Origin of the sequence: Thioclava dalianensis (assembly GCF_000715505.1) — a bacterium.
Lineage (GTDB): Bacteria > Pseudomonadota > Alphaproteobacteria > Rhodobacterales > Rhodobacteraceae > Thioclava > Thioclava dalianensis.
Genome location: NZ_JHEH01000015.1, coordinates 1 through 56,558, shown reverse-complemented (window position 1 = coordinate 56,558; position 56,558 = coordinate 1). Strand labels below are relative to the sequence as shown.

Genomic DNA, 56,558 nt, shown 5'->3' with positions numbered 1-56,558 from the left:
TCGCTGGGGCGCCACGCCTATGGCGGCACGCTCTGTGTGCCGGTGTTCAACGAGTTCATGAAAGAGGCGGTCAAGGAGTTCGGCGGCACGAATTTCAAGGTTCCGCCGGGCGGCACCTGGGTCAAGTTCAACCGCTTCACCGGCGCGCGTCTGTCGGATGATGCGACGGGCGATTTCGTTCAGGCGGAATATCTGCGCCCCGGTCAGGACATGTCGGGGCTGGGCGCACTGGTCGTCGATGGCGGTTTTGCTATGGGCTCGGATCTGCCGCTCTTCGAGCAAGGACAGGCGGACGATTCGGGGCAGGCGGTCACCACCTCTTCGGGCAAGAAACGGGTCATTCCGAACAAGGCCAATTTCGGCACGCTCAGCGCAGGCGGGCTCTATTGAGCAGCTCCGAGCAGTCGCTTGCGGATCTAGAGGCCGAAGCGCGTCACTGGCGGGTGCAGGATCCGGAGCGCTCGGCTGCGCTTTATGCGCAGGCCCGCGATCTGGCCGCTAAGCTTGGCGCGGATGCGCAGCGTTTCGAATGCGAGCGGGTGTTGGTGCTGGCACGGGGGCCGGGGACGGGCGCGGTGCTGGAGGATCTGCAGGCGATTGCCCAAGGTCGGCTTCGCCCCGAACACGGCGATGACGGCACTGTCTTTGCCCGTGCGACTTGGCGGATGATCCTTTATCATCAATCGCGTCACGACGACGCTGCCGCGCAAGCGGTTTGGCAGGCGGCACTGCTGCGCGATCGGGCGCACGAGATGCCCGGTTGGATCGGTCTGCGCCAGCCGCTGCCCGAGGTGCCCGAGCTGCTTGATCTGCTCACCGCGCGGGCCGAGCGCGAGATCCGTGCCGATATCCTCTATTACCTGCGCGATCACTACCGGGGCGCCAACCCTTTCGCCAATCTCTGGGGCTATCTGCGCGCGGGGTTTGCGCGGCGCGCCTAAGCCTGCCCGCGACGCTGCTGCACCGCTTGCGGCGCGGCGCGCGATTTCGTAAACCCGGGCCTAGACTTCTTAAAGGATGACCCATGCGCGCCGAGACGCAAAACATCGTGGACGCGATCCGCAAATCCCTGAGCCTTCTGGGCCAGCGGATGGATCTGGAGACCGCGCCGCACCGGATCGAGGAATTCAACGCGATGATCGAGGATCCCACCTTGTGGGACGATCAGGCGCGCGCGCAGAAACTCATGCGCGACCGCCAGCAATTGCTGGATAAATACGAGACCTATTCGCGCATCAAACAGGATCTGGCCGACAATATGGAATTGATCGAGCTGGGCGAGATGGAAGACGATGCCGAGGTCGTCTCGGAGGCGGAGGCCGCGCTCAAGGCGCTGCGTGACGATGCGGCGGGCAAGGAGCTTGAAGCGCTGCTCGATGGCGAGGCCGACGGCAATGACACCTTCCTTGAGATCCATTCCGGCGCGGGCGGCACGGAAAGCTGCGACTGGGCCTCGATGCTGGCGCGGATGTATGTCCGCTGGGCCGAGAAGAAGGGCTACGAGGTCGAGCTGCAATCCGAGACCGCAGGCGACGAGGCGGGCATTAAATCGGCGAGCTACAAGATCTCCGGGCCCAATGCCTATGGCTGGCTGAAATCGGAATCGGGCGTGCACCGCTTGGTGCGGATCTCGCCCTACGACTCGGCGGCGCGGCGGCATACTTCGTTCAGCTCGGTCTGGGTCTATCCGGTGGTCGACGACAATATCGAGATCGAAGTGCAGCCCAATGAGATCCGGATCGACACCTATCGCTCCTCGGGCGCGGGCGGTCAGCACGTCAACACGACCGACTCGGCGGTGCGGATCACGCACATGCCCACCGGCATCGTCGTGACCAGCTCTGAGAAGTCGCAGCACCAAAACCGGGACATCGCGATGAAGGCCCTGAAATCAAGGCTTTATCAGATGGAGTTGGATCGTCGGAACGCCGCGATCAACGAGGCGCATGAGAATAAAGGCGATGCGGGCTGGGGCAACCAGATCCGCTCCTATGTGTTGCAGCCCTATCAGATGGTGAAAGACCTGCGGACGAATTACGAGACCTCCGACAGCGCGGGGGTGCTGGATGGCGATCTCGATGGGCTGATGGCGGCGACGCTCGCGATGGGCGTCGAGGGCAAGAGCCGCGCTGACGCACAGACCGAGGACTGAGACCATGGCGGCGCGGGTGTATCTGACCGGCGCCGCAGGATCGGGGACATCTTCGCTCGGGCGGATGCTGGCGCAGACGCTGGGTCTCATCCATCTCGACACGGATGACTATTACTGGGCGCCCACCGATCCGCCCTTTACCAACAAACGCCCCGCGCGCGAGCGGCTGGCCCTGATCGCCGCCGATCAGGTCGCCCAAGGGCAGGATGCGGGCTGGATCTTGTCGGGCTCGCTTGACGGCTGGGGTGAGGTGGCGCTTGGCGGCACCGATCTGATCGTGTTCCTGCATGCGCCGACCCCTGTGCGACTGGCGCGGCTGCGGCGACGCGAGGGGGCCTTGTTCGGCGACCGGATCAAGCCGGACGGCGATATGCATTACAACCACATAGCATTTCTGAAATGGGCGGCGAGCTATGACGAGCCCTATTTCTCGGGCCGGTCGCTGGCACGGCACCGCGAGTGGCTGGCGGGCCGGTCAGAACCGATCCTCGAGCTGTCGGGCACGCGCCCCTTGGAGGAGCTGACGGCAGAGGTCTTGGCCGCGCTTGGATGAAACCGAACCGGCCCGCGGCGCGTAGTCTTCAAAAGCACGGCGGAGGTGAGGGCGATGGACTTCAAGGATAAGCGGATCTGGATTGTCGGGGCGAGCTCTGGCATCGGACAGGCGCTGGCGCGCGAATTGCATGCGCGCGGGGCACGACTGGTGCTCTCGGCCCGTTCGGTCGAGCCGCTCAACGATCTCGCCGCCGAGTTGGGTCTGGGCGAGGTCGTGCAGCTTGATGTCTCCGATCCCGAAAGCCTCGATGATGCGCGCGGCGAGATCTTGGGCGCAGGCCCGCTCGATGCGATGATCACCACGGCCGCGCTTTACGATCCCGGCTATGTCAGCGAGATCACGCGCGACAAGGCCCGCCAGTTGATCGATGTAAATCTGCTGGGCACGCTGTGGTTTGCGCAGGCCGCCCCCGGTCTGCTGCGCGAGGGCGGGCAGCTTGTGATCTTCGGCTCGGTCGCGGGCTATTTCGGTTTGCCCAAGGGACAGCTCTATTCGGCCTCGAAAGCGGCGGTGATCAATCTGGTGGAGAGCCTGCGGGTGGAATATGCGCCGCAGATCGATGTGCGGCTGATCTCGCCGGGCTTTGTGAAAACGCGCCTTACCGAAAAAAACGATTTCGATATGCCCTTCGTGATGGAGGCCGATGCCGCGGCGCGCCGGATCGCCGATGGCATGGCGGGACGGAGTTTCGAGACGCATTTCCCGCGCCGCCTGACATGGGGGCTCAAACTGCTGCGGCGGTTGCCCTACGCGATCTCGCTTTGGCTCACCGGGCGGATGTAAGCGCACCGCAGCGCTACATTTTCTCTCGACATGTCACGGATTCGTGAGCACCCTGGGGATGAGGGCTGAACAGGGCCCTGCGTGATCAGGGAGAGAGCCATGCAAAGCGTGATGACCGAGCCATCCGAGCTACCGGAATTTCAGGATCTGGCGGTGTCGGACATTCCCCGCATCCTGCGCCTCGGTTGGGAGGATTTCCGCAGAGCCCCGGCATTTGGGTTGTTCTTCTCGGGCTTTTACGTGCTGGGCGGGTTGGTTTTGTGGCTGGTGCTGTCGGCGGATGGGCAGGAATGGTGGCTGTTCCCCTTCGTGCTGGGCTTTCCGCTGCTGGCCCCGTTCGCAGCCATCGGTCTTTACGAGGTCAGCCGCCGCATCGAGCAGGGCACGCCGCTGCTTTGGAAGCCGGTAATCTCGTGCTGTCTGAGCCAGAAGGATCGGCAGATCCCCTCGATGGCGATGCTGATCCTGATGATGTTCATGTTCTGGGTCTTCGTGGCCCATACCGTCTTTGCGCTTTTCATGGGGCTGTCGGCCTTCACCAATGTCAGCTCCTCGCCCGAGATCCTGTTCACGGTCAATGGCCTGATGATGCTGGCTGTGGGCGGAGTGATCGGGGCGGGCTTTGCGGTGGTGTTGTTTTCGGTGACGGTGATCGGCCTGCCGCTGTTGCTGGATCGTGAGATCGACATCGTGACCGCGATGATTGCCTCGGTTGCCGCCGTCCGGCGCAACGCTATGGCAATGGCGCTTTGGGCGCTGACGATTGCGCTGGGACTGTTTGCCGCGATGGTGCCGCTTTTCTTGGGGCTTCTGGTCGTGATGCCGGTGCTGGGCCATGCGAGCTGGCACATGTATCGCCATGTGACGCGGACCGCATAAGAGCCATCGTAACGCGAGAGGGCGGCCCCGCAGGCCGCCCTTTGCATGTCTTGGCGCAACTCATATCCAAGTCTCGTGCGAGCATGACGCAACGTCCTGCGAAGGCCCCTGAAGAAACTGACGGGAGGCTTCTACGCCGGAGGTCAGTTCGGCGGGACAAAGCTGCTGTTGCGGGCAAACGCGGCATCGGTAAGCTACCGTTGGCGAGAGTGAGGAAACATGATTGAGATTAGGGACGCGACGGATGCTGATGTTGATGAAGCGGTAAACACCCTGCGCCGCTCAATCACCGAACTCTGCGTTGCAGATCATCGGAACGATCCGGTCGAGATCGAAAGCTGGCTCAGCAATAAGACAGTCGAGACTTGGCGACAGTGGATCGCGCGAAATGATTCCGTGGTGCTGGTGGCCGAGCGGGACAGGGAGATCATAGGGGTCGGGATGGCCAGTCTGAGCGGCGACATCCTCTTGAACTATGTCCATCCTGATGCCCGCTTTGATGGCGTCAGCAAAGCTATGCTCTCGGGCTTGGAGAACGTCTTACGCGCGCATGGCATCCGGCACTGCCGTTTGGAAAGCACTGTGACGGCTCGATCATTCTACGAAAGCTGCGGCTTCCGGTCAGAAGGCGGTGATGCGCTGCTGCTCTCGAAATACTTATAGTTGTGGTGCCATAAGGGCTCATTGCGGATATACTCTATGCTGCCACAACTGCTCGCAATCCTCTGCACCACGAAATGAAAAGGGCGGCCCGATGGACCGCCCTTTGAACATTCGACTGAAAACCCGCGCTTATTTCGGCGCGTCGGCTTCCTTCGGGGTCGGGGGCGCAAGCTTGGGCGTGCCCTGACCGGTCTGGAGCGGATCGTCCTGACGCTGAACCGAACCTTCGAAATGCGCGCCGCTCTCGATGGCGATGGTCTTGTGGATGATGTCGCCCTCGACACGGGCGCTCGAGGTGAGGCGAACCTTCAAACCCCGGACACGGCCCACGACGCGGCCATTGACCACGACGTCATCGGCGATGATCTCACCTTTGATCGTGGCGCTCTCGCCGACCGTCAGCAGATGCGCACGGATATCGCCTTCGACCACGCCCTCGATCTGGATGTCGCCCGAGGTCTTGATATTCCCGGTGATCGTCAGATCGGAGGACAGAACCGACGGTGCCGGCTTCACGCGCGGCGTCGAACTGCTCGGAGGCAGATCGTTGCCCGAGCGCCCCGACGGCAGGGTGCCATCCGTTGCAGGTTTGTCGGTTTCGCCGCCAGCTTTCGGCCCCGGCTCATGGATTTTGCTTTTAGAAAACATTCTTGCCAGCCTTAATGAAGGTCATCGGATTGATTGGTTTGCCACTGATCCGGATCTCGTAGTGAAGGTGCGGCCCGGTGGAGTGTCCGGTTGATCCCATATCAGCAATGAGCTCGCCTTGCGACACTTTTTGCCCCTTCTTCACAAGGATTTTGGACAGATGGCCGTAGCGCGTCGTGATCCCGAAGTCATGGCGGATCTTGACGATATTGCCGTAGCCGCGCTCCCATTCGGCGGCGATCACGACCCCATCGGCCGGGGCGTAGATCTTGGTCCCGATGGGCGCGGCCATGTCGACGCCCTCATGCATCTTGCCCCAGCGCATGCCAAAGGGCGAGGAAAAGCGGAAATTAGCCTTCACAGGCATTGCGAAGGGCAGCTTGTCGACCGCGATCCGGTACATGTTCATATCGTCGAGCTGGCGCAGGATGCCTTCGGCGCGCGCGGTGTCTCCGCCCAGATCGGCTGTGCCCTTGGTCGAGAGCGACACGGGCATGAGCGGACCGCCTGTGCCCGAATAGCCCTTCTTGATCTCGGCCAGCACGTGGTCGGGATCCATGCCTGCTTGCTTAAAGACTTTGTCGAGCGGCGCCATCGAGATCTTCACGGCACCTTCCAGCGTGGTGAAGATCTGATCGTTGCGCTCTTCCATCAACCGCTTTTGCATCGCGATCCGGTCGACTTCGAGCTGCGCCGATTTGGCGTCGCTATCAGCATCGTCGCGCTGCTGCGCGGTCTGGCCCAGAGCTGCGGTCAGGAAATCGACCGTCTTGGCCATATCCTCGTTGCGCGCGGCCTGCGTTGCGCCATTGGGTGTATCCACGCCCTCGGCTTTCGCCAGTTTCGTGCGGGCGGCGTCGCGCTCGTCCATGGTGCGGCGCAGGGTCGACTGGATCACGCCGATCCCGGTCTCCAGCTCGCGCTTGCGCTCTTCCGAGGCCAGCAGCGCCGATTGCATCTGCGAGACCTGCGCCATCGCGGTCTGGAAACGGTCCTGCGCAGCCAGCGCTTCGGCGGCGCGCACGTCACGTTCTTTCGAGAGCGCATCGAGACGCCGCTCGAAGGCGGCCTTGGCGATCCGCTCGTTCTGGGCAGCCCCGCCCGAGGAAATCCCGTCGATAAACAGCATCGAAGTCGCCACCATCGACCAGCCAAACAGCCCCGCACCGATTGCCAGCACGCTCGCCTGGGTCAGCGGTCGAAGCCGGACGAACCGGGTCTCGGTATTCGATTTCATGAATAGCCGCTGTTCAGGCAGCACACGCTCGAGGCGTGAATTCAGGCGGTCGAGAATGCGTCTGTGCAAGCCGAAGGTCCTGTCTTGTCAGGTGCATTGAAGCCCATCAGTGGGCTGCGAACGGGGGCGGCTTTGTGGGCGTTTTCATCCTGTGGATAACACGCGTCGCCAATCTGTCATCGGGAGTAGCAAGGGGAAAGTGTTCCGGCAACCTAATTTTCCGGACCATTGTGTCGCAGTTCCCTCACACCTGCGGGATCGGCAGCTTTTCGCCCATCAAGCCCCTGTGACCGGCAGATAAGCACCGCTCGCCCCGTCGCGGGGTCACGAAGGCGCGAGCGGGGCGTGAAGGGGTGCTGTTGGCGGTGGGGCGCTCAGCTGAGCGCGCGCACCGCTTCCAGCACCTCTTCAGCATGGCCCTTCACTTTGACCTTCGGCCAGATTTGCGCGACCCGGCCCGCGTGATCGATCAGGACGGTCGTGCGAAGAATGCCCCAGAAGGTCTTGCCGTACATCGATTTTTCGGCCCAGACGCCATAGCGCTCGCAGGTGTCGCCAGTGTCATCCGAGGCCAGATAGATGCCCAGATCATGCTTGGCGCAGAAGTTCTCATGCTTCTTCAGGCTGTCCTTGGAAATCCCGATCACCACGGCGCCGGCTGTCGCGAAGTCTTCCGCAAGACGGGTGAAGTCGAGCGCCTCGGTGGTGCAGCCTGGCGTATTGTCCTTGGGGTAGAAATACAGAACGACCGGCGCGGGGCGGGCCTCCGAGAGCGTCATCTCTCCGCCCTCCGTGATCAGCGCGCCGCCGAAACGGCTGCCTCCGGTGGCGGGCAATGTGAAATCGGGCGCATTTTCGCCAAGTTCAATCACGTCTTCTCCTCCGATGCAGGTAAGGGCTTACTTTTGATCCAATGTTGCGAGATGATTAATCACGAGGCAGCAAGGTGGGGCAAGTCGATCCCGCGACAACCGGATGTAAAACTGCATCCGCGCGCGTAACGAGGATCCACCCCAAAGAGTGGTCATGGAGCAAGAGACGCCCCAACCCCGTGAGCGGGAGAATAATCGTGCGTCCACTGGGCGCGCACAGGGCTCGGATGGGCCTGATTCTGACATGAATAACGCCCCGCAAAATTCTGATATGAAAGTAAAATCCAGATCCCGGGGGAAGTTCGGGCTGTTGCTGGTCCTTGTCGTGCCCGTGGTTGCTGCGGGCGGGCTTTTCGCGGTGATGGCGCTGACGCATGTGGCGATTCCGGCACCGGGTTGGCTGGTCGCGCGGATCGAGGCGCGGGCCAATGATGCGCTGGAAGGCCGGATGAAGATCTCGATCTCGGGCGGGATCGACGTGCTTGTGGTCGATGGGCTGCGACCGCGGATCCGGGCGCGGATGGTCGAGTTGGAGCGCCCTTCGGGGCTGCCCATCGCAGTGCTGCCGGAGCTGCGCGCAACGCTCTGGCCCAAGCCCTTGCTGCGCGGCAAGGTCGAGCCGCGCTCGTTCACCGTGCAGGGCGCGAGCCTGTCGCTGCACCGGCTGCCCGATGGGCGGCTCGATCTCAATCTGGGCAGTGGCGAATTGCTGGGCAACCTGTCCTCGACCAGCGTGTCGGATGGTGTAGAGGCGTTCAAATCGGTCTTTGATGTGCCTGCCTTGCGCAACCTGCGCACGATCAGCGCCGAGGATGTCCGGCTGCGGCTGATGGATGAGCGGTTGGACCGGGTGTGGCGCGTCTCGCAAGGCCGGATCAAGCTCGTGCAGAGCGATCAGGAAATTTCGGTCACGATGGGGCTCGATCTGGGGGAGGCGGGCGAGCGCCCGGCCCGGGTCGCGGTGACGATGACGGCGCAGAAGCAGGGGCGCAAGGCCAGCTTCGGGGCCGCCGTGACCCATCTGCCCGCCCGCGATCTTGCCGTGCAATCGCCTGCGCTGGCAGCGCTCGGGCTTCTCGATGCGCCGATCTCCGGGGCGCTGCGTTCGGGTCTGGATGGGGCAGGCAAGCTGACCGGGCTCAACGCGATGCTTGAGATCGGGCAGGGTGTGTTCCAGCCCGGTCAGGGTGTGACGCCGGTGCCGATCCGCTCTGGCAAGCTCTATCTCAACTATGATCGCGCGATGCGGCGGCTGGCGCTCTCGCAACTGGAAATCGACAGCCGCGCGGTACGGATGCGGGCCAGCGGGCAGGCCTATCTGCGTGACATCAAGAACGGGCTGCCGCAGACCTTGCTGGGTCAGATCGCAATCTCGGATCTGCAGCTCGATCCGCAGGGCCTGTTCGAGGCGCCCGCGAAATTCTCCCAAGGGGCGGCCGATTTCAAACTGTCGCTCGATCCGTTCACGCTGGATCTGGGGCAACTTGAGATGACCGATGGGCAGACCAAGATCAGCGCCAAAGGCTCCCTCGCCGCCGAACCCGATGGCTGGAAAATCGGGATCGATGCGGGGATCGATCAGATCAACCAGAAATCGCTTCTGGCGCTATGGCCCCCGGCGCTGGTGCCCGAGACCCGCGACTGGGTCGACAAGAACGTCACCACGGGTCAGTTGCGCAATGTGCGCTCAGCCCTGCGGCTCAAGCCCGGCACGAAACCGCGGCTTGCTCTGGGCTACGAGTTCCGCGGTGCGGACGTGCAGGTAATGCCGACGCTGCCGCCGGTCCAGCAAGGCAGCGGCTATGCCACGATCATCGGCACACGGCAGGCGCTCAAGGTCGAGGAGGGGCATATCACCGCGCCCTCGGGCGGGCAGATCGAGGTGGCTGACACCCAGCTGGTGGTGCCCGATATTCGCATCAAGCCCGCGCCCGCAGTGATCACGCTGATCGCGCGCTCGCCGATCCCGGCTGTGCTCTCGCTGCTCGATCAGCCGCCCTTTGAATTTCTCAGGAAAGCGGGCATGTCCACCGATATCGCCAAGGGCTGGGCGGTGGCGCGCGCGGTGATTGAATTGCCGCTCAAGCCCAAAGTGCCTGCCGAGGAGATCGGCTTTGATGTGAATGCCCGGCTCACGGATGTGAAAAGCGACACGCTCGTGCCGGATCGCACCCTGACCTCCGATCTGCTCAACCTGCATGCCGATACGTCGGGAATGGAGATCTCGGGCAAGGGCACGCTGTCTGGGGTGGCCTTCGATGCCGCCTGGACCCAGCGCTTCGGCCCCGAGGCCAAGGGCCGCTCGCGCGTCGCGGGCACGATCGCGCTCTCTCCCGCATCGCTCAAGGAATTTGGCGTCGAACTGCCAGACGGGATGGTCGCAGGCGCGGGCACGGGGCAGCTGGCGCTGGAGCTGCAAAAGGATGGCCCAACGCGGTTCACATTGACCAGCGATCTCAAGGGGCTGCGCCTGTCGATCCCGCAGATCAACTGGTCCAAACCTGCCGCCAGCACGGGCAAGCTGGTGATTTCGGGCGAGCTGGGCAAGCCGCCGAAAATCTCTGAGCTGAGCCTCGATGCGCCGGGGCTGAGCGCGAAAGGGGCGCTCGATCTGAGCCCCTCGGGCGCGCTGACGCGGGCGTCCTTCTCAAGCCTGACGATTGGCGATTGGTTCAACGGCAGCGCCGATCTTCTGGGCAACGGGCCGGGCAAGCCGCTCGATGTGCAGATCAATTCCGGCGTGCTGGATATCTCCAAGGCGAGCGTCGGTAAGGCGGGCGGGGGCGGTGCCGGTGGTGGCAGTGCTGTGAGCGGCTCCAAGATCACGGCGGCGCTCGATAAGGTGCAGGTCGCAGACGGGATCGCGCTCACCGGGTTTCGGGGGAATTTCACCGCGCGCGGCGGCTCTCTCTCGGGCCAGTTTCAGGGCCGGGTGAACGGGCAAAGCCCGGTGTCGGGCACGGTGATTCCGGGCGCAGGCGGGCGCCCTGCGGTGCGCGTGCTGTCCAACGATGCCGGGGCGACGCTTGCCGCCACCGGGCTCTTTGACAAGGCGCGTGGCGGGCAAGGCGTTATGGTGCTCACGCCCTTCGATCAAAAAAGCTATCTGGGGCAGGCGCAGATCACCAATCTGCGGGTCAAGAACGCGCCGGTTCTGGCCAATCTGCTCTCCGCGGCCTCCGGTATCGGGTTGCTTGAGCAGCTCAATGGCGATGGGATCTTGTTCGGTACGGTGGATGCGGACTTCCGCTTGACGCCCAACGGGGTGAGCGTCACAAAAGGCTCGGCTGTTGGGGCCTCGATGGGCGTGACGCTGGTCGGCAATTATTATCCCAAGCGCAAGCAGGTGGAGATGAAGGGCGTGATCTCGCCATTTTACCTGATCAACGGGATCGGGCAGCTCTTTTCCAAGAAGGGCGAGGGGCTGTTTGGCTTCTCCTATTCGCTCCGCGGCCCTGCTTCGGCCCCCAAAGTCTCCGTCAATCCGCTGTCGATCCTTGCGCCCGGTGCCGCGCGCGAGCTATTCCGCGCAGCGCCCCCGCCGGTTCTGAGCGAGTAGAGACAATGAAACTGGACGATTTCGATTTCGATCTGCCCGAGGGGCTGATCGCGACCCGACCCGCGCGCCCGCGCGATTCCGCGCGCCTGCTTGTGGCGCAGGGCGATGCGATCCGGGATCTGCATGTGCGCGATCTGATCGATCTCTTTGGTCCGGGCGACCGGCTGGTGCTCAACAATACCAAGGTGATCCCGGCGCGGCTGAGCGGCTTGCGCCATCGCGACAGCGCGCAAGGTGCTGTGAGTGCAAAGATCGAGGTGACGCTTCTCGAGCCCGCTGCAAACGGCGATTGGAGCGCGCTGGCCAAACCTTTGCGCAAGGTGAAAGCCGGGGAGGAGATTATCTTCTCCGACGCGCTCTCGGCCAAGGTCACGGCGATCGAGGCGGGCCAGATGCGCATCGCGTTTAACCTGACGGGCGATGATTTCGATGCCGCTCTGGCCGAGGCCGGCGCAATGCCGCTCCCACCCTATATTGCCGCATTGCGCGCGCCTGACGATGCCGACAAATCCGATTACCAGACGGTCTTTGCCCGCCATTCGGGGGCTGTGGCCGCACCGACCGCCAGCTTGCATTTTACCCGCGAGTTGCTTGAGGGGCTGGCCGCCAAGGGTGTCAGTTTCACCGAAGTGACGCTGCATGTCGGCGCGGGCACCTTCCTGCCGGTGAAGGTCGAGGATGTCACGACCCATAAGATGCATGCCGAATGGGGCGAGGTGAGCGCGCAGGCCGCAGCCGAGATCAACGCCACGAAAGAGGCGGGGGGGCGGGTCATTCCGGTGGGCACGACGGCTCTGCGCCTGATCGAATCGGCGGCGCGATCCGAGGGTGGAGCGCCCGGTCATATCGTGCCGTTTCGCGATGCCACCGATATTTTCATCTATCCGGGATTCGAATTTCGGATCACCGATGCGCTGATGACGAATTTTCATTTGCCGAAATCGACGCTTCTGATGCTGGTTTCGGGGCTGATGGGCCGCGAACGGATACAAAATATTTACGATCATGCGGTCAAAAACGACTATCGCTTCTTCTCATACGGCGATGCGTCGCTTCTGATACCCTAGCGTCGCAATCGGGGCTTGTATCGAACTCGGCACAGGCCTAAGTGCCGCCTCATTCGGAGCGATCTCCATGCCAGCCCAATAGGTGCCAAAATGCTTACGGTTCTTCGCCAGACCTGGCCCCTTTTGTTGGGGATCATGCTTTTGATGGTCGGCAACGGCATGCAAGGCACGCTGTTGGGTATCCGTGGGCGTATCGAGGGGATCGATACCTTCTCGATGTCGCTGGTGATGTCGGCCTATTTCGCGGGGTTCCTGTTTGGCTCGCGCATGGTGCCCGAGATGATCGCACGCGTGGGCCATGTGCGGGTGTTTGCCGCACTCGGTTCGCTGATCTCGGCAGTGCTCGTACTCTATGCGGCCTTTCCGAACTGGCCCGCTTGGGTCGTGATGCGGATCTTGATCGGGTTTTCGTTCTCGGGCGTCTATATCACCGCCGAGAGCTGGCTCAACGCGGGCTCGACCAATGAGACGCGCGGGCAGGCGCTGTCGCTTTACATGATCATGCAGATGTTTGGCATCGTCGCGGCTCAGGGGCTTTTGAACGTGGGCGATCCGTCGGGCTATTTCCTGTTCGTGATCCCCTCGGTGCTGGTGTCGCTGTCCTTTACGCCGATCCTTCTGTCGGCCTCGCCGGCGCCGAGCTTCGAGACGATCCAGCGCATGACCTTCTTGCGTCTCTGGCAGGCCTCGCCGCTGGGCATGGTCGGGATCTTCCTGCTGGGTGGCGTGTTCTCGGCGATGTTCGGCATGGCCTCGGTCTGGGGCACGGCGGCCGGGCTCGACGTCAAACAGATTTCGATGTTCGTGGCCGCGATCTATGTCGGCGGTATGGTTCTGCAATATCCCATCGGCTGGTTTTCCGACCGAATGGACCGGCGTGTGCTGATCTCTGGCGCAGCCCTTCTGGGTGCCATTGTGACTGTGCTGATCTTTGTCTTCGATCCGCCGTTCTGGGCATTGCTGATTGCCGCGGCGCTGATCGGAGGCGTGGCCAATCCGCTCTATTCGCTCATCATCGCCTATACCAATGACTATCTCGATTACTCTGATATGGCGGCGGCCTCGGCGGGGCTGATGTTCGTCAACGGTGTGGGGGCGGTGACCGGCCCGATCGTGACCGGCTGGCTGATGGGGGTGCTTGGGCCGAACGGGTTCTTCGTCTATATCGGCGTGCTGTTTGCGGGCATCGCAGGCTATGCAGGCTGGCGGATGACACGGCGCGAGGCGCCCTCGGATACTGGCTCCTACCAGATGCTCTCGCCCACGGCGACCGCGGTGGCCGTCGAGGCATCGCTGGAAGTGGCACAGGAAGAGTTGTTGGAAGCGGAGAGCAATCAGAACGCCGCCTGATTGTGTCTTTGCCGGGAGCGCGGCTTGCCCTACCATCTAGTGAGTGCACTGGGTGGAGGAGGCCTGCATCATGGAACGTATCGACGAAATCATCAGTTTCTGGACCCATGAGGTGGGTGAGAAGAACTGGTATCAATCGAGCGAAGAGATCGATGCGGCGATCCGCAGGCGCTATGCGCCGCTCTGGCAGGTCGCAAGCGGCAATTCCCTGACCGACTGGAGCACTGAGCCGCGTGGCGCGCTTGCGCTCTTGCTGCTGCTCGATCAGTTCCCGCGCAACATGTTTCGCGACGATCCGCGCAGCTTCGCAACCGATCCGCTCGCACGCCGCCATGCGGATCGCGCGATTTCGGCGGATCTCGATCTGAAAATCGACCCGCCGCTGCGGCAGTTCTTCTACCTCCCCTTTATGCATTCCGAGGATCTTGCCGATCAGGACCGGGCCATCGCGTGTTTCCGCGACCGTTGGCCGTCGGAAGACAACCTGCGCCATGCGCGCGCCCATCGATCCGTGATCGAGCGATTTGGCCGTTTTCCGTGGCGCAATGAAGCACTTGGACGTGATACAACGCCCGAAGAGGCTAGATATATTGAGCAAGGCGGCTATCGTCAGGCCTTGCAAGAGCTTGACCAGTTGAACGCAGCTGTAAAATAGTTTAATGCCAAACCAGTTTCTGACCGGAGGGAAGACATGGCATCGAAAACCTACGATATGATCGTGATCGGCTCAGGCCCGGGAGGCTATGTCAGCGCCATCCGCGGCGCGCAACTGGGCCTCAAAGTCGCGATCGTCGAACGTGAGCACATTGGCGGTATCTGCCTCAACTGGGGCTGCATCCCGACCAAGGCGCTTCTACGTTCGGCCGAAGTTTTCCATCTGATGGAGCGCGCCAAGGACTTTGGCCTGAGCGCTGAGAAGATCGGCTACGATCTGGACGCGGTGGTCAAACGCTCGCGCGGGGTGGCCAAGCAGCTGTCCTCGGGCGTCTCGCATCTGATGAAGAAGAACAAGATCGACGTCGTGATGGGCGCGGGCAAGCTTGCCGGTAAAGGCAAGGTTTCGGTCAAGACCGACAAAGGCACCGAAGAGTTGAGTGCCAAGAATATCGTGCTCGCGACCGGTGCGCGCGCGCGCAACCTTCCGGGTCTTGAGGCCGATGGCAAGCGGGTCTGGTCCTACAAGCACGCGCTGCAACCGCCGCATGAGCCCAAGAAATTGCTCGTCATCGGCTCGGGCGCGATTGGCATCGAATTTGCCAGCTTCTTCAACACGCTGGGCGCAGAGACCACCGTCGTCGAGGTGATGGATCGCGTGTTGCCCGTCGAGGATGAAGAAATCTCGAAATTCGCCAGGAAGCAGTTCGAGAAGCAGGGCATGAAGATCCGCGAGAAGACGACCGTGACCAAGCTCGACCGCAAGGCCGACAAGGTGATCGCGACGCTTGAGGCGGGCGGCAAGACCGAGACGCTCGAGGTCGACACCGTGATCTCTGCCGTGGGCATCGTCGGCAATGTCGAGGATCTGGGCCTTGAGGATCTGGGCGTGAAGATCGACCGCACCCATGTCGTGGTGGATGAATATTGCCGGACCGGCGTGGACGGGCTCTATGCCATCGGCGACATCGCCGGTGCGCCGTGGCTGGCCCATAAAGCGAGCCATGAAGGTGTGATGGTGGCCGAGCTGATCGCGGGCGAGCATGCCCATCCGGTCAAGCCGGGCTCGATTGCCGGCTGCACCTATTGCCAGCCGCAAGTGGCCTCTGTCGGCATGACCGAGGCGAAGGCGAAAGAGGCGGGCTACGACGTCAAGGTCGGTCGCTTCCCCTTCATCGGCAATGGCAAGGCGATTGCTCTGGGCGAGCCCGAGGGTTTGGTCAAGACTGTGTTCGACGCCAAGACCGGCGAGCTGCTGGGGGCCCACATGGTCGGTGCCGAGGTGACCGAGTTGATCCAGGGCTATGTCGTCGGGCGTCAGCTTGAGACCACCGAGGAAGACCTGATGCAGACCGTCTTCCCGCATCCGACGCTGAGCGAGATGATGCACGAGTCGGTGCTCGACGCTTACGGCCGCGCGATCCATTTCTAAACTGTGGTTTGACGGATCAAACAGACATGACAGGCGGGGCGCTGATGCGTTCCGCCTGTTTCTTTTCGGAGGAAGAGTGGCGGGGCGGCTGGCCCGTCAGGCGCTCGTTCGTGCGATGAGCTTGCCCTTGAAGGCGCGGTCGAAATCGCGGTCTTCGCTGCTTTCCAGAACATCGACCAGATATTCGGCCATCTCGGTCAGGGGCTGGCGATAGGTGGTCAGCGCGTAATTCGGGCTCTGGCACTGGGGCACGTCATCGAAGCCGGTCACCGCAATATCCTCGGGAATGCGCAGGCCAAGCTTATGGCGGATCACGTCAATCGCGCCGATCGCCAGCGCATCGTTTTCGCACACAAGAATATCGGGCATCTCGGCGCGCGGGCGTCCGGTGAGCACGCGGGTAACGACCTGCTCGGCGAGGATCGGGTCATAGGCGGGCACCTCTGCCGATTCAGGGATCGTGCCGAAGCGGGCCTCCCAGCAGCCCAGAAAGGTCTCTTTGCGCAGAAGATGCGCGGAATAGGTGCGCGGTCCTGCCAGAAAAAGCGGGCGGCGATAGCCATGTTCGGCGACGTATCCGGTTATTTCCTGCATCGCGGAGGCATCATCGACCGCGATTGAGATCGTGTTGGGATGGCGCGAGGTGCGCGCGAAGATGATGAGCTTGTGAAACCGCCGGGCGTGGAGCGCGGTTTCGAGCACTTCGTCATCGAACTGGATGCCGATCAGGATCGCGGCATCGACCCGGCGTTGGCTCGCGTTCAGGATTGCATGGCCCGCATCGGCGCGATCGAGCGTGTTGACCAAAAGCGTGTCCCAACCATGTTTGCGCAGGATGCGGGTCAGGCGCTCCATCATCACCAGCTTATGCGGATTGGCGAAATCATCGACCAGCAGCGCCACAAGGTTCGAGCGATCCGAGGCCAGCGCTGCGGCACGCAGATCGGGCACGTAGCCAAGCTTGTTGGCCGCCTCCATGACCTTGCTGCGGGTCTTGGGCGAGATCGAGGCGTCTTTCTTGAAGGCCCGGTTGACCGTCCAGCGCGACACGCCAATCGCCTCGGCCACGTCATCCGCGGTGATGTTGCTTGCGAGATTAGGGCGGCGGACGTCAGGCATCGGGCTCTCCTTCCGAACCGATTTAGCAGCTTTCTTCTCAACATACACACAGAAACACGCGGGAGTTATGTGATTTTGCACACGGGTGCAAAAATATATTGCACGCGCGTGCAAAAGGCCGGATGTTAACGTCAGTCATCGGTCGAGTCGGGCCGATTCTGGGAGGAACGCATGTTAAAAGTCGGGTTGCTGGGCGCTGGCCGTATCGGTCAGGTCCATGCGGTGAACATTGCCGCACACGCGGGGAGCACGCTGGTCGCGGTTTCGGATGTGAACGCGGAGGCGGCGCAGGCCGTGGCCGTCAAATACGGGGCGAAAGCGGCGGCGTCCGAAGACATCATCGCCGATCCCGAGATTGACGCCGTGCTGATTGCGACCTCGACCGATACGCATTCCGAGTTGATGGAGAAGGCTACCGCTGCGGGCAAGGCAGTGCTATGCGAAAAGCCCGTCGATCTGTCGCTGGAGCGCGCGAAAGTCTGTCTTGCGGCGGTCTCAAAGACCGGGCAGCCGGTGATGGTCGGCTTTAACCGTCGGTTTGACCCGAATTTCGGGGCTCTGCGGGCGGCTGCTCTTGCGGGCGAAATCGGCAAGCCCGAGCTGCTTTCGGTCACGTCTTTCGATCCCGCGCCGCCGCCAGTCTCTTATATCAAGGTCTCGGGCGGTCTGTTTCGCGACATGATGATCCACGATTTCGATATGGCGAATTTCCTGATGGGAGAAGCCCCGGTCGCCGTGCGCGCGGTGGGCTCGTCGATTGTCGACCCCGAGATTGGCGCTGCTGGCGATGTGGATACGGCGGTCGTCACGCTGAGCTATGCCGATGGGCGGATCGCGGTGATCAAGAACTCGCGCCGTGCGGTCTATGGCTACGATCAGCGCGTGGAGCTTCTGGGCTCGGAAGGGCTTTTGAACGCCGCCAACATGCTGGAGAACACGGTGTCGAAATCGACCGTCGCCGGGGTCAGTTCGGCCAAGCCCACCTATTTCTTCCTTGAACGCTACATGCCCGCCTATGCGGCGGAATGGGACGCTTTCGTGCGCGCGCTGGTCGAGGGACGCCCAATGCCGGTGACGCTGGAAGATGGCGTGGCCGCGCTTGCGATGGCCGAGGCTGCAACGAGATCCGCCAAGACGGGAGAGGCCGTCGATTTGGCGCAGTTCTGAGGGCGCAGGCCCCGGAGCGCAACGAAATCGCGGGCGCGTGCAATGCGCCCGAGATGTAAGGCCGAGCCAATCGGTCAGGCCGCATGCACGGATCATGGAGGAGCGTCATGCGGTGTCAAACGGAGAGAAAAACTGGGAGGTTTGAATGAAACATTTTCTGCGTGCCGCGATTGCGGCAACCACGGTGGCCTTCGCGGCACCGGCCTTTGCGACCGACATCATCGTCGTCAGCCACGGTCAGGCAAATGACCCGTTCTGGTCGGTCGTGAAGAACGGCGTTGAGCAGGCAGCCAAGGATACCGGCGTCAATGTCGAGTACCGCTCGCCCGAGACCTTCGACATGGTCGCGATGAGCCAGCTGATCGATGCGGCGGTCAACCAAGATCCCGACGGGCTTGTCGTCTCGATCCCCGATGCCGATGCGCTCGGGCCATCGATCAAGCGCGCGGTTGCGGCAGGCATTCCGGTGATCTCGATGAATGCGGGCTCGGATGTGTCGAAATCCTTGGGGGCGCTGCTGCATGTCGGTCAGGACGAGTTCACGGCAGGTGAGCGCGCGGGCGAAAAGCTCAAAGAGATGGGCGGCACGAACGCCATCTGCGTCAACCAAGAGGTCGGCAATGTCTCGCTCGACCAGCGCTGCGCGGGCTTTGCCAAGGGCTTTGGCGGTCAGGTGAAAGTGCTGCCGACGACCAATGATCCGGCCGATATCGAGGCCAAGGTGCGGGCCGCTCTGCAATCTGACACCTCCATCGACACCGTCTTGGCGCTTGGGGCTGCCACTGCAGGTGAGCCTTCGGTCAAAGCGGTCAAGGCGCTTGGCGATGGGGGCGGCAAGATCAAGGTCGCAAGCTTCGATCTTTCGCCGGGCTTCCTCAAGGCAGTTGAAGATGGCGATGCGGCCTTCGCAATCGACCAGCAGCAATATCTTCAGGGCTACCTGCCGGTCTCGTTCCTCGCACTCGACGCGAAATACGGCCTGATCCCGGCGTCGAATGTCGCTTCGGGTCCGAACCTGATCACCAAGGACAAAGCCGCTCAGGTGGTCGATCTGTCCGCCAAGGGCATTCGCTGATCCGCACAGGATCAAAGGCGACACAGGGATGCGCGCTGCTTATGCGAGCCGCGCGCATCCCGACCGGCGCCGCCACAAAGCGTTACAGAGCGATGCGCCGCGCTGCAGATTTCTCAGGGAGTGTAAGATGCCAGCCGACTCCACGGTTACCGATGAACGCGTGCGACAAGAGACCGTCCTTGCGCGTCTTATGAAGCGGCCCGAACTGGGCGCGATTGCGGGGCTCGTTCTTGTGACGATCTTCTTTATGTTCACCGCGAACGGGGCGATGTTCACCCTCTCGGGGGTCATGAACTTCCTTACTCCCGCCGCCCAGCTTGGCATTCTGGCCATCGGCGCATCGCTTTTGATGATCGGCGGCGAGTTCGACCTCTCGATCGGCTCGATGGTGGCCTTTGCGGGCATGATCTTTGGCGCGCTCGTGGTCAATCTCGGCCTGCCGCTGATCGTGGCCATTCCCGGCACGCTGGTCTTTGCGGGGCTGATGGGCGTGGTGAACGGCCAGTTGGTGATCCGCACCGGGCTGCCCTCATTCATCGTGACACTTGCCTTTCTCTTTATTTTGCGCGGCCTTTCGCTGGTCGGGCTGAAATACATCACCGGCGGCTCGACCCAGCTGCGCGGCGTGCGCGATGCGGTGGGCGATGACTGGCTCGCGCCGTTCTTCTCGGGCGATGCCTTCACCGGATTGTTCTCGACGCTCGCCAAATGGGGCTGGATCGACACGTTCAAATCGGGTGCCCCGAAAGTGCCGGGCGTGCCGGTCGAGATCTTGTGGTTCATCGGCATTGCGCTTGTGGCGACCTGGGTCTTGCTGCGCACCCCTGCGGGCAACTGGATTTTCGCAGCCGGTGGTGATCGCAACGCGGCCTCCAATTCGGGCGTGCCGGTCAATCGGGTAAAGACCACGCTTTTCGTCGTGACCGCCTGCTGCGCGGCCCTCGTTGCGATCATGACCGTGATCGATGCGGGTTCCACCGATGCGCGGCGCGGTTTCCAGAAGGAGTTCGAGGCGATCATCGCGGCGGTGATCGGCGGCACCTTGCTGACGGGGGGCTATGGCTCGGCCATTGGTGCGTTCTTCGGGTCGATCATCTTCGGCATGGTCGTGATCGGGCTGACCTATACGACGATTGATCAAGACTGGTTCCAGGTTTTCCTGGGCGGAATGCTGTTGCTCGCGGTGATCTTCAACAACGTGATCCGCAAGCGCGTGACGGGGGAACGCTGAAATGGAACAGGCAACCGCAATCCACAGCGGCGATCCCGCCACCACCAAGCCCATCCTCGAGATGCGCGGCATCAAGAAGCACTTTGGCAATGTGATCGCGCTGGCGGGCGTCAGTTTCGACATCCGCCCCGGCGAGTGCCATTGCCTGCTGGGCGATAACGGCGCGGGCAAATCGACCTTCATCAAGACGATGTCGGGCGTGCACAAACCGACCGAGGGAGAGATCCTGTTCGAGGACAGGCCGATGAATTTCGCCAGTCCGCGCGACGCGATGGAGGCCGGGATCGCCACGGTGTTTCAGGATCTCGCGATGATCCCGCTGATGAGCGTGACCCGCAATTTCTTCATGGGCCGCGAGCCCACGAAAGGGGCAGGGCCCTTCAAGCGCTTCGATGTGAAACATGCCAATGAGGTCTGCATCGAGGAGATGCGCAAGATGGGCATCAATCTGCGCGGCCCCGATCAGGCGGTGGGGACATTGTCGGGCGGCGAGCGCCAGACGGTCGCCATTGCACGCGCGGTCTATTTCGGCGCGAAAGTGCTGATCCTCGATGAGCCGACCTCGGCGCTTGGCGTGCGTCAGACCTCGAACGTGCTGGCCACGATCGACAAGGTGCGCAGGCAGGGCATTGGCGTTGTCTTCATCAGCCATAACGTGCGCCACGCGCTGGCGGTGGGTGACCGGTTCACCGTGCTCAATCGCGGCAAGACACTGGGCACGGCGGGCAAAGGCGAGATCACGCCCAACGCGCTGCAGGACCTGATGGCGGGGGGCCAAGAGATGGCGCAGCTTGAGGGCTCGCTCGGCGGCACGGTCTGATATTGCCGGGCGCGGCGGCAAGGTCGCGTCCGATCCACTGGACTTTCAAAGACGGAGAGCGACATGTCGCGTCCATTGCCCGCAAAATCGCTCGGGATCGCGCTGATCGGCACGGGCTTTATGGGGAAATGTCACGCGATGGCGTGGCGCAATCTGGCCACCGTGTTCGGCGGCGCCCATCCACGCCTTGAGATCCTGTGCGATCTGCCCGCCGAGCAGGCGGAGCGTTACGCCGCGCAGTTTGGCTTTGCGCGTGCAAGTTCCGACTGGCAGGCGAGCTGTGCCGATCCTGCGGTGGATGTGGTTTCGATCACCGCGCCCAACGGCTTGCATCGCCCGATGGCAGAGGCCGCCTTGCGCGCGGGCAAGCATGTCTGGCTGGAAAAGCCGATGGCGCTGACGCTTGCGGATGCGCAGGCGATGGCTGATCTGGCAGGCGCCCATCCGGGGCAGGTGACGATGCTGGGCTATAATTATCTGCGCTCGCCTGCCTTCCAGATGGCGCGCAAGCTTGTCTCGGAGGGTGTGATTGGGACGCCGCGCGCCTTTCGGGGCGTCTATGATGAAGACTATTCCGCCGACCCGCTCCTCCCGTGGTCTTGGCGGATGACGAGCGAGGCTGGCGGCCTTGGCGCCTTGGGCGATCTGGGCTGCCACCTCGTCTCTCAGATGGTCGCGCTGATGGGACCGGTGGAGGAGCTGACCGCGATGACGCAGATCGCGATCCCCGAGCGCAGCTCTCCCGACGGTCCCAAGCCCGTCGAGAACGAGGATAGCGCGATGGCGCTCATTCGCTTTGCCAGCGGCGCGCAAGGCTCTTTTGCCACGTCGCGCGTGGCACGGGGCCGCAAATGCCGCCTGCAATGGGAGATTCACGGCTCTGAAGGCACTCTCGTTTTCGATCAGGAGAGCATGAACGAGCTTTGGCTGCATCGCGTGGGCGAGGCGGGGTTCACCCGGCATTTGACCGGCCCCGATCAACCCGATTTCGCCGCCTTCTGCCCGGCACCGGGGCATAATTTTGGCTTTAACGAACAGAAAGTGATCGAGGCGCGCGACCTGAGTGCGGCCATTGCGGGCGGGGCCAATCCGGGCCCGGATTTCGCAGCCGGTCTGGAGATCGAGAAGGTGATCCACGCGATGGCACGCTCAAACGGACGCCCGATCCGCATCGGAGATATGGCATGAAAGACCTCGACGTGATCACGATTGGCCGGGCCGGCGTGGATTTATATGGCGCGCAGATCGGCGGGCGGCTGGAAGATATGGGCTCGTTCGAGAAATATATCGGTGGCTCGCCCACAAATATCGCCTGCGGGACGGCCCGGCTGGGGCTGAAATCGGGGCTGATCACGCGGGTCGGCGACGAACATATGGGCCGCTTCATCCGCGAGCAATTGCTGCGCGAGGGTGTGGATGTGAGCGGTGTGAAAACCGACCCGGAGCGGCTGACCGCGCTGGTGATCCTCGGCATTCGCGACGAAGAGCAGTTTCCGTTGATCTTCTACCGCGAGAACTGCGCCGATATGGCGCTGAGCGAAGAGGATATCGATGAGGCGCTGCTCGCGCGGACGCGCAGCGTGCTGGTCACAGGTACCCATCTGAGCCATCCGCGCACGCGGGCGGCGGTGGTCCGCGCGCTGGAGCTGGCGCGGGCGCAGGGTGCCAAGACCGCGCTCGATATCGACTATCGCCCGAACCTCTGGGGCGTGGCGGGTCATGGCGATGGCGAGAGCCGGTTTGTCGAGAGCGCCGAGGTGACGGCCAAGCTGCAAGAGGTGCTGCATCATTTCGATCTGATCGTGGGCACCGAGGAGGAGTTTCACATCGCGGGCGGCTCGACGGACACGCTGGCGGCGCTGCGCGCGGTGCGCGAGGTCTCGGGCGCGACGCTGGTCTGCAAACGCGGGGCCGCCGGCGCGGTGGCCTTCGAGGGCGACATTCCCGAAAATCTCGATGACGGGCAAACCGGTCCGGGCTTCCCGATTGAGGTGTTCAACGTGCTGGGCGCGGGCGACGGGTTCTTCTCGGGGCTGATGAAGGGCTGGCTCGATGGCGAGAGATGGCCGAAGGCACTGGAATACGCGAACGCCTGCGGGGCGTTTGCGGTCTCGCGCCATGGCTGCACGCCTGCCTATCCGTCGCTGAGCGAGCTGGAATTTTTCCTCAAGCGCGGTGTGACACAGCCCGATCTGCGCAACGATCCAGAGTTGGAGCAGATCCATTGGTCGACGACGCGCCACACCCGCTCGCGGCCCGATTGGGACGAGTATCGCATCTTTGCCTTCGATCATCGGATGCAGCTTGAAGAGATGCCGGGCTACAGTCTTGAGAAGGGCGGCGCCTTCAAGGAACTGTGCCTCAAGGCCGCGCAGCAGGTGCAAGCCGGGCGCGCTGGCTACGGGATTTTGTGCGACGACCGGATCGGGCGCAAAGCGCTGCACGCGGCCTCGGGCTCGGGCCTGTGGATCGGGCGTCCGACCGAGCTGCCCGGTTCGCGCCCGATCGCGCTTGAGCGTGAGCTCGGCCCCGATTGCGGCGGCCTCGCCCAATGGGCACGCGAAGAGGTGGTGAAGCTTTTGGTCTTTTGCCATCCGGATGACGATGCCGAAACCCGGGCGCGCCAAGAGGCGGAGGTCAAGCGGCTGTTCACAGCCGCGCGGCGCAACGGGCTGGAGTTTTTGCTCGAAGTGATCCCCTCCAAGGTGGCTCCGACAGATGCTGACACAACCGCCACGCTGATCCGGCAATTCTATGAGATCGGCGTCTATCCGGACTGGTGGAAGCTGGAACCGATGGCGGATGCGAAAGCCTGGGCGAAGGCCGTGGCCGCTATCGAAGCGTATGACCGCCACACGCGCGGGATCGTGGTTTTGGGGCTCGATGCGCCCGAGGCCGAACTGGCCGCAAGTTTCGAGGTGGCGGCGGGCTTTGATCTGGTCAAAGGCTTTGCCGTGGGCCGCACGATCTTTGGCGATGCGGCACGGGGCTGGATGCAGGGAGAGATCAGCGATGCCGATGCCGTGGCTCAGATGGCCAGCCGCTTCGCGCGGCTGTGCGAGATATGGGATAAGGCGCGGGCTGCGGCCTCTGCGTGAGATGCGCGCGGGGAGGGGGCTCTGCCCCCGCGGCGTGGCCGCCCCCCGGGATATTTGAACGAAGTCGAATTTAAGGGCTTGGGTCCTTTGGAGGTACGTAAGATGAGCGAGACGATCCGGCTGACCGCCGCACAGGCGATGGTGAAGTGGCTCTCGGTGCAGATGACCGAGGAGGGTGTGCGGTTCATCGACGGGATGTGGGCGATTTTCGGTCATGGCAATGTGGCGGGGATCGGCGAGGCGCTGCATGCCTACAGGGACGTGTTTCCGACGTGGCGCGGGCAGAATGAGCAGACGATGGGCCATGCCGCGATTGCCTATGCGAAAGGCCATAAGCGCAGGCGCGCGATGGCTGTGACTTCGAGCATTGGGCCGGGGGCTACGAACCTTGTGACGGCGGCGGCGCTTGCGCATGTGAACCGGCTGCCGATGCTGATCGTGGCAGGGGATGTGTTTGCCACGCGGCGTCCCGATCCGGTGCTGCAGCAGGTCGAGGATTTCGATGATGGCACCGTATCGGCCAATGACTGTTTCCGCCCGGTGTCGCGCTATTTCGACCGGATCGCGCGGCCCGAACAGCTTCTGAGCGCTTTGCCGCGCGCGCTGCGGGCGATGACCGACCCGGCCAATTGCGGCCCCGCCGTGCTGGCGTTTTGCCAAGATACGCAGGCGGAAGCCTTTGACTACCCGGTGGCGTTCTTCGAGCCGCGCGTCTGGCGCATGCGCCGTCCGGCCCCCGATGCGGGGGAGCTGGCCCGCGTGGCCGAGATGGTGACGGCGGCCAAGCGTCCGGTTATTATTGCGGGCGGCGGCGTGATCTATGCGCAGGCCGAGGCTTCGCTGGCAGATTTCGCCACCGCGCATCAGATCGCGGTCGCAGAGACGCAGGCCGGCAAATCGGCGCTGGATCAGGACCACCCGATGAGCTTTGGCGCGGCGGGCGTGGATGGCTCGGCTGCCGCAAACGCAGCATTGCAGGCCGCCGATCTGGTGATCGGGGTCGGCACGCGGTTGCAGGATTTCACCACCGGCTCGCGCACGTTGCTGAGCGATGGGGCCAAGCTCGTCTCGATCAATATCCACGGCTATGACGCGGCCAAGCACGGGGCGGAAAGTCTTGTGGCCGATGCCAAGGTCGCGCTGGAGATGCTGAGCGCGGCGCTTGGCGATTATCAGGCCGAGGCCCCCGATGCGGAGGCCCGCAAAGACTGGCTGCGCGCGGTCGATGCCTATTGCGCGCGTCCCGAGGATCAGGCGGCCAAACCCACCGATGGTCAGGTGATCGGCGCGGTTCAGCGGGCCACGGGCGTGGATGCGGTGGCGATGTGTGCCGCAGGCACGATGCCGGGCGCGCTCAAGCTTTTGTGGAAGCCCTCTCAGGGCGGCTATCACATGGAATATGGCTTTAGCTGCATGGGTTATGAGATCGCGGGCGCGATGGGGCTCAAGCTTGCGCAGCCCGAGCGCGAGGTGATCTGTTTCGTGGGCGATGGCAGCTACATGATGGCCAATTCGGAGCTGGCGACGGCGGTGATGCGGCGCGTGCCGTTCACGGTCGTGTTGACCGACAACCATGGCTATGGCTGCATCAACCGTTTGCAGACCTTGGGCTGCGGCGGCGAGGCGTTCAACAACATGTATGTCGATTGCGCCATCGAGGCTCAGCCCGAGATCGACTACGCGGCCCATGCAGCGGCGATGGGCGCGCATGCGGTGAAGGTCGCGGGCACGGATGCGCTTGAGGCCGAGATCAGGGCGGCGCGGGGGCGCGAGATCCCGACCGTGATCGTGATCGAGACCGATGCGCGTGATTTCCCCGGCACCGGGCTTGAGACCAGTGCAGGCGCGCATGGTGCCTTTTGGGAGGTTGCGGTACCCGAGGTGTCAGATCGCCAAAAACAACGCGACCGCTTCGCACAATACCTGAGCCAGATCGCCAATGCGCAACTGGTGAATTGAGGAGACCTGAGATGATCCGTTTCGGCACCAATCCGATCGCCTGGGCCAATGATGATGACCATTCGCTGGGCGCGCATATTCCGACCGAGCAGATCCTGCGCGAGGCCGCCGAGATCGGTTTCGAGGGGATCGAGAACGGCCATCGCTGGCCACAGGACGACCCGGAGGCGCTGCGCCAATTGCTGGGCGGCTACGGGCTGGCTTTCGTGTCGGGCTGGTATTCGCTCAACCTTCTGACCCAGTCGGTCGAGGCCGAGATGGCAGCGATCCAGCCGCATCTCGACAAGCTCAAACACAATGGCTGCACCGTTTGCATCGCCTGCGAGACGTCGAATTCGGTGCAAGGGCTGGACGTGCCGCTGAGCGAAAAGGCAGTGCTGAGCGCGGCTGCGATGGCGGAGTTCGGGGCCAAGATCGAGGCGCTTGCGACCTTCACCGCGGCGCAGGGCATCGATCTGGTCTATCACCACCACATGGGCACGGTGGTCGAGACGCCTGCCGAGATCGACGCGTTCATGGCAGCGACGGGACCGGCCACCAAGCTATTGTTCGACGCGGGCCATTGTTACTTCGGCGGGCACGGCGCGGACCCGGCCCGGATCTTGCGCAAATATGTCGATCGGGTGCGCCATTTCCACGCCAAGAATGTGCGCCCCGAGGTGATGGGGCGAGTGCGCAAGGAGGGGCTCTCGTTCATGGATGGCGTGCGTGCGGGCGTCTTCACCGTGCCGGGCGATCCCGAAGGCGGGGTCGAGTTCGCACCGCTCCTGCAACTCCTCAAAGAGGCCGGGTATGACGGCTGGATCGTGATCGAGGCCGAGCAGGACCCAGATCAGCGCAACCCGCATGAATACCAGTCGCTTGGGCTCAAGACGCTCAAATCGGCAGCGCGCGAGGCCGGGCTGATTGCCCCGGCACAGGTGTGAACGCGATGTCCCTCAACCGGATCTTCGATTTCGACAACCCGTGGTTCCGTCCGCTTTGGCGGCGCATCTTGGTGACCGTGGTGGCCCTCGGTTGGGGGGTGTTCGAGATTTTCGCGGGCGATCCGCTATTCGCCATCCTGTTTCTCGCGCTAGGCGGATACGCCGCCTATCGGCTCTTCGTGACCTTCAACCCGAGAGAAAACCCATGACTGACCTGCTTCGCAAACCCTTCGGACAGACTGGCAAGGTGCATGAGATCACGCCGCATTCGGCGGGCTGGCGCTATGTGGGGTTCTCGCTTTACCGCTTGCGGGCGGGCGAGCGGACGCATGAGGCCACAGGCTCGCGTGAGGTGATCCTCGTGATGGTCGAGGGCAAGGCCGCCATAAGGGCCGCCGGGCAGGATTGGGGGGTTTTGGGCGAGCGGATGAGTGTCTTTGAAAAGACAGCACCGCATTGCCTCTATGTGCCCAATGATCAGGATTGGGAGGCCGTGGCCGAGACCGATTGCACCATCGCGGTCTGCAGCGCACCGGGCCAAGGCGGGCATCCGGCGCGCCGGATCGGGCCCGATGGGATCACGCTCACCCAGCGCGGCAAGGGGAATAACACGCGCTACATCAACAATATCGCGATGGAGGGTGAGGATTACTGCGACAGCCTGCTGGTCACAGAGGTCTTCACGCCCGATGGCAATTGGTCTTCCTATCCGAGCCACCGCCATGACGAGGATGATTTCCCGCGCATCACCTATCTCGAAGAGACCTATTATCACCGCCTGAACCCCGCGCAGGGCTTTGGTATCCAGCGGGTCTATACCGAGGATGGTGCGCTTGATGAGACGATGGCCGTGAGCGACGGCGATGTGGTTTTGGTGCCGCGCGGACACCACCCCTGCGGCGCGCCTTACGGCTTTGAGATGTATTACCTCAACGTCATGGCAGGCCCGCGCCGCAACTGGCGGTTTCAGGCCGATCCGGCGGTGCAATGGATCATGGATCGCGACGCCTGAGAGGCCGCGCTGAGGGAGGAATGTGATGGAACAACCGTTTCAACTTGCGGCCTGCGCCGAGATGCTCTGGCGCGACCGCCCGATTGAGTGGCGCGCAGCCCGCCTGACCGAGATGGGCTTTGGCGTGGGGCTTTGGAACTGGCCCGCGCACGACCTTCAAAAGCTTGAGGCGGTGGGCGCGGATTACACGATCATGAACGGCTATCTGCAGGGGCGGCTCAGCGATCCGGAGGGTGCCGAGACGCTGCTGCGCTCGGCCCGCGAGACCGTGCAGATCGGCAAGCGTCTGGGTGTGTCGCGGCTCAACCTGCATGGCACGGGGTTGGGCGAGGGCGGGTTGCCGATCCCTCATAACGGGGCCTTCGCGCCCGGCATGGTGGAGCGCGCGCGCGATACGCTGCACCGGATTTGCGATCTGGCCGAGGCGGAGGGGGTGCAATTCGTGCTCGAAAACCTCAACCCCTTCGATCATCCGGGCTGTCCGTTTGGCTCGACATCGGAGGTGCTGGCGCTGGTCTCTTCGGTGGACCGCCCCGAGCTGCGGATCAATCTGGACCTTTATCACACGCAGATCGGCGAGGGAGATCTGATCCGCTGGTGCGAGGCTTGCCTGCCTTGGATCGGCGAAATTCAGGTCGCCGACAATCCGGGCCGGTTTGAGCCGGGCACGGGCGAGATCAATTTCGCCGGTGTCGCACGCGCCTTGCAGCGGATGGGCTATCGCGGTCCGGTGGCGATGGAGGCCTTTGCGCAAGGGAATGAAGAGGCCGCGCTTGCGGCTTTCCGCGCGGCATTCACGCTTTAAGCGCTGCATGAAATTCAGCCCTCACAACGCGGTCAAACATTGATCTCGGGCGCGTGAGCTATACATCAAGATCATGACCCGGTGGATGTGTCTTGCCCTCAGCCTTGGACTGCTTTCGGCCTGCGGACGCGGCGTGCCCGATGGCGCGCGTGTCGTCGTGGCCGGGGATTCCATCATGGCGTGGAACCGGGGCAGCGGAGGCTCGGTTGCGGATGTCTTGCAGCAAGAGCTGCGCGAGCCGGTCGGCGATGTGTCCCTGTCGCTGGCCCGGATCACCTCTGGGCGCGGGGCGTTCAATATCCCGAACCAGCTTGAGAGCGTGCGCGCGCAATGGGTCGTGCTTGACGGCGGCGCGAATGATTTGAGTGGCCAGTGTGAGTGTTCCGATTGCGGGCCGGTGCTGGATCGGCTGATCTCTGAGGATGGCAAGCGTGGTGCTATCCCGAGCCTCGTGGCCGATCTGCGCGCACGGGGCGCGCGCGTCATCTGGGCCGATTACTATACCGCGCCGCGTTATGCCGGGACTGCCTGCGAGGCGCCCTATCAGGTGCTGGAAGACCGGCTGTCTCGGATGGCGGGCGCCGATGCGGGGGTGACGCTGGTAGATCTCGATGAGGCGTTCAGCCCAGAGGATCCGTCGCTATTCGCCTCCGACCGCATTCATCCCTCACCGAAGGGCTCGGCCCTGATCGCCGCGCAGATCGCGCCGATTTTGCGCTGAGATCCCTGACGCGACCTGTCACGCGCCGGTTTGCGGGGGGCTATTTTTCAAGGCCACGCCCGACAGGATGCGGCTGGTCGTAAAGCCACCATCCACCGCCAGAACCTGCCTGTTGATATAGCTCGCGCGCCTCTCATCAAGCAGGAACACCACCGCCTGTGCGATTTCGTCAGGTGTGCCGTAGCGCCGTTGCGGCACGGTCTCGATCCAACTTTGTCGCATCTGATCGGTATGCATCTCGCGCACCATCGGCGTCTCGATCGGCCCCGGCGCTACGGCATTCACGCGCAGCCCAAGCGCGCCCAGCTCGGCGGCCATGACCTGCGTCATCGAGATCACCCCGGCCTTGGTCGCCCCATAGGCGGTGCGCCCGACATTGCCCGTGAGGCCCGATACGGAGGTGATATTGAAGATTGTCCCGCGCCCGCGCGGCCTGCGCCAAAGCGGTCTCGTTGAGGTCGAGCAAGGCCACGTTGAACCCTTGCGCAAGACAGCCCTGCGCCACGGCAAACCCGATGCCGGAGGCGCCGCCGGTGATCAAAACTGTTTTGGCCTCTTGCATATCAATCGTCTCCCGCAGGTCGTATCGCGTCGCGTGCTCTAAATTGGAAGGATGACCAGCTCAGCTGTGACCGATACGCCGCCGCCACCAGCGATGATCTGGCCCATGAACTGCTTGGCCTCACTGTCGATGACGCAGATATCGAGCGTGGCTTGGCCAGCCTCAAAGCGCCCCTCGCGGATCAGAAATTCGCTCGCGTGATCGCGCATCCGCGTCGCATCGTGAAAGACTGCGCCGTTCAGGCTGCCGAGGCCCACGATCCGTGCGCGTGTGATCCCATGGGCGTCGCAGAGCTGCGCGCAGGCGGTGGGAATGTCGGTATTGGGGCGCAGCGTGAGCACGATTGCATCTGCGCCCGCGCCACAATCGTCTCCGGTGGCTGCGAAAATTTCAAAGCGCGTTTCGGCATCGGGCAGGCGCTCAAAAAGCGCGCTGACAAAGCCTGTTGCGCGCAAAGTGAAATCCTGCGCCACAACGGTTTGATGCGACAGCAAATGCCCCATCGTCTCGGTGCCATCCGCCAAGGCCCAAGTGCCGTGACAATGGGTGAAGCCCGCGCCCTGATAGCGCCCGACCGACATGTAGCCCTGATGGATGCGGGCCGGACCTTCGGGTTCTTGCGGGCTGGAATACCACGCCAGACGGTCCGGGCTGGGCGAATGCGCGGGGAAAACAAAGTCGATCCGCGCGCAGTCGAGATCGCTCAGCTCAACGAAGCCGCTGGTGAGCCCCGCGCGCGCAAAGCCCGCCAGAATGTCCGCCTCCAGGCTCTCCCCGGCCTTCAGCGCGATCTCGAACGTCTGCGTCCGGGTCCGCACGGCCTGAACGCGGGGCTCAAGCTGGGGGCCGGGATGGATCAAGGGCGGATTGCCTGAGGCTTCGGGCTGCGCCATCACGCGGGCTCCGTGATCTCGATCAAGCCACGTTCGAGCAGGGTTTCTCGGATCAGTTTCTTGGTGATCTTGCCATAGCTCGATTTCGGCATCTCATCGAAGAAGAAGATCTGGCGCGGCAGTTTGTAGCTGCTGAGCTTGCCCTTGAGATAGCTTGAGATCTCCTCGGCGCTGGCCTGCATGCCCGGTTTCAAAACGCAGACCGCGACACCGATCTCTCCCCATTTCGGATCGGGAATGCCCAGTACGGCGGCCTCGCTAAGTGCCGGATGGGCCAGGATCTTCTCTTCGATCTCGCGCGGATAGACGTTGGAGCCGCCCGAGATATACATATCTGAGGAGCGCCCCGTGATGTAGAGATAGCCCGCCTCGTCGAGATGGCCCAGATCGCCGGTGCGAAACCAGCCGTTGCGGAAGGATTTCGCATTGGCCTCGGGGTTGTTGTAATAGCCTGCGAACACGGCCGGGCCGCAAACGCAGATCTCGCCGGTCTCAAAGGGGGCAAGCTCGCGGCCATCCTCGGACTGAATGGAAATCTCCATCCCCGTGCGCTCAAACCCGCAGCTTCCAAGGCGCATCACGGCGTCGTCGGGGGAGTGCTCGGAGGGCGGCAGGACGGTGATATTGCCCGTGACCTCACCCAGCCCGAAATATTGCACCAGCACCGGCCCCAACTTGGCCAGCGCGACCTTCTGATCGGCGCGATACATCGGCGCGCCGGCATAGATCACATGTTTCAGCGAAGTGCGGTCATGGCGATCCACCGACGGATCCTCGGTCAGCATTTTCACGATGGTGGGCACGGTGAACATGTTGGTGATCTTGTGCCGGGCCACCAGCGACCACGCCGTATCGACCTCGAACTTGCCCTTCGGCATGAGCACGGTGGTCGCTCCGGCGGCCAGCTGGACAAGCTGATGGATCCCCGCGCCATGCGAGAGCGGGGCCACCACAAGCGAGGCATCGCTCGGTCCGGTTCCCGGCATCAGGTCATTGAGGTGATTGGTGATCACAAAAGCCATCTGCCCATGGGTGAGCACTGCCGCTTTGGGCCGTCCCGTCGTGCCGGAGGTGAAGAAGAACCAGCAGGGATCGTCGCGATCAACGCCGACATTCGCGACATGCGCGCCGCTATGCGCGGCCACCAGCGTTTCGAAATCATGCGCGCCCGCACCGCCGCCGATGGAGATGTGATGCGCGATCCCGTCACAGGCGGCGGCGTGATCGGGAAACTCCGCACCGCAGATCATCACCTGCGCGCCGCTGGATTGCGCAAGCCACGCGACCTCATCCGGGCTCTGGCGGAAGTTGGTCGGCACCCAGACTGCGCCGAGCCGGAAGCAGGCGAGCATGGATTCAAACATCTGGTTGCAGTTTTGCGATTGCACCAGAACGCGGTCGCCCTTGGTCACGCCGTAGCGGGCGCGCAGGGCTGTGGCAAAGGCCGAGACACGGGCGTCCAGTGCCGCCCAGCTCCAGCTCTGCTCCCCCCAGAGGATGCCCGGTTGCTCGGGCAGGCGGCGCGCGTTGCGGGTCAGGAAATGCGCAAGGTTCGAGACGCGGGTGCTGCGCGGCGCCAACCCGCCCTTGGGGTCGGCCTCGCTCATTTCACGCGCTCCAAGATCGAGCAGTAATTGGCCACCGCCACGCCGCCCATGTTGAACACGCCCGCCAGATTGGCGGATTTCGCTTGAATCGCGGGCGGGGCCTCACCGGCCAATTGCATCGCGGCCATCACATGCATCGAAACGCCAGTGGCGCCAATCGGGTGGCCCTTGGATTTCAGCCCGCCCGAGAGATTGACCGGCAGGCGTCCGTCGCGGGCCACGGTGCCATCGCGGATCACATCGGCACCGCGCCCGCGCGGGGCGAGCCCCATGGCCTCATATTCGATCAGCTCGGCGATGGTGAAACAGTCATGGGTCTCCACCAGATCGAGATCGTCGAGACCCAGGCCCGCGCCTTCCAAGGCACCTGCCCAAGCGCGGCGCGCCCCGTCAAACGCGGTGGGATCGCGGCGCGACATCGCGAGCACATCATTGGCATGGACCCGCGCGCGGAAGGCGATGGCGCGCTTGAGTTCGGCGGCGACGCGGGGGCTTGCCACGACCAGTGCCGCCGCGCCATCCGAGATCAGCGAGCAATCGGTGCGGCGCAGCGGATCTGCGACATAGGGGTTTTTCTCGCTCACCGTGTTGCATTGCTCGACGCTGAAGGCTTTTTGCATATGCGCAAAGGGGTTGCCCGCGCCGTTGGTGTGGTTCTTCGAGGCGATCATCGCGAGCGCTTCGGACTGGTCGCCATAGGTCTGGAAATAGCTCTGCGCGATGCGCCCAAAGAGCCCCGCAAAACCGCCTGAGACATCTGCCTCCTCGGCGCGGTAGCTTGCACCCAGAAGGATGTCGCCCACCTCGACCGTGGGCAGAGCGGTCATCTTCTCGACGCCCACCACAAGGGCAATCTCACCGCGACCAGCGGCGATGAAATCAAGCGCGGTGTAGAGCGCGGCTGAGCCCGTGGCGCAGGCATTTTCCAGCCGCACGGCGGGTTTCATGGCCAGTTCCTGCGCGACCATTCCGGGCAGCGCTGCCTGAAAATCCTGACGCGAGAAGCCGTTATTCATGCAGCCGACGAAGATCCCGTCAATCTCCTGCGCGCTCACTCCTGCATGTTCGAGCGCGGGGCCGATCACCTCGGCCATCAGCGCTTCGGTGTCGGGGGCCTCGGACTTGCCGAAATGGCTATGCGCCCAGCCGACGATCTGTCCTTGTGTCATCTTTCTCTCCTCCGTCTAAAGCATATGCCTGCATTATCTCGACGCGACTCGCGCTGCGTCGGGCGGCATTACATGCGAAAACATTCGGGCCAGCCGGGCCTCCACCCGGTGTACGGCGGCCCCAAGGTGGGCTGCGATCTCGGCTTGGCGGTCCGGCGTCATGCGGCTGTCGATGGCAGCCACGCTGAGTGCGCCGCCGATCCGGCCATCGGGCAGGGTGACCGCATGCCCGACCGCCCAGCTATTGGCCAACACCATGCCGGGGTTGAGCGACCAGCCCCGCGCGCGCGTTTGCGCCACGGCGTCGCGCAAAATCGCGATTGAGCTGCGGGGATATTCCGCCTCGATGATCGCGGTGTTCTGCGTCAGGATTTCCTCGACCTCAGGATCGGGCAGGGCCGAGAGGATCGCCAAGGAGCCCGCGCCGATCCCGAGCGGATGGCGAAACCCGACCTGCAGCGCCTGAACACGAATCGGAAAATTCCCGTCCTGTTTGAGCATGCAGATCGAAAACGTATCGCGCCGCATCGACAGATAGGCCGTGTCGCCCGTCACATCCGCCAGCCGCGTGACGCTTTCGGCGGCGATATCGACCAGTCCAAAGCGCGGGGCGGCCAGCGTGCCCAGAATGAATGCCTCCTCGCCCAGACGATAAGCCTTGCTGCGCGGGTCTTGCTCGATCAGGCCCGAGCGCATCAGCGACAGCAGCAAGCGCCGCGCGGTCGGGCGGCTGAGCCCGGTTTCCTCGACGATGGTCCCGAGCCCAAGCCCCACCTGCGGGCTGCTCCCGATCAGCGGCAACAGGCTGAGCGCGCGGTCCACGCTCTGCGCCCCGAGCGCGCTTTTCTCGGCCGAGCTGGGCAGGATGGTCTTGGGCTGCTTCATCGAAACTCCGTATCCTTGCGCAGCCTGCGGGGACTGTCAGGTCACTGGCGATCCGAGCGCCAAGTTTGAAAACAATGTCCATATTATGGATGTAAATAATGATGGTTCATTTGCGATAGGGCCGTCAATCGAAATGTTGGCTTCATAAAAATAAGGAATTCATAGGTTGCTCGACCGGGCGCGGTAGAAATGCCAGCTTGCGGGGTTGATCGAAGATCCACTTTATGGACATATGTATCTCGCCCGTTGGAGGACGGTGCATTTGGAGACAGAGGGAGGAATGTCATGAAGCTATTTCACAAGTCGCTCGCCGCGATTGGGGTGGTTGCGCTGACGCAATTCGCATCACTGGCCAGCGCCGAGACCCTGCGCCTGACGCATAATACCGGCGACACCACCACGTGGCAAAAAGGGGCCGATCGCTTTGCGGATCTGGTGAGCAAAGCCACCGATGGCAAAACCACCGTGCGCGTGTTCCCCAATGCCCAGCTGACCGGCGGCGATCAGATGAAGCAATCCGAAATGGTTGGGCGCGGCTCGATTGATTTCGTGGTGACCTCTGCGATCAACGTGACGACGCTCGTGCCGCAGATGGGCGTGTTCTCGCTGCCCTATCTCTATTCCAATTACGCTCAGGTCGATGCGACCACGGCGGGCGCGCCGGGCGAGAAGATGACCGAGATCATGCGCGAGCATGGTCTGGAAATTCTCGCATGGGGCGAGAACGGCTTTCGCGAAGTCACCAATAACGTCCACCCGATCAAATCGCCTGCCGACCTCAAGGGTCTGAAAATGCGCGTGGCGGGGCCGATGTATATCGACGTGATGGACGCGCTCGGTGCGAACCCCCAGCAGATGCAATGGACCGAGACTTTCTCGGCGCTGCAGCAAGGCGTGGTGGACGGGCAGGAAAACCCGATTGGTGCGGTGATCATCCCGCAGCGCGTCTATGAGGTGCAGAAATATATCACGCCGTGGCACTATTCCTACGATCCGATCTTCCTTGCCGTCAGCGAGAAGCGTTGGAACAGCTGGGATGACAAAACCAAGGCGATGATGAAAAACGCCGCGCAAGAGGCGATGGCCTATCAGAAGAAAATCACCCGCGAAGATACCGCCACCGGGCTGGAGTTCCTCAAGGGCAAAGGCATGACGGTCACGACGCTGAGCGATGATCAGATCCAAGCGTTCCGCGACGCGACCAAGAAGCCGTTCGAGATGTGGTCGAAGAAAGTGGGACCGGATCTGGTTTCCCTCTTCCAGACGACGATCGATGAGGTCCCGGCCTCGGCGACCAACTAAGCCGTCTCGATAAAGGGCCGCCCGGCGCATCGCGGGGCGGCCCCTGGTCGGTTGCCCGGCGGCCCCCGACCCAACGGATCAGACAAAATCGGTGTTGCTGGCCGGGAGGGCCCAATGAAGAAGCTTCTCAATAATTTTGAGGCCTATGTCTGTGCTGCGATCTTTCTCAGCATGACGGCGGTGGGCTTTGCCAATGTGGTTGTGCGCTACCTCACGAGTTATTCCTTTGCCTCAACGCAAGAGCTGCTTTTGGCCGGTTTCCTGTTGCTGACCGTGTTTGGTGCGTCGCTTGCCGCCCAAAGGGGGCAGCATCTGGCGGTGACCTTCTTTGCGAGCCTGCTGCCCGCCTATCTGGAGCGCTGGCTGCGCGTGTTCGCAGCCGCCGTCAGCGTCGGGCTGTTGCTGCTGGCTGCGTGGTTTTGCGTCGAGCTGGTGCGCAACCAGATCGCCTCGGGCGTGACGACGGCGGGGCTGCAACTGCCGGCGTGGTATTATACGGCAGCCCTCCCGCTGGGCTTTGTTCTGATCGCCCTGCGCACCGTGCAATATGCGATCCACGATTTCCACGATCCCCAGATCGACCCGCAGCTCGAGGATATCATCGATGCTTGATATCTCGGCGGGCACGCAGATGCTGATCTTGTTTGGCGTGTTGCTGGTCGTGCGCATCCCGGTCGCCTTCGCGCTCGGCCTGTCTGCGATCTATGCGATGTGGCGGATGGGCTTTGGGTTGGATCTCGTGGGCGATTTGATCTCCTCGGGGATCGCGAAATTCTCGCTGCTGGCAATCCCGTTCTTCATTCTCGCCGGGATCTTGATGGGCATGGCGGGGTTGGCCGACCGGATGATCCGGTTTTTCCGGGTGCTGATGGGCGCGCTGCCCGGCGGCATGGGGGTGGTCGGCGTGGTGGTCGGGCTGTTCTGGGGCGCGGTCTCGGGCTCGGGGCCGGCCTCTGTCGCAGCGATTGGCCCGATGATCATGCGTGGCATGACGGAGGACGGCTATTCGCGCGCCTATTCGGCAGCGCTCGTCTGCACCGGGGCTGCGCTGTCGATCGTCATACCGCCCTCGATTGGTCTGGTGATCTATGGCGTGATTGCCGAGGTCTCGATCGGGAGCCTTTTCATCGCTGCGATCTTGCCGGGCGTCATCATGGGGTTGATGATGTTGCTCACACTTCCCTTCGCCAAGCGCGGCCCCAAGACGATGCCCGAGGCGTTGAGCCAGATGCAGGGCGGCGCGCTGATTGATCCGGACCTGCCGTGGCTGACACAGGTTTGGCGCAGCTTCTTACAGGCCTTCTGGGGGCTTTTGACGCCGGTCGTGATCTTGGGCGGTATCTATTCGGGGGTGTTCACGCCCACCGAGGCGGCGATTGTCGCGGCGGTCTATGCGATTGTGCTGGGGTTTTTCGTCTATCGCACGCTGACGATCTCGCGGCTTCTCGATGCGCTATATGAGGCCGCGCGCTCCTCGGCTGTGGTGATGATGGTCGTGACCTTCGCGAGCCTCTTTGGCTGGGTCGTCACCGTCGATGATGTGGTGGGGCATTACTCCAAGGCGCTTCTGGCGCTGTCGGATTCTCCCTTCGTGATCTTGCTGGTGATTGGCTTGGTCTTGCTGATTGCGGGGATGTTCATGGATGCGATCACCATCATGTTCATCACCTTGCCGATCTTTTTGCCGGTCGTGCGCGAGATGGGCTGGGATCCGATCTGGTTTGGCATTTTCCTCTCCATCATGCTCGCGATAGGCCTGTTCACGCCGCCTGTCGGGATCAACCTGTTTGTGGCCGCAAATATCACCGGGTTGTCGCTGGAAAAGATCGCAGGCGCGGCGCTGCCATTTCTGCTCACCAGTCTGCTGGGGGTTGTCATTGTGTCGCTTTGGCCTGAACTGACGCAATATCTTCTGATCTGGATGCAGTAGCGGGGCGCGCAAGGGCTGGCAGTCATCGGCGGCTTTTGCATAAATCGCTCCGAGGGGAGAGGCCCCGAGCGCCAAAGGAGGCACCGATGAGCTGGACAACCCTGCAGGACTGGGCGACGCATCTGCATCCTGACAGGTGGTCGGGCGCTCTGATCATCCTCGGGATTTTCCTGATCGCAGGCGCGTTGCTGTCTCGCATGCTCAAGCGGATGATCCGTCTGGTTGTCGCGCGCGATCACGACAATCGCCTCGACCGCATGGCGATTTCGTTCCTGTCGAAGGTCGCAAGCGCCTTTGTCTGGCTGCTGATCCTCATGCTTTATGCCCACATGATCCCGGCGCTCGACCGGCTTGCAACTGCGCTGCTGGCGAGCGTCTCGGTCGCGTCCGTGGTCTTCGGTCTGGCCGCGCAATCGACGCTGTCGAATTTCGTGGCGGGGTTCAGTCTGATCTTCTATCGCCCGTTTCGCCTTGGCGACAAATTGCAGATCAGTGCGCCCACCGGCGTCGAGACGGGCATTGTCGAAGATGTGTCTCTGGGCTATACGGTATTGAAAACTTACGACAATCGCCGGGTGATCATCTCGAATTCCTCGATCTCGAGCACGACGATGGTCAACCTCTCGGCGCGGGAGTTGCGGACGATGGCGATCATTCCGCTCTCGATTGGGTATGACTCCGACATTGATGCGGCCCGCGCGCTGATCCTTGAGATCGCTCAGGGCATGGCGGGGATCGAGGAGATCGTGGGCTGTCCGGTCACCAATCTGGGCGCCTCGAGCGTCGATTTCAGCCTGCGTGTCTGGTGCGCGGATTCCGGTGTGGCTGCGGGCGTCAAAAATGACATGCTCGAAGCCGTGAAGAAGCGCTTCGATGCCGCCGGGATCGAGATTCCCTATGGCTACCAGAATCTCGTGATCAAGGACGTCCCGCCCGCGCTTGAGCCCGAAGAGCGCGCGAAGGGCGCGTAATCCGCAGGCAGTTGCGATTTCTGGTGATGTTAAGTCGGGCAATGCGAGATTCGTGGCGGCGGAGCGCTGCGAAAGCCGGCCCCATGCTTGTGATCCCGCCGCAGTTCCCATTGTGCTGGCGCAGGTGACGAAGGCCGGGTGTCAGTGGAACACGGCAAACCGCCCGCGAAGCGCGGCCCCCGAGTGTCTTTTGTTCACGCGCCATGACAAACGACAACACGGGGGAAATCCGATGATCACCAAACGCAGTTTCTTGACCGCCGCCTGCGCGGCTTTGAGTTTTGCCATCGCCGCACCGGTGGCGCAGGCCGATGCGCTCAGCGATATCACTGCCGCGGGCGTGATCCGCATCGCCGTGCCGCAGGATTTCCCGCCCTTTGGCTCGGTCGGGACCGATATGAAGCCGCAGGGCTATGATATCGACATGGCCAATCTGATCGCGGATAAAATGGGGGTGAAGCTGCAAATGGTGCCGGTGACCAGCGCCAACCGCATTCCCTATCTGCAGACCGATAAGGTGGATCTTGTGATCTCGTCGATGGGCAAGAACCCCGAGCGCGAGAAGGCCATCGATTTCTCTGAAGCCTATGCGCCTTTCTATAACGGGGTATTTGCCCCGGCTGATGTGAAGATCGCAGATGTGGCGGATCTCTCGGGCAAGACCATCGGGGTCACGCGCGGGGCGATCGAGGATCTGGAACTGTCCAAGATCGCGCCCAAGGATGCCACGATCAAACGCTATGAGGACAATGCGGGCACGATCTCGGCCTTCCTGTCCGATCAGGTCGAAGCGATTGCCACGGGCAACGTCGTGGCCGCCTCGATCATCGCGCGCAACCCGCCGCGCAAGCCCGAGATGAAGTTCCTGATCAAGAACTCGCCCTGCTATGTCGGGATGAACAAGAACGAGCCCGCGCTGACGGCGAAGGTCAATGAGATCATCGCAGGCGCGAAAGCCGATGGTGCGCTCGATCAGATCAGCGAGAAATGGCTGGGTATGAAGCTGCCCGCCGAGATGTGACCTGACGCAAATAGCGACCTTTCTCCAGCGCCGCTTGGGGAAGGGTCGCGCGCTTGGGCGCAAAGGAATACCCGATGCAATATCATTTCGACTTCACGTGGCTGGCCACCTATTGGCCGGTCTTTGTGGATGGCGCGTGGATGACGGTTCGACTGATCTTTGTGGGCGGTGTGTTGGGCATCACCCTTGGGATCTACTGCGCATGGGCGCGCGCGCTTGGGCCCAAGATCTTGGGCTATCCGGTTGCGGTCTATGTCGAGCTGATCCGCAACACACCCTTCCTGATCCAGCTGTTTTTCATCTTCTTCGGTCTGCCCTCCTTGGGGCTGCGCATGAACGAGGTGGAGGCCGCGATGCTGGCCATGGTGATCAATTTGGGGGCCTATAGCGCCGAGATCATCCGCGCCGGGATTCAGGCCACACCCAAGGGCCAGTTCGAGGCGGGATCGTCGCTGGCGATGACCCCGGTTCAGACCTTCCGCCACATCGTTCTGGTTCCCGCCTTGCAAAAGATCTGGCCTGCGCTGGCCAGCCAGGTGGTGATCGTGATGCTGGGCTCATCGGTGGTCAGCCAGATCGCGGTCGAGGATCTGACCTATGCGGCGAATTTTGCCCAATCGCGCACCTTCCGCGCCTTTGAGGCCTATTTCGTCTCGACGCTGATCTATCTGGCTTTGGCGATCCTCTTGCGCTTTGCGCTGATGTGGCTTGGCACGCTCATCTTTTCCACCAGGCGGAGGGCCGCGCGATGACCCAGTTCACCTTTTGGGATATCTTCTCGAACCTGTTGCTGGCCACGCGCTGGACGATCTTGCTGTCGCTTGTTGCCTTTGTGGGCGGCGGTGTGCTGGGGCTGATTTTGCTATTCGTGCGGATCGGCAAGACGTGGTGGCTGCGCCGGATCGTGCAGGGCTATACCGAACTCTTTCAGGGCACGCCGCTTTTGATGCAGCTGTTTCTGGCGTTTTTCGGGCTTGGGCTTTTGGGCATCAATGTCTCGCCTTGGGCCGCGGCGGCGGTCGCGCTCATTCTTTGGACGGCGGCCTTTCTGGTCGAGATCTGGCGCGGCTGTGTGGATGCGGTGCCAAAGGGCCAGTGGGAAGCCTCGGCCTCGCTCGGGATGAGCTATATCGAGCAGATGCGCCACGTGGTTTTGCCGCAGGCGCTGCGGATCTCGATCCCGCCCACGGTCGGCTTCTCGGTGCAGGTGGTCAAGGGCACCGCGCTGACCTCGATCATCGGCTTTGTCGAGCTGACCAAGGCCGGGACATCGCTGGCCAATGCCACCTATGAATCCTTCACCGTCTACGGGCTCGTGGCGCTGATCTATTTCGTGCTGTGCTATCCGCTGTCGCTGAGCGCACGCATCTTGGAAAGGAAAATGAATGCCGCTCATCGACATTGACGCCTTGCATAAAAGTTACGGCGAGACCGAAGTGCTCAAGGGGATCGACCTGCATGTCGAGGCGGGCGAAGTGATCGCGATCATCGGCAAGTCGGGGTCCGGGAAATCCACGCTCCTGCGCTGCATCAACGGGCTTGAGACCATCAATTCCGGTGCGATCAGCGTGGGCGGGGAGCAACTGGTGGAGGACGAGTTGCATCTGCGCAAGCTGCGCCTCAAGGTCGGGATGATCTTTCAGCAGTTCAATCTGTTTCCCCATAAGACCGCCGGGCAGAACGTGATGCTGGCCCAGCAGGTGGTCAAGAAACGCCGCAAGGCCGAGGCGGAGACAAAGGCGCGCGAGGTGATGGACCGGGTGGGCTTGGGCGATAAGTTCGACAGCTATCCCGATCAGCTTTCGGGCGGTCAGCAGCAGCGCGTGGCAATCGCGCGGGCGCTTGCGATGGAGCCGATGGCGCTTTTATGCGACGAGGTCACCTCGGCGCTCGATCCCGAGTTGGTGGGTGAGGTGTTGCAGGTCGTGCGCGCGCTGGCCGCCGACGGGATGACCCTGTTGATGGTGACGCATGAGATGGCTTTTGCGCGCGACGTCTGCTCTCGGGTGGTGTTCATGCATCAGGGGCGCGTCCATGAGGCGGGCCCTCCGTCCGAGATCTTCGCCAACCCGAAGACGCCCGAGCTGCGTGCTTTCATCGGCATGGCCGCCGCCTGACGGGGCGTTTGATACCGGCAATCTGGACAAGCCGGAGCTTCGCAAAGGAATGTCCCGCGAATGTCACTTGCGGGCCATTCCGCCATTTCTCACGCCGCCATGACGCTTTAAGATCGCGCCTCTCGCGGACGCGCGGTCGTCCCCATTCTGCACGAAGGCGTCTCATGGCCATCAAACCGATGTTGCACCCCCGCAATCAACACCGCGAGGGCTATGATTTTGACCGCCTGATCGCGCATTCCCCCGAACTGGAGGCCTTCACGATCAGAAACCCGCTGGGTCGCAGGACGATTGATTTCCAGAATGTTAGGGCGGTCCGTGCGCTCAACCGAGCGCTTCTGAGCGCGCATTACGGTGTCGATTTCTGGGATATCCCGGAGGGCTATCTCTGTCCCCCGATCCCCGGCCGGGTCGATTACATCCACTATCTGGCGGATCTGCTTGCCGAGTGTAACGGCCAAGAGATCCCGCGCGGGCCCGATATTCAGGTGCTCGACATCGGGACCGGGGCGAGCCTCGTCTATCCGCTGACGGGCTTTCGCGAATATGGCTGGAGCTTCACCGGCGTCGATATTGATCCGGCCTCGATCCAATCGGCGCGGCAGATTTGCGCGCGCAACGGGCTGGATATCGCGCTTCGACATCAGAGCAACCCCGAAGACATTTTCGCAGGAGTGATCGCGCCGCAGGACATTTTCCATCTCACGATGTGCAATCCGCCGTTTCATGCCTCGCTCGAACAGGCCGACAAAGGCACTCAGCGTAAGTGGCGGAACCTCGGGAAAGGCCAATCAAAGCGGCTCAATTTCGGGGGCCAGAATGCCGAGCTGTGGTGCCCCGGCGGCGAGATCGGTTTCATCGCCAGAATGATCGAGCAGAGCCGGGACTTCGACGATCAATGCCTGTGGTTCACTTCTCTGGTGTCGAAGAAGGACAATCTGCGACCGCTCGGGCGCTTGTTGAGGAAAGCGCGCGTGGCCGAGGTCAGAACCATCGAGATGGCGCAGGGGCAAAAGACCAGCCGGTTCCTTGCCTGGACCTATATCCCGAAATCGCGGCGCGCGCTTTAGGCGCGCATCCGACGCCGGATCACCTGCACCAGTGACATCACGATCAGCCCGGCTGCGGCGATCATGAAGGCCGCGGCGAGCGGGCGCTGCAAGAAGACCATCGGATCTCCACGCGCGATCAGCAGGGCGCGGCGCAGGTTGGTCTCGATCAGCGGGCCCAGAACGAAGCCCAGCAGCAACAGCGCCGGGTTGAACCGGGCCAGCGAGAGCGCGTAGCCCACGAGGCCAATCAGCGCGACCGCGAACATATCGAAACTTGATCCGCGCACCGAATAGACGCCGAGGCAGACGAAGATCAGGATCGCGGGGTAGAGCCAGCGAAACGGGATGCGCAGCATCGACACCCAGATGCCGATCAGTGGCAGGTTCAGGATCAAAAGCAGCAGATTGCCGATCCCGAAACTCGCAATCAGCCCCCAGAACATGTCGGGGCGCGCCTCGAGCATCAAGGGGCCCGGCTGCACGCCGTGAATGACCAGCGCACCCAGCATCAGCGCCATGATCGGATCGCCGGGGATGCCGAGGGCGAGTGTCGGGACAAAGGCGCTGATCGCGGCGGCGTTGTTGGCCGCCTCCGGTCCCGCGACGCCCTCGATCGCGCCCTTGCCGAAGCGGTCGGGATGGCGCGAGATCCGGCGCTCTGCGGCATAGGCGAGGAAAGAGGAGATCGTCGAGCCGGTGCCCGGAAGCGCGCCGAAGAAGCTGCCGAGGCTCGCGCCGCGCAGGGCCGGGAAGGGGATGCGGCGCAGCTCTGCCCGGCTGGGCAATAGCTCTCGCAGGGCGACGCGGGGCGGCACGCCTGTGCGCTCGGCGGCATGGATATTGGCGATCACCTCGGCCACGCCAAACAGCCCCATCGCGAGCGCGACGAGGTTGATCCCGTCCATCAGCTCGGTCTGCCCGAAGGTGAACCGCTGCACCCCGGAATTCACATCCGTGCCCACGCAGCCCAAGATCAGCCCCAGCACCACCATCGCCAAAGACTTGGCCGGATCTTTCGCCCCGACCGTCGAGGCCGCGACAAGGCCGAGGATCATCATCGCGGCATATTCCGCGGCACCAAACGCAATCGCGGCCCGTGCGAGCGCGCCCGAAAGCACGATCAGCACGAAAATCCCGATCATCGAGCCTGAGAAACTTGAGATCATCGAGGTGAAAAGCGCGACACCCGCACGGCCCTGTTGCGCCAGCGGATAGCCGTCAAGCGTGGTCACCGCCGATTGCGGCGTGCCCGGCAGACGCAGCAGGATCGAGGCCACCGCACCGCCATATTGCGAGCCGTAATAGACCCCGGCCAGCATCACGAGCGCGGCCTCAGGCGAGAGGTAATAGGTGATCGGCAGCAAAAGCGAAATCGTGGCCATCGCCCCGATCCCGGGCAAAACGCCCACGAAGGTGCCCAGCACGACGCCGAAGGCGCAATAGATCAGCACGCCGGGCTGTGTTGCAACGCTCAACCCGTGCAGGAACCCGTCCCAACCGCTCATATCAGGTCGCCTCTCATCGTCCCGGCCAAAGCGGGACGGTCATTTTCAAGCCAAAGGAGAACACCGCGACCGACAGGGCCGTGACCGTGAGCGCAAGCACGATCCGCCAACCGATCCGGCGGTCGGGGGCGGCCACCGAGGCAATCAGCACGCTGATCAGCGTCACCAGCGCCAGTCCCAACCGATCCAGCCCCGCCGCGAAGACAAGGATCGCGCCCAGCACCGCGAGGCATTCCTTCCACGCGATGCGGATCGCCGGGCCTTGGCGGACAAGTGCGGGCAGGGCGATCACCACCCCAAGACATGCCAGCACTCCGCCAAGGACGGCCGGGAAGAACCCGGGGCCCATGCGGCGGAGCGAGCCGATCTCGTAGTGATCCACAGCGTAGAGACTGACGAAAAGGCCGATGCCCGCCAGAATGACGCCCCCCGCCAGATCCGGAATGTCGCGCTTCATCGGTTATTGTTTCGCGTTGATCCGGTCGAGCACCGCGCCCCAGACCTTGGTGTCCTGCGCGATACGCTTTTGCAGATCCTCCGGTGAGCCGCCTGCCGCCTGCCAGCCCATGTCGAGCATCCGCTTTTGCACCGCGTCATCGGCGAGGATCGCGTTGATGTCGGTGTTGAGCGTCTTGATGACCGCCGGATCGGTCGCGGCGGGCGCGATGAAGGCATTCCACAGCTCGGCGCGGAAATCATCCGGAAGGCCCGCTTGGCCCGCCATGACCGGCACGCCCGGCGCCTTGGCGAAGGGCTTCTCCGAGGTGATGCCGAGGATCTTGAGCTTGCCCGCCTGCACATATTGCATCGCAGCCGAGGGTGCCATGAAACCGCAATCAATTTCGTTGCCAATGATCGCGGTGGTCACCTCGGCATAGGAGGTGAAGGGAATATGCAGCATCTCGACGCCCGCGCGATCGGAAAACAGCTCTGCCGTCAGATGCGCGCCAGACCCCTTGCCGACCGAGCCATAGGCGAGCGCGTCAGGCTCTTTGCCGGCGGCCTTGATGAAGCCCGCAAGATCGTCTGCGGGGAAGTCGGCGGCCACGACCAGCACCAGCGGCGAGGTCGCGAGCAGGGCGACGGGCGCGATGTCCTTGGCGACATCATAGCCAAGGTTCGGCGTCAGACGCGGCGCAGTCGTCAAAGGGCCATTGATCGTGGTGGCGAAAGTGTTTTGCTGATCCTTGGCGTTGAGCATCTGCTGCACGCCGATCACGCCGCCCGCGCCGGGTTTGTTCTCAATCACGATCGGCTGGCCCAGCTTGTCGGCCAAAGGCTCGGTCACGATCCGGGCCAGAAGGTCGGGCGAGGACCCGGCAGGAAAGCCCACGAAGACATGCTGTGGCTGGCTCGGCCAGCTGGCATCCTGCGCCATTGCGGGTTTGCAGAGCGAGATGGCGGCTGCGCCCAAAAGGGCTGCGCGGCGTGACATGATCATGGTGAAACCTCCCCGGTGTCATCTTGGCACAAAGCCTGAGTTTGCGCGCAAGATTGCGGAAAACACACGGCTTGGCAAGGTCTTGCCCGAGATCGATCTACGGCCTCGCAGGTGCGGCGCGCGTGCAAATCGACTGCGGCTCACGGAACTAACCGGGACCGGGCGTGGTTCTCACTACAGGCTTCCGGCTATGTTCGAGGACATTATTTCAACGTCTCGTCTCACGCCGCCGTCGCAGGCCTGCGCGCATCCCAAGGAGATCCCCATGTCTGACGAAAGCCAACACCACCTCTCGAAGATCGAAGTGATTTCGCTGGGCGTCGGGACGATGGTGGGGGCCGGGATATTTGCACTTTTCGGGCAGATCTCCACCTTGGCGGGCGGATGGGCATGGGCTGCGTTTCTTCTTGCCGGGATCATATCGGCCCTCGCGGGATACTCATATTTCAAGCTCGCCCCCTTGGCGCATACCAATGGCGGGATCGCTGAATATCTGAATTTGGGATGGAATGGCGGGCTTATCGGATCCGTCGTATCGTTGTGCTACTTTCTGTCGATCGCCATCGTCTTGGGGCTCGTGGCCGATAGTTTCGGCCATTACTCGGCCAAAGTGCTTGGGCTTGATCCGGGTTGGATCAATGGCTTCGGGATCGCGGTGATGATCCTCTTTTTGTTCGTCAATGCGGCCGGGATCAAGTTCATGGGCATCGCCGAGAAGATCTTGGTGGTGAGCAAGCTGGCGGTGCTGATCGGCTTCACAATCGTCGCGTTCAGCCATTTCGGTGCGCAGACCTACGCGCAAAACCAAGGCGCGGTGAGCTTTGATTTCGGCAAGTTCGTAAATGCCGTCGCGCTGGCCAACCTGTCTTTTGCGGGCTTTGCCGTCATCGCCAATGCCGGTGGTAGCGTCAAACGCGGCGAGGGCATTATCGGCAAGTCGATCTTCATCGCCATTCTCATCGTGGCGCTCGTCTATATCGCGCTCGATATCGCGGTCTTCGGGGCGATTCCGATCCAGACCATCGAACAGGCCAAGGACTATGCGCTGGCACAGGCCGCACAACCCGTTTTGGGCCAGTTCGGCTTTCTGCTTCTGGGGATCACGGCGATTGTCTCGACGATGACGAATATCAACGCCAACACGTTTTCGGCGGCCAATACGATTGGCTATATGGGCGACGAGAACCAGCTGAGCCCGGCCCTCTCGAAGCGTCTGTTTCTCAAGCAGGGCTCGATTGCGATGATTTTGACCGTGGTGATCGTCATCGGGATGCTCCTGACGCTGAACCTCAACCAGATCGGCGATGTGGCGAGCCTCACATTCCTGCTGGTCCATACGTTCATTCCCCTCGGCCATGTTCTGAACAAGCGCAAGGAAAGCGGGGCGAGTGCGTTCATTCTCTGGTTGGCTGTGATCGGGAATGGCGGCTTGTTGGCCTTCTTCGTCTACCACCTGTTTGGCGGTCATAATCTGGAACTGTGGGTGTTTGCCGGGGTCGTGGCGTTTGCCATCGTCTTTCAGCTCATCAATCTGCGGATCTATGGTGGCAAGAGCGCAGCGTGACGGCGCGTGTGAGCGCCGGAGCCGCGGCTCAGCCCTGCGCCACACAATCGCGATGTAGAATTTTGCCCTGAGCCACGGCCATGACCGTGCCGCGGGGCAGGGGTTCCCAATCCGCGTCACTGAGCGGGAGGCTTGCGAAAACCGCGAGGTGCTCAGGCAGGTGCGACAGCGTTGCTCCGGTGAACTCATGCGCCCGGTCCACAGCGCCGGGCGCGGGGGTCAGCAGATGCAGACCGGGCGGTTGCGGCTTTGACAGCCCCTCCGGCGTTTCGAAAACCCGCTGATCGGCGTGCACATAAAGCACCGTGCCATCAAGCCATAGGAAATTTGCCGAGCCAAACCCCGCCATCTCGCCGCAAAAAGCGCGAAACACCTCGAACCGCGCGGCGATATTTTCGTGATCGGGGGCCGCGCGCTCCAGCCGGTCGAGCAATAGGAGAAAGGCCAGCTCACTGTCGGTCTCGCCAACTCTTTGGGTGAGATAGGGTGCGACGCCGGGACTGTCTTCCAGCCCGTTGAGCGTGCCGTTATGGGCGAAATGCTGAGCGCGGCCCGCGCGGATACGCCGAAACGGATGGGTGTTCTCCAGCGCGCCTGCGCCACGCGATGCGCGCCGGACATGGGCAATCACATTGGACTGCGGTCTGGAATGCTCGCGCAAGAACCGATCCAGCGGGCTTTGGCTGGCGGCATTCGCCTCGCGAAAGCAATGCGCATCGCGCCCTTCGGTAAAGACGATGCCCCAGCCATCCCGGTTTTGATGCAGCTCTCCGCCCTCGGCGGCAAACCGGTCGAGATCGTAACGGATGTTCACCGGGGCATTGGAGGATAAGGCAAAGAGTTCACACATGATTTTGGCATCCCTTGCGCGCAGTCTGTATCTCAGAGCTAGCGCATCCGGTTGCGACGTAAATTAACGGGTTGGTGAGACAGGCCATCGCGTGGGAGTTGCGTATAAGGTCCGGTGCACGCTTTGCACGCGACAGGCCGGGCGCATCTGAGGCCAAAGAAAATGGCCCCGGTGAGATCCGGGGCCCTTTCGGTGCGTGTAGTGATCAGCCGACGAGGCCGCCGTCCTGACGCTTGACCGTGATCACCGAGGAGCGCGGCAGATCGCCCTCTTTGCCCGGCCAATGGCCGCCGGGGTGCTGGATGCCTACGAACATGGTCCGGCGGTCGGCCGACCAGCAAAGCCCCGTGACCTCTGCGCCGTAGGGCGCGGTCAGGAAGCGCGCGATCTCACCGGTGACCGGGTCCCCGGCCAGCTGCTGGTTGTTGCCCATGCCCGCGAACTCGCCCTCGTTGCTGTAATCGCCATCGGTCTGGATCCAGAGCAGTCCCGAGCTGTCGAAGGCCATGCCATCGGGCGAGTTGAACATGTTCCCCTTCGTGACATTGGCCGAGCCGCGATAGGCGCCGTCCTGCGTCTCGGGATTGCCCGCCATGACGTAGAGATCCCAGCTGAAGCCGTCGGCCGCGTGATCGTCGTCGCTGGGATACCAGCGGACGATTTGCCCGAACTTATTGGCTTCGCGCGGATTGGGGCCGCCCACCGGTGTCTCGTCGCCGCCCGCATTGGCCTTGAGGCCGCGGTTCTTGTTGTTGGTCAGGCAGCAATAGGCCTCAACCGCATAGGGGTTCACCGCGATCCATTCGGGGCGGTCCATCGTGGTTGCCCCCAGTTTCGAGGCAGCCTGACGCACGAAGATCAGCATCTCCGCCGGGTCCATGCCGGTGGTCTCGGGCGTCAGGGCCAGCCATTCGCCGGTCTGGTCATCGTGGAACTTCGCGACATAAAGCGTGCCGTCGTTCAACAGATCCGACGTGTCCTCACCGGGCACATAGGGGGCGTCCGAGACGAAGCGGTAGAGGAACTCGCCGCGCTCGTCATCGCCCAGATAGACCACCACACGGCCATCGGGGGCGAGGGTGACTTCTGCATTCTCATGCTTGAACCGGCCCAAGGCGGTGCGCTTCACCGGGGTGCTGTCGGGATTGGTCGGGTCGATCTCGACCACCCAGCCAAAGCGGTGCGGCTCGTTGGGGTTCCGGCTGATATCGAAGCGGGGGTCGAAGCGCTCATAGCCGTAGCGACCCTCTGCGATGACGCCGTAGCGGTCATAGCCTGCCTGCGTGATCTCATCGACCTTGATGCCATCTGTGGCGCCGAAATAGCCGTTGAAGTTCTCTTCGCAGGTCAGATAGGTGCCCCAGGGCGTTTTGCCTGCGCCGCAATTGCCCATCGTGCCCAGAACACGGGTGCCTTCGGGGTCGTCGGCGGTCTGCATCAAGGCGTGACCCGCGGCCGGGCCCTCAATGGCCATCGGCGCATTGTGGTGCAGGCGGCGGTTGAAGCGCGATCCCACGACCGGTGCCCAGCCATTCGCGCCTTCGGCGATTTCCATCACCGTGACGCCCTGCAGGTTTTGCAGTTTCAGCACATCGTCCGCCGATTGCGGGGTACCGTCTTCGGTATGAGGCAGGTTGATGTCGGGGTTCACGTATTCATTGTTCACCGCCATGATGGTGCTGTCGCCCATCACATAGGTTTCCATGCCGTCGGTGTTTTCGCCGAAGACCTTGTCACTGTCGGCCACAGCGCCACCGGTTGCGTGATCGAAGGCGGGCACGCCGTCGAAAAGCGGGTCGCCCCAGCTCACGAGCAGGCCGTGCTGATAGCCGTCGGGCACGTGAATTTGGTAATCGGTCTGGATGCCGATCGGGGTGAAGGCAAAGCGCGATGCGCTTTGGGCCTTGGCCGAAGTGCTGCTGAGCAGACCCGTGCCCATGGCCATCGCGCCCGAGCCGAAGGCAACCGCGCCGCCCAGAAAGCCGCGCCGCGAGATCGCGCGTTCGACCACGGCGTCGAAGTCCTGAGTTTCGGGGCGGGGCGAGTGCAGCTCGTCCCATTCATCGGCGTCGATCTTGTGGGGAGGGATATCGCGCATCGGTGTCTTCCTTGTACTGCGCAACAGATCATAGCCTCGGCGCGACAAAGCGCCGGGCGGTCACCCGTTGCAGATCTTGCGGGATGTTTTCGGGCTGGAATATCTCTACCAGGCCAGCCTTGCGTGGGATCATCGCCCAAACGAATACGTGAACACCAATGAAAGTTTTTTGACAATTTCGTCATCGCGCGGCGGCATGGTCGAGCGCCTTGAACCGCCGATAGGCCGTGCCGTCAGGTCACAACCGCGCGGCGGCCATCTTTGACAGGGGCAGGGCGGACCTCATCGCGACGCGTTCGAGCGCAAAGAGCGATTTGACGGATTTCAGCCGGACTCGGGCGGCGAGCTCTTCCTAGAGCGCATCGAAACCCGCCGTATCCGAGATGACGACGCGCAGGGGGAAATCCTAGCTCCCCGCCAGCCGATAGACATCGCGCACCGGGTCGAGCGTGGCGAGCGTTGAGAGGAAGGCCGCGCGCCATTCCGGCGTCGGCTCCATCGCCTCCAGCATGACGAAGACCGTCAGGCCAAGGCCGAGCGTATCCGGGTCCAGCACCGCCACCTAGAGTAGCCCCCTGAAAGTGGTCCACCAACCGGGATAGGCTCATCCCGCAAATTGGAGGATCAGCGATGGCTGGAATACGAGAGAAGCCCGAGGAGATTGTATCGAAGCTTCGGCAGGTTGAAGGTCTGCAAGGACAAGGCGCAACGAATGCCGCGGCGGTGCGTCAAATCGGTGTGACATAGCAGACGCCCGACATTATGGACGCCTATCGGCACCACGATGCCGAACTCTGCCAGATGCGCCCGGATTGCATTGGTGACTTGGGTCAGCTGCCTATACTGGCTCTTTCCCGACACTTCGCGCCCCAATCATGTCGGTTCCTCGAATTCAGCATCTTCGCTTGGTCGTTCAATCTCGGGAAACACGCGGCCTGCGTGAACACCCTGAAACTCGTCGACTGTCCAGACATACCCGTCGTGGGGGACGAAGTATCGAGTCTTCTTCAGAATTTGCCATCGCAATGGTCTTCCAAGAGGGCAAGGCCGTCGCTGGCAGGACTCTCGTATTCAATTTCGTCCCGGGTCACGCCCTTCTTGGGCCCTTTGACGCTTAGAGTTGCCTTGTCGTCGCAGAAGCGTACCCGGATTTTTCGTCTATCTCGGAATGCCAGGAGGCCGTCATGGATCTCAACCTTCTGCATGGCGAGCCCGCGCCAAGTCTCCGCGCTGAGCAGGAATTTTCGTTCAATTCCCTTCGCCATAACCGCTCCGATCTCGAAATGCGGCCCGCCGATCTCACCTTTGGTCATCGCGGGGCACGGCACAATACGCTTAGCTTGAAGTGGGGCAAGAAACAGAGCGCTGCCTTGATGGAAATGGATCGTTACGAAACTTTCACTTGGCGGGCGTCTTATATTTTACTATTACATGAAATATGGAAAAAGAGATTCCCGACCAACTGTCCACCCTCGGCCATCCGCAGCGACTGGCGATTTTCCGGTTGCTGATGCGCCGATACCCCGATCGCGTTCCGGCCGGGGAGATCGCTTCCGCGCTCGGCGTCAAGGCGAGCACCATGTCCACATACCTGTCCGCGCTGACGCGGGACCAGTTGGTGGACCAGCAGCGGGCGGGCACGTCGCTTCTCTACGCGATCAATATGACCACGGTGAAACGGCTGTTTGGATATCTATTCAGCGATTGCTGCCGTGGCCGTCCCGATATCTGCATGCCTTTCAGCACAGGAACCACCCCCATGTCTGACCGCAAATACAATGTTCTCTTCATCTGCGTGGGCAATTCCGCGCGGTCCATTTTTGCCGAGTCGATCCTGCGCAAGGCTGCGGGCGACCGTTTCGAGGTTTACTCGGCGGGAACCCGCACCGGTTCGCAGCTCAACCCCTTTGCAGTGCAGGTCCTGCAGGACAAGGGACATGACGTTTCCGTCCTGCGCTCGAAGGACGTGTCCGAATTTTCCCGCCCCGACGCGCCGCATTTTGATTTCGTCTTCACGGTCTGTGATCAGGCTGCGAATGAAGAGTGCCCCGCTTGGGAAGGACAACCGGTCAGTGGTCATTGGGGTATGCCGGACCCGGTCAAGGTTGAAGGCACCAATGCTGAAAAGGCGCTGGCCTTCCAGCAGGCTTACGGGGCGCTCAGGCACCGGATCGAAGCCTTTGTCGCCCTGCCGATCGACACCCTCGACCGCATTGCATTGCAAAACGCCGTGGACGACATCGGCCGCACCAGCCCCGAGACACTGGCATGACCACCTACGCGCTGAATGGCCTTGGCCGCATGGGCAAGCTTGCCCTGAAGCCCCTAATCGAAAGCGGCGCCAAAATCGCATGGATCAATGACGCTGTGGGCGACCCCGAGATGCACGCGCATCTGCTGGAGTTCGATACGGTCCACGGCCGTTGGGATGCCGCGTTCTCGTATGACGCCGAGAGCGTCACGATCAACGGCACGCGCCTGCCGTTCATCGGCACTCAGGCGATTGCGGATCTGCCGCTCGAAGGCGTTGATGTGGTGATCGACTGCACCGGCGTTTTCAAGACCGAGGCCAAGATCGCCCCCTACTTCGATGCGGGGGTGAAGAAGGTCGTGGTCTCTGCTCCGGTCAAGGACGGCAACGCGGCCAACATCGTCTACGGCGTCAACAACGAGACTTATGATCCAGCAGAGCACCGGATCGTCACTGCGGCTTCCTGCACGACCAACTGCCTCGCGCCAGTGGTGAAGGTGGTTCACGAGACATTCGGCATCAAGCACGGCTCGATCACCACGATCCATGATGTGACCAACACCCAGACCATCGTCGATCGCCCGGCAAAGGACCTGCGTCGGGCGCGGTCTGCGCTGAACGCGCTGATCCCGACGACGACCGGCTCGGCCACCGCGATCACCTTGATCTATCCGGAACTGAAGGGCCGTCTGAACGGCCATGCGGTGCGCGTGCCGCTGCTCAACGCCTCGCTGACCGACTGCGTCTTCGAGCTGGAGCGCGAGGTCACGGCGGAAGAGGTCAACGCCGCCTTCGAGGCTGCGGCCAATGGCCCGCTGAAAGGTATTCTCGGCTACGAGACGCGGCCGCTCGTCTCAACCGATTACACCAACGATCCGCGTTCCTCGATCATCGACGCGCCGTCGACCATGGTGATCAATGGCACGCAGCTGAAGGTCTACGCCTGGTATGACAACGAATGGGGCTATGCCAACCGGCTGGTGGACGTGGCACTGATGGTCGGGTCTTCGCTGTGAGCAATGCCGCGCAAGCCCGACCTGACGGGATGTCTGCCTATATCGCGGTCACTGCGGCCTATTGGGCCTTCATGCTGACCGATGGCGCGCTCAGAATGCTGGTGCTGCTGCATTTCCACACGCTGGGTTTCAGCGCGGTGCAGTTGGCATATTTGTTCATCCTCTACGAAGTCGCAGGGATGATCACCAATCTTGCTGCGGGCTGGATCGCCCTGCGGTTTGGGCTGACCTCGACTCTTTATGCTGGTCTTGGGTTGCAGGTGGTCGCGCTGCTTGCGCTTGCGCAGCTCGATCCGGGCTGGAGCATCGCGGCCTCGGTGGCCTTCGTTATGTGCGTCCAGGGGCTTTCGGGGGTGGCCAAGGATCTCGCCAAGATGTCCTCGAAATCGGCGGTGAAACTGCTCGCCCCTTCGGGCGATGGCGGGCTGTTTCGCTGGGTCGCGGTTCTGACGGGCTCGAAAAACGCGGTGAAGGGGCTGGGATTCCTGCTCGGCGCCGCGCTGCTGGCGGTCCTTGGGTTCGATTGGGCGGTGCTGGGCATGTCAATCGTCCTCGGCGTGATCCTCGTCGCGGTCGTGCTGTTCATGCCTTCGGGCCTGCCTAAGGGCAAGAAGGGCACCAAGTTTTCCGAGGTCTTCTCGAAATCGGCGAACGTCAACTGGCTGTCGGCGGCGCGCGTGTTCCTGTTCGGTGCGCGCGACGTCTGGTTCGTCGTGGGCATCCCGATCTACTTCTATGCGGTGCTCTCGAACGGCACGGAGGGCGGCAACCGCGCTGCTTTCTTCATGATCGGCACCTTCATGGCGGTCTGGGTCATTCTCTATGGGATGGTGCAGGTCAGCGCACCGAAGATCCTGCGCGCGGCGAGCCGCCCGGAGGGCGAGCTGATCCGTGCAGCTCGCGGTTGGGCTCTTGCGCTCTTCGTCGTGCCAGCCGCGTTGACAGTGGCCGTGGCACTTTCGCCTGGGCCGCAGACTTGGCTGACGATAACGCTGGTCCTGGGCCTGCTGGCTTTCGGCGCGCTGTTTGCCGTGAACTCTTCGCTCCACTCCTACCTGATCCTCGCCTTCTCGAAATCCGAGCGGGTCACGATGGATGTGGGTTTTTACTACATGGCCAACGCGGGCGGTCGGCTGATCGGCACGCTCCTATCCGGCCTGACATACCAGATCGGCGGATTGACCCTCGTCATGGGCACGGCAGCCGTCATGGTCGTGCTGGCGGCCCTGACCTCGGGACGTCTGACCGATCAGACGAACGAGGTGTCTGCATGAGTATTTTCGAACGCTACCTGACCGTCTGGGTCGGGCTCGCGATGATTGCCGGTGTCCTGATCGGCCAGGGCGCGCCGTGGCTTGTGCAGGCGATTGCCGCGACCGAGGTCGCGAGCGTGAACCTTGTCGTGGCCGTGCTGATCTGGGCCATGGTCTACCCGATGATGGTGGGCGTGGATTTTGGCGCAGTCGCCGGTGTCGCGCGCCAGCCCAAGGGGCTTCTGGTGACGCTGGTCATCAACTGGCTGATCAAGCCCTTCACCATGGCGCTTCTGGCCGTGATCTTCTTCGACCATGTCTTCGCGCCGCTGATCTCCCCCGAGGATGCAGCTCAATATACGGCCGGGCTGATCTTGCTCGGCGCGGCCCCCTGCACGGCGATGGTCTTCGTCTGGTCGCAGTTGACCAAGGGCGACGCCACCTACACGCTGGTGCAGGTCTCGGTGAACGATCTGATCATGGTCGTGGCCTTCGCGCCGATCGTGGCATTCCTTTTGGGCGTGACGGAGTTGTCGGTGCCGTGGGAAACGCTTGTGCTGGCGACGGTGCTCTATGTCGTCCTGCCGCTTGCTGCCGGTATGATCACCCGTCGCAAGCTTGGCTCCAGAGCAGCCGTCGATGCGTTCTCGGCCCGCGTGAAGCCGTGGTCCGTGGTCGGGCTGATCGCAACCGTCGCCATTCTTTTCGGGCTTCAGGGAGAAACGATCCTCGCCAAGCCGACGGTGATCCTGCTGATCGCGGTGCCGATCATCATCCAGAGCTACGGCATCTTCGCCCTGGCCTATGGCGCAGCCTTTGCCCTAAAGGTGCCGCACAGGATCGCCGCGCCCTGTGCCCTGATCGGGACGTCGAATTTCTTCGAGCTGGCGGTTGCCGTTGCCATCTCCCTTTTCGGCCTGAATTCCGGCGCAGCGCTGGCCACGGTGGTGGGCGTCCTGGTCGAGGTGCCCGTCATGCTGTCGCTCGTGGCCTTCGCCAACCGCACCCGCGCACGTTTTCCCCAGCATGCGACATGAGCATCGTCATCCATCACAATCCGGATTGCGGGACCTCCCGCAATGTCGAAGCGATCGTTCGAGCGAGGAGCCGGTCGTCATCGAGTATCTGAAGGAAGGCTGGACCCGTCCTCAGCTTCTGGCCCTATTCGCTGCAGCAGAGCTGACCCTACACAGCGCCCTTCAGGAAACGAAATCCCCGGCAGTTATTAGACACTTTAATATTACTCTCTAAATATATATCTTTCTGGCAATGGAATTACTAGGCTC

At 62.5% G+C, this 56,558-nt stretch carries 54 protein-coding genes and 2 pseudogenes (1 of these 56 running past the window's edge); 39 read left to right on the top strand and 17 right to left on the bottom strand.

Going from position 1 to position 56,558, the window contains the following annotated elements:
- The 7 genes from DL1_RS12615 to DL1_RS12585 all read left to right on the top strand — a co-directional run.
- A protein-coding gene (locus tag DL1_RS12615; RefSeq protein WP_038066789.1) for a penicillin-binding protein 1A crosses the window boundary here: on the top strand, positions 1-390 show its 3' portion. 2,172 nt of this gene lie to the left of the window's left edge; only the last 390 of its 2,562 coding nucleotides appear in the window; the start codon falls outside the window, past its left edge; it ends in the stop codon at positions 388-390.
- Positions 387-941: a hypothetical protein gene (locus DL1_RS12610; protein WP_038066785.1), complete on the top strand. Its 555-nt coding sequence runs from the start codon at positions 387-389 to the stop codon at positions 939-941. The genes DL1_RS12615 and DL1_RS12610 overlap by 4 nt, the downstream gene beginning before the upstream one ends.
- Positions 942-1,024: 83 nt before the next feature.
- Entirely contained in the window at positions 1,025-2,152 is a 1,128-nt protein-coding gene (gene prfB, locus DL1_RS12605) for a peptide chain release factor 2 (protein ID WP_038066782.1), read from the top strand.
- 4 nt (positions 2,153-2,156) lie between these two features.
- Positions 2,157-2,705, top strand: coding sequence for a P-loop NTPase family protein (locus DL1_RS12600; RefSeq protein WP_038066778.1), 549 nt, complete (start codon positions 2,157-2,159; stop codon positions 2,703-2,705).
- A gap of 54 nt (positions 2,706-2,759) precedes the next feature.
- Positions 2,760-3,491 (top strand): SDR family NAD(P)-dependent oxidoreductase, encoded by a 732-nt coding sequence (locus DL1_RS12595; RefSeq protein WP_038066776.1) that lies wholly within the window; start codon positions 2,760-2,762, stop codon positions 3,489-3,491.
- 99 nt (positions 3,492-3,590) lie between these two features.
- Positions 3,591-4,370, top strand: coding sequence for a DUF2189 domain-containing protein (locus tag DL1_RS12590; RefSeq protein ID WP_143081727.1), 780 nt, complete (start codon positions 3,591-3,593; stop codon positions 4,368-4,370).
- A 219-nt stretch (positions 4,371-4,589) separates the two neighbouring features.
- Positions 4,590-5,033, top strand: a complete 444-nt coding sequence (locus DL1_RS12585) for a GNAT family N-acetyltransferase (RefSeq protein ID WP_051693532.1) — start codon at positions 4,590-4,592, stop codon at positions 5,031-5,033.
- Between the two features lie 129 nt (positions 5,034-5,162).
- On the opposite strand, the gene DL1_RS12580 is transcribed toward DL1_RS12585, so the two are convergent.
- From DL1_RS12580 to DL1_RS12570, 3 genes are all read right to left on the bottom strand, one after another.
- Positions 5,163-5,681, bottom strand: coding sequence for a bactofilin family protein (locus DL1_RS12580; protein WP_038066773.1), 519 nt, complete (start codon positions 5,679-5,681; stop codon positions 5,163-5,165).
- A complete protein-coding gene (locus DL1_RS12575; RefSeq protein WP_074854972.1) occupies positions 5,671-6,987 on the bottom strand; it encodes a M23 family metallopeptidase in 1,317 nt (438 codons plus the stop codon). Before DL1_RS12575 ends, DL1_RS12580 begins: the two co-directional genes overlap by 11 nt.
- Before the next feature lie 305 nt (positions 6,988-7,292).
- A complete protein-coding gene (locus DL1_RS12570) occupies positions 7,293-7,790 on the bottom strand; it encodes a peroxiredoxin (RefSeq protein ID WP_038066767.1) in 498 nt (165 codons plus the stop codon).
- A gap of 310 nt (positions 7,791-8,100) precedes the next feature.
- Between DL1_RS12570 and DL1_RS12565 the strand changes: the two genes are divergently transcribed.
- From DL1_RS12565 to lpdA, 5 genes are all read left to right on the top strand, one after another.
- The gene (locus DL1_RS12565; RefSeq protein WP_051693531.1) at positions 8,101-11,349 is read left to right on the top strand and encodes a YhdP family protein; all 3,249 of its coding nucleotides are present in this window, start codon (positions 8,101-8,103) and stop codon (positions 11,347-11,349) included.
- A gap of 5 nt (positions 11,350-11,354) precedes the next feature.
- Positions 11,355-12,416: a tRNA preQ1(34) S-adenosylmethionine ribosyltransferase-isomerase QueA gene (queA, locus tag DL1_RS12560; RefSeq protein ID WP_038066761.1), complete on the top strand. Its 1,062-nt coding sequence runs from the start codon at positions 11,355-11,357 to the stop codon at positions 12,414-12,416.
- 90 nt (positions 12,417-12,506) lie between these two features.
- Positions 12,507-13,766 carry an MFS transporter gene (locus DL1_RS12555; RefSeq protein WP_038066758.1) on the top strand — a complete coding sequence of 420 codons (1,260 nt, stop codon included), beginning with the start codon at positions 12,507-12,509 and terminating at the stop codon, positions 13,764-13,766.
- A 70-nt stretch (positions 13,767-13,836) separates the two neighbouring features.
- Positions 13,837-14,421 (top strand): DUF924 family protein, encoded by a 585-nt coding sequence (locus DL1_RS12550; RefSeq protein ID WP_038066754.1) that lies wholly within the window; start codon positions 13,837-13,839, stop codon positions 14,419-14,421.
- A 36-nt stretch (positions 14,422-14,457) separates the two neighbouring features.
- Entirely contained in the window at positions 14,458-15,852 is a 1,395-nt protein-coding gene (gene lpdA, locus DL1_RS12545; protein WP_038066751.1) for a dihydrolipoyl dehydrogenase, read from the top strand.
- A gap of 96 nt (positions 15,853-15,948) precedes the next feature.
- On the opposite strand, the gene DL1_RS12540 is transcribed toward lpdA, so the two are convergent.
- Positions 15,949-16,971 (bottom strand): LacI family DNA-binding transcriptional regulator, encoded by a 1,023-nt coding sequence (locus DL1_RS12540; RefSeq protein ID WP_051693530.1) that lies wholly within the window; start codon positions 16,969-16,971, stop codon positions 15,949-15,951.
- A 171-nt stretch (positions 16,972-17,142) separates the two neighbouring features.
- Here DL1_RS12540 and iolG point away from each other — a divergent pair, with 171 nt between their 5' ends.
- From iolG to DL1_RS12480, 12 genes are all read left to right on the top strand, one after another.
- Positions 17,143-18,138, top strand: a complete 996-nt coding sequence (gene iolG / locus DL1_RS12535) for an inositol 2-dehydrogenase (RefSeq protein ID WP_038066748.1) — start codon at positions 17,143-17,145, stop codon at positions 18,136-18,138.
- Between the two features lie 145 nt (positions 18,139-18,283).
- Positions 18,284-19,213 (top strand): sugar ABC transporter substrate-binding protein, encoded by a 930-nt coding sequence (locus DL1_RS12530; RefSeq protein WP_038066745.1) that lies wholly within the window; start codon positions 18,284-18,286, stop codon positions 19,211-19,213.
- A gap of 127 nt (positions 19,214-19,340) precedes the next feature.
- Complete coding sequence (locus DL1_RS12525; RefSeq protein ID WP_038066742.1) at positions 19,341-20,444, top strand: ABC transporter permease; 1,104 nt, start codon at positions 19,341-19,343, stop codon at positions 20,442-20,444.
- A gap of 1 nt (position 20,445) precedes the next feature.
- On the top strand, positions 20,446-21,264 hold the full coding sequence (locus DL1_RS12520) for an ATP-binding cassette domain-containing protein (protein ID WP_038066739.1): 819 nt from the start codon (positions 20,446-20,448) through the stop codon (positions 21,262-21,264).
- A 63-nt stretch (positions 21,265-21,327) separates the two neighbouring features.
- On the top strand, positions 21,328-22,452 hold the full coding sequence (locus tag DL1_RS12515; protein WP_038066737.1) for a Gfo/Idh/MocA family protein: 1,125 nt from the start codon (positions 21,328-21,330) through the stop codon (positions 22,450-22,452).
- Positions 22,449-24,362 carry a bifunctional 5-dehydro-2-deoxygluconokinase/5-dehydro-2-deoxyphosphogluconate aldolase gene (locus DL1_RS12510; protein WP_038066735.1) on the top strand — a complete coding sequence of 638 codons (1,914 nt, stop codon included), beginning with the start codon at positions 22,449-22,451 and terminating at the stop codon, positions 24,360-24,362. Before DL1_RS12515 ends, DL1_RS12510 begins: the two co-directional genes overlap by 4 nt.
- Before the next feature lie 102 nt (positions 24,363-24,464).
- On the top strand, positions 24,465-26,321 hold the full coding sequence (gene iolD, locus DL1_RS12505) for a 3D-(3,5/4)-trihydroxycyclohexane-1,2-dione acylhydrolase (decyclizing) (RefSeq protein WP_038066732.1): 1,857 nt from the start codon (positions 24,465-24,467) through the stop codon (positions 26,319-26,321).
- An 11-nt stretch (positions 26,322-26,332) separates the two neighbouring features.
- Entirely contained in the window at positions 26,333-27,247 is a 915-nt protein-coding gene (iolE, locus tag DL1_RS12500) for a myo-inosose-2 dehydratase (RefSeq protein ID WP_038066730.1), read from the top strand.
- A 5-nt stretch (positions 27,248-27,252) separates the two neighbouring features.
- A complete protein-coding gene (locus tag DL1_RS12495; RefSeq protein ID WP_038066727.1) occupies positions 27,253-27,456 on the top strand; it encodes a hypothetical protein in 204 nt (67 codons plus the stop codon).
- Complete coding sequence (gene iolB / locus DL1_RS12490; RefSeq protein WP_038066725.1) at positions 27,453-28,259, top strand: 5-deoxy-glucuronate isomerase; 807 nt, start codon at positions 27,453-27,455, stop codon at positions 28,257-28,259. Before DL1_RS12495 ends, iolB begins: the two co-directional genes overlap by 4 nt.
- 25 nt (positions 28,260-28,284) lie before the next feature.
- Positions 28,285-29,064 (top strand): TIM barrel protein, encoded by a 780-nt coding sequence (locus DL1_RS12485; RefSeq protein ID WP_038066722.1) that lies wholly within the window; start codon positions 28,285-28,287, stop codon positions 29,062-29,064.
- 85 nt (positions 29,065-29,149) lie between these two features.
- Positions 29,150-29,785 carry an SGNH/GDSL hydrolase family protein gene (locus tag DL1_RS12480; protein ID WP_248642590.1) on the top strand — a complete coding sequence of 212 codons (636 nt, stop codon included), beginning with the start codon at positions 29,150-29,152 and terminating at the stop codon, positions 29,783-29,785.
- Positions 29,786-29,803: 18 nt separating this feature from the next.
- On the opposite strand, the gene DL1_RS22080 is transcribed toward DL1_RS12480, so the two are convergent.
- The 6 genes and pseudogenes from DL1_RS22080 to DL1_RS12455 all read right to left on the bottom strand — a co-directional run bounded on the left by DL1_RS22080 (position 29,804) and on the right by DL1_RS12455 (position 34,901).
- Entirely contained in the window at positions 29,804-30,274 is a 471-nt protein-coding gene (locus tag DL1_RS22080) for an SDR family NAD(P)-dependent oxidoreductase (protein ID WP_074854971.1), read from the bottom strand.
- Positions 30,272-30,347: pseudogene (locus DL1_RS22075) on the bottom strand (hypothetical protein); the annotation flags it as partial. The pseudogene DL1_RS22075 and the gene DL1_RS22080, both read right to left, overlap by 3 nt.
- A 38-nt stretch (positions 30,348-30,385) precedes the next feature.
- Positions 30,386-31,240 carry a PPC domain-containing DNA-binding protein gene (locus DL1_RS12470; protein ID WP_051693527.1) on the bottom strand — a complete coding sequence of 285 codons (855 nt, stop codon included), beginning with the start codon at positions 31,238-31,240 and terminating at the stop codon, positions 30,386-30,388.
- Entirely contained in the window at positions 31,240-32,847 is a 1,608-nt protein-coding gene (locus DL1_RS12465) for an acyl-CoA synthetase (RefSeq protein WP_038066716.1), read from the bottom strand. Before DL1_RS12465 ends, DL1_RS12470 begins: the two co-directional genes overlap by 1 nt.
- A complete protein-coding gene (locus DL1_RS12460) occupies positions 32,844-34,016 on the bottom strand; it encodes an acetyl-CoA acetyltransferase (RefSeq protein WP_038066714.1) in 1,173 nt (390 codons plus the stop codon). Before DL1_RS12460 ends, DL1_RS12465 begins: the two co-directional genes overlap by 4 nt.
- 33 nt (positions 34,017-34,049) lie before the next feature.
- A complete protein-coding gene (locus tag DL1_RS12455) occupies positions 34,050-34,901 on the bottom strand; it encodes an IclR family transcriptional regulator (RefSeq protein ID WP_038066712.1) in 852 nt (283 codons plus the stop codon).
- A 285-nt stretch (positions 34,902-35,186) separates the two neighbouring features.
- Here DL1_RS12455 and DL1_RS12450 point away from each other — a divergent pair, with 285 nt between their 5' ends.
- The 9 genes from DL1_RS12450 to rlmF all read left to right on the top strand — a co-directional run bounded on the left by DL1_RS12450 (position 35,187) and on the right by rlmF (position 43,312).
- A complete protein-coding gene (locus DL1_RS12450) occupies positions 35,187-36,203 on the top strand; it encodes a DctP family TRAP transporter solute-binding subunit (RefSeq protein WP_038066711.1) in 1,017 nt (338 codons plus the stop codon).
- A 114-nt stretch (positions 36,204-36,317) separates the two neighbouring features.
- A complete protein-coding gene (locus tag DL1_RS12445) occupies positions 36,318-36,815 on the top strand; it encodes a TRAP transporter small permease (RefSeq protein WP_038066708.1) in 498 nt (165 codons plus the stop codon).
- Positions 36,808-38,133, top strand: a complete 1,326-nt coding sequence (locus DL1_RS12440) for a TRAP transporter large permease (protein WP_038066706.1) — start codon at positions 36,808-36,810, stop codon at positions 38,131-38,133. Before DL1_RS12445 ends, DL1_RS12440 begins: the two co-directional genes overlap by 8 nt.
- Before the next feature lie 86 nt (positions 38,134-38,219).
- Positions 38,220-39,104 carry a mechanosensitive ion channel family protein gene (locus tag DL1_RS12435; RefSeq protein ID WP_038066703.1) on the top strand — a complete coding sequence of 295 codons (885 nt, stop codon included), beginning with the start codon at positions 38,220-38,222 and terminating at the stop codon, positions 39,102-39,104.
- A gap of 232 nt (positions 39,105-39,336) precedes the next feature.
- The gene (locus DL1_RS12430) at positions 39,337-40,125 is read left to right on the top strand and encodes a transporter substrate-binding domain-containing protein (RefSeq protein ID WP_038066701.1); all 789 of its coding nucleotides are present in this window, start codon (positions 39,337-39,339) and stop codon (positions 40,123-40,125) included.
- Positions 40,126-40,199: 74 nt separating this feature from the next.
- Positions 40,200-40,877 carry an amino acid ABC transporter permease gene (locus DL1_RS12425; RefSeq protein ID WP_038066699.1) on the top strand — a complete coding sequence of 226 codons (678 nt, stop codon included), beginning with the start codon at positions 40,200-40,202 and terminating at the stop codon, positions 40,875-40,877.
- Entirely contained in the window at positions 40,874-41,530 is a 657-nt protein-coding gene (locus tag DL1_RS12420) for an amino acid ABC transporter permease (protein WP_038066697.1), read from the top strand. The genes DL1_RS12425 and DL1_RS12420 overlap by 4 nt, the downstream gene beginning before the upstream one ends.
- Positions 41,511-42,242: an amino acid ABC transporter ATP-binding protein gene (locus tag DL1_RS12415; protein ID WP_038066694.1), complete on the top strand. Its 732-nt coding sequence runs from the start codon at positions 41,511-41,513 to the stop codon at positions 42,240-42,242. The genes DL1_RS12420 and DL1_RS12415 overlap by 20 nt, the downstream gene beginning before the upstream one ends.
- A gap of 164 nt (positions 42,243-42,406) precedes the next feature.
- Positions 42,407-43,312: a 23S rRNA (adenine(1618)-N(6))-methyltransferase RlmF gene (gene rlmF, locus DL1_RS12410; protein ID WP_038066693.1), complete on the top strand. Its 906-nt coding sequence runs from the start codon at positions 42,407-42,409 to the stop codon at positions 43,310-43,312.
- Here rlmF and DL1_RS12405 read toward each other — a convergent pair.
- From DL1_RS12405 to DL1_RS12395, 3 genes are read right to left on the bottom strand one after another with little or no spacing between them, the layout of a single operon-like run.
- Positions 43,309-44,799, bottom strand: coding sequence for a tripartite tricarboxylate transporter permease (locus DL1_RS12405; RefSeq protein ID WP_038066690.1), 1,491 nt, complete (start codon positions 44,797-44,799; stop codon positions 43,309-43,311). The genes rlmF and DL1_RS12405 overlap by 4 nt on opposite strands.
- 13 nt (positions 44,800-44,812) lie before the next feature.
- Positions 44,813-45,256 (bottom strand): tripartite tricarboxylate transporter TctB family protein, encoded by a 444-nt coding sequence (locus tag DL1_RS12400; RefSeq protein ID WP_038066688.1) that lies wholly within the window; start codon positions 45,254-45,256, stop codon positions 44,813-44,815.
- A gap of 3 nt (positions 45,257-45,259) precedes the next feature.
- Entirely contained in the window at positions 45,260-46,240 is a 981-nt protein-coding gene (locus DL1_RS12395) for a Bug family tripartite tricarboxylate transporter substrate binding protein (protein ID WP_038066686.1), read from the bottom strand.
- 265 nt (positions 46,241-46,505) lie between these two features.
- Here DL1_RS12395 and DL1_RS12390 point away from each other — a divergent pair, with 265 nt between their 5' ends.
- Positions 46,506-47,804: an APC family permease gene (locus tag DL1_RS12390; RefSeq protein WP_038066683.1), complete on the top strand. Its 1,299-nt coding sequence runs from the start codon at positions 46,506-46,508 to the stop codon at positions 47,802-47,804.
- A gap of 28 nt (positions 47,805-47,832) precedes the next feature.
- Here DL1_RS12390 and DL1_RS12385 read toward each other — a convergent pair whose 3' ends face one another.
- From DL1_RS12385 to DL1_RS12370, 4 genes are all read right to left on the bottom strand, one after another.
- The gene (locus DL1_RS12385) at positions 47,833-48,654 is read right to left on the bottom strand and encodes a class II glutamine amidotransferase (protein ID WP_038066679.1); all 822 of its coding nucleotides are present in this window, start codon (positions 48,652-48,654) and stop codon (positions 47,833-47,835) included.
- 205 nt (positions 48,655-48,859) lie between these two features.
- Positions 48,860-50,752: a PhoX family protein gene (locus DL1_RS12380; RefSeq protein ID WP_038066676.1), complete on the bottom strand. Its 1,893-nt coding sequence runs from the start codon at positions 50,750-50,752 to the stop codon at positions 48,860-48,862.
- A 406-nt stretch (positions 50,753-51,158) separates the two neighbouring features.
- The gene (locus DL1_RS21620; protein WP_156022735.1) at positions 51,159-51,308 is read right to left on the bottom strand and encodes a hypothetical protein; all 150 of its coding nucleotides are present in this window, start codon (positions 51,306-51,308) and stop codon (positions 51,159-51,161) included.
- A gap of 451 nt (positions 51,309-51,759) precedes the next feature.
- Positions 51,760-52,065 (bottom strand): CYTH domain-containing protein, encoded by a 306-nt coding sequence (locus tag DL1_RS12370; protein ID WP_074854970.1) that lies wholly within the window; start codon positions 52,063-52,065, stop codon positions 51,760-51,762.
- A gap of 125 nt (positions 52,066-52,190) precedes the next feature.
- On the opposite strand from DL1_RS12370, the gene DL1_RS12365 reads away from it, so the two are divergent.
- The 5 genes and pseudogenes from DL1_RS12365 to DL1_RS22070 form a co-directional block, all read left to right on the top strand.
- On the top strand, positions 52,191-53,024 hold the full coding sequence (locus DL1_RS12365; RefSeq protein ID WP_038066673.1) for an arsenate reductase/protein-tyrosine-phosphatase family protein: 834 nt from the start codon (positions 52,191-52,193) through the stop codon (positions 53,022-53,024).
- Positions 53,021-54,019, top strand: a complete 999-nt coding sequence (locus tag DL1_RS12360; protein WP_038066670.1) for an ArsJ-associated glyceraldehyde-3-phosphate dehydrogenase — start codon at positions 53,021-53,023, stop codon at positions 54,017-54,019. The genes DL1_RS12365 and DL1_RS12360 overlap by 4 nt, the downstream gene beginning before the upstream one ends.
- A gap of 29 nt (positions 54,020-54,048) precedes the next feature.
- Positions 54,049-55,293 (top strand): organoarsenical effux MFS transporter ArsJ, encoded by a 1,245-nt coding sequence (gene arsJ, locus DL1_RS12355; RefSeq protein WP_038066668.1) that lies wholly within the window; start codon positions 54,049-54,051, stop codon positions 55,291-55,293.
- Positions 55,290-56,309 (top strand): ACR3 family arsenite efflux transporter, encoded by a 1,020-nt coding sequence (arsB, locus tag DL1_RS12350; RefSeq protein ID WP_038066665.1) that lies wholly within the window; start codon positions 55,290-55,292, stop codon positions 56,307-56,309. The genes arsJ and arsB overlap by 4 nt, the downstream gene beginning before the upstream one ends.
- Positions 56,306-56,493, top strand: a pseudogene (locus DL1_RS22070) (arsenate reductase (glutaredoxin)); the annotation flags it as partial. The gene arsB and the pseudogene DL1_RS22070, both read left to right, overlap by 4 nt.
- Between the last annotated feature and the right edge of the window lie 65 nt (positions 56,494-56,558).

Excerpts from the sequence above, each read along its gene's own strand:
- DL1_RS12460 (WP_038066714.1), bottom strand. The coding sequence starts at position 34,016 with ATGACACAAGGACAGATCGTCGGCTGGGCGCATAGCCATTTCGGCAAG.
- prfB (WP_038066782.1), top strand. The coding sequence starts at position 1,025 with ATGCGCGCCGAGACGCAAAACATCGTGGACGCGATCCGCAAATCCCTG.
- DL1_RS12420 (WP_038066697.1), top strand. The coding sequence starts at position 40,874 with ATGACCCAGTTCACCTTTTGGGATATCTTCTCGAACCTGTTGCTGGCC.
- DL1_RS12515 (WP_038066737.1), top strand. The coding sequence starts at position 21,328 with ATGTCGCGTCCATTGCCCGCAAAATCGCTCGGGATCGCGCTGATCGGC.
- DL1_RS12530 (WP_038066745.1), top strand. The coding sequence starts at position 18,284 with ATGAAACATTTTCTGCGTGCCGCGATTGCGGCAACCACGGTGGCCTTC.
- DL1_RS12360 (WP_038066670.1), top strand. The coding sequence starts at position 53,021 with ATGACCACCTACGCGCTGAATGGCCTTGGCCGCATGGGCAAGCTTGCC.
- DL1_RS12380 (WP_038066676.1), bottom strand. The coding sequence starts at position 50,752 with ATGCGCGATATCCCTCCCCACAAGATCGACGCCGATGAATGGGACGAG.
- DL1_RS12470 (WP_051693527.1), bottom strand. The coding sequence starts at position 31,240 with ATGGCGCAGCCCGAAGCCTCAGGCAATCCGCCCTTGATCCATCCCGGC.
- iolB (WP_038066725.1), top strand. The coding sequence starts at position 27,453 with ATGACTGACCTGCTTCGCAAACCCTTCGGACAGACTGGCAAGGTGCAT.
- DL1_RS12430 (WP_038066701.1), top strand. The coding sequence starts at position 39,337 with ATGATCACCAAACGCAGTTTCTTGACCGCCGCCTGCGCGGCTTTGAGT.
- lpdA (WP_038066751.1), top strand. The coding sequence starts at position 14,458 with ATGGCATCGAAAACCTACGATATGATCGTGATCGGCTCAGGCCCGGGA.
- DL1_RS12405 (WP_038066690.1), bottom strand. The coding sequence starts at position 44,799 with ATGAGCGGTTGGGACGGGTTCCTGCACGGGTTGAGCGTTGCAACACAG.
- queA (WP_038066761.1), top strand. The coding sequence starts at position 11,355 with ATGAAACTGGACGATTTCGATTTCGATCTGCCCGAGGGGCTGATCGCG.
- DL1_RS12425 (WP_038066699.1), top strand. The coding sequence starts at position 40,200 with ATGCAATATCATTTCGACTTCACGTGGCTGGCCACCTATTGGCCGGTC.
- DL1_RS12585 (WP_051693532.1), top strand. The coding sequence starts at position 4,590 with ATGATTGAGATTAGGGACGCGACGGATGCTGATGTTGATGAAGCGGTA.
- DL1_RS12435 (WP_038066703.1), top strand. The coding sequence starts at position 38,220 with ATGAGCTGGACAACCCTGCAGGACTGGGCGACGCATCTGCATCCTGAC.
- DL1_RS12415 (WP_038066694.1), top strand. The coding sequence starts at position 41,511 with ATGCCGCTCATCGACATTGACGCCTTGCATAAAAGTTACGGCGAGACC.
- DL1_RS12600 (WP_038066778.1), top strand. The coding sequence starts at position 2,157 with ATGGCGGCGCGGGTGTATCTGACCGGCGCCGCAGGATCGGGGACATCT.
- DL1_RS12510 (WP_038066735.1), top strand. The coding sequence starts at position 22,449 with ATGAAAGACCTCGACGTGATCACGATTGGCCGGGCCGGCGTGGATTTA.
- DL1_RS12445 (WP_038066708.1), top strand. The coding sequence starts at position 36,318 with ATGAAGAAGCTTCTCAATAATTTTGAGGCCTATGTCTGTGCTGCGATC.
- DL1_RS12385 (WP_038066679.1), bottom strand. The coding sequence starts at position 48,654 with ATGTGTGAACTCTTTGCCTTATCCTCCAATGCCCCGGTGAACATCCGT.
- DL1_RS12555 (WP_038066758.1), top strand. The coding sequence starts at position 12,507 with ATGCTTACGGTTCTTCGCCAGACCTGGCCCCTTTTGTTGGGGATCATG.
- DL1_RS12440 (WP_038066706.1), top strand. The coding sequence starts at position 36,808 with ATGCTTGATATCTCGGCGGGCACGCAGATGCTGATCTTGTTTGGCGTG.
- DL1_RS12370 (WP_074854970.1), bottom strand. The coding sequence starts at position 52,065 with ATGACCAAAGGTGAGATCGGCGGGCCGCATTTCGAGATCGGAGCGGTT.
- DL1_RS12590 (WP_143081727.1), top strand. The coding sequence starts at position 3,591 with ATGCAAAGCGTGATGACCGAGCCATCCGAGCTACCGGAATTTCAGGAT.
- DL1_RS12450 (WP_038066711.1), top strand. The coding sequence starts at position 35,187 with ATGAAGCTATTTCACAAGTCGCTCGCCGCGATTGGGGTGGTTGCGCTG.
- arsJ (WP_038066668.1), top strand. The coding sequence starts at position 54,049 with ATGTCTGCCTATATCGCGGTCACTGCGGCCTATTGGGCCTTCATGCTG.
- arsB (WP_038066665.1), top strand. The coding sequence starts at position 55,290 with ATGAGTATTTTCGAACGCTACCTGACCGTCTGGGTCGGGCTCGCGATG.
- DL1_RS12595 (WP_038066776.1), top strand. The coding sequence starts at position 2,760 with ATGGACTTCAAGGATAAGCGGATCTGGATTGTCGGGGCGAGCTCTGGC.
- DL1_RS12480 (WP_248642590.1), top strand. The coding sequence starts at position 29,150 with ATGTGTCTTGCCCTCAGCCTTGGACTGCTTTCGGCCTGCGGACGCGGC.
- iolG (WP_038066748.1), top strand. The coding sequence starts at position 17,143 with ATGTTAAAAGTCGGGTTGCTGGGCGCTGGCCGTATCGGTCAGGTCCAT.
- DL1_RS12395 (WP_038066686.1), bottom strand. The coding sequence starts at position 46,240 with ATGATCATGTCACGCCGCGCAGCCCTTTTGGGCGCAGCCGCCATCTCG.
- DL1_RS12580 (WP_038066773.1), bottom strand. The coding sequence starts at position 5,681 with ATGTTTTCTAAAAGCAAAATCCATGAGCCGGGGCCGAAAGCTGGCGGC.
- rlmF (WP_038066693.1), top strand. The coding sequence starts at position 42,407 with ATGGCCATCAAACCGATGTTGCACCCCCGCAATCAACACCGCGAGGGC.
- DL1_RS12485 (WP_038066722.1), top strand. The coding sequence starts at position 28,285 with ATGGAACAACCGTTTCAACTTGCGGCCTGCGCCGAGATGCTCTGGCGC.
- DL1_RS12525 (WP_038066742.1), top strand. The coding sequence starts at position 19,341 with ATGCCAGCCGACTCCACGGTTACCGATGAACGCGTGCGACAAGAGACC.
- DL1_RS12390 (WP_038066683.1), top strand. The coding sequence starts at position 46,506 with ATGTCTGACGAAAGCCAACACCACCTCTCGAAGATCGAAGTGATTTCG.
- DL1_RS12520 (WP_038066739.1), top strand. The coding sequence starts at position 20,446 with ATGGAACAGGCAACCGCAATCCACAGCGGCGATCCCGCCACCACCAAG.
- DL1_RS12540 (WP_051693530.1), bottom strand. The coding sequence starts at position 16,971 with ATGCCTGACGTCCGCCGCCCTAATCTCGCAAGCAACATCACCGCGGAT.
- iolD (WP_038066732.1), top strand. The coding sequence starts at position 24,465 with ATGAGCGAGACGATCCGGCTGACCGCCGCACAGGCGATGGTGAAGTGG.
- DL1_RS12400 (WP_038066688.1), bottom strand. The coding sequence starts at position 45,256 with ATGAAGCGCGACATTCCGGATCTGGCGGGGGGCGTCATTCTGGCGGGC.
- DL1_RS12365 (WP_038066673.1), top strand. The coding sequence starts at position 52,191 with ATGGAAAAAGAGATTCCCGACCAACTGTCCACCCTCGGCCATCCGCAG.
- DL1_RS12465 (WP_038066716.1), bottom strand. The coding sequence starts at position 32,847 with ATGAGCGAGGCCGACCCCAAGGGCGGGTTGGCGCCGCGCAGCACCCGC.
- iolE (WP_038066730.1), top strand. The coding sequence starts at position 26,333 with ATGATCCGTTTCGGCACCAATCCGATCGCCTGGGCCAATGATGATGAC.
- DL1_RS12550 (WP_038066754.1), top strand. The coding sequence starts at position 13,837 with ATGGAACGTATCGACGAAATCATCAGTTTCTGGACCCATGAGGTGGGT.
- DL1_RS12455 (WP_038066712.1), bottom strand. The coding sequence starts at position 34,901 with ATGAAGCAGCCCAAGACCATCCTGCCCAGCTCGGCCGAGAAAAGCGCG.
- DL1_RS12495 (WP_038066727.1), top strand. The coding sequence starts at position 27,253 with ATGTCCCTCAACCGGATCTTCGATTTCGACAACCCGTGGTTCCGTCCG.